Raw genomic sequence first — 57,671 nt, 5'->3', positions numbered from 1 at the left:
CCGGGCGTCGCCTCCATCTGCCGCAGCAGCGCGTTCATCTCTTCGGCCTTGAGCAGGCGGCCGGAGCGCACAGAGCCATGGCAGGCCATGGTCGCGGCTATTTTGTCCAGCCGCTCCTTCAGCGTGTCGACGGTGTCGTTGTCGGCGATCTCGTCGGCGAGGTCGCGCACCAATTGGCCGACATTGGTCTCGCCCAGCATCGACGGCGTCTCGCGCACCGCGACGGCTCCGGGGCCGAAGCGCTCGATGCCGAGACCGAAGCGGGCCAGCGTTTCCGAATGCACCGCAAGCCGCTCGGCATCCTCTTCCGGCAGGTCGATGATTTCGGGCAAAAGCAGCATCTGCGAGGGCACCGGGCGCGAGTGCAGCGCATTCTTCAGCGCCTCGTAGACCAGCCGTTCATGCGCCGCATGCTGGTCGACGATGATGAGCGAATCCCTGGTCTGGGCGACGATGTAGTTCTCATGCACCTGGGCGCGCGCCGCGCCCAGCACCGCGCCGAGCAGGGTCTCGGCCGCTTCATCCTGCCCTGCGCGTGCATCGGCGCTGGCGCCGGCATCGAACGCCGCTTGCTCGTTATCACGCAAGCCGCGCTGCTCGAAGCCCGCACCCTCGAAACCCATGTCGAGTGGCCGCTGCGGCGACCGGACGGGATCGAAGCCGGACGGGCCCGACGCGCGGTAGGCCGCGTCGTAGCTGCGGTGGCCGTTTGCCGGTCCGCCGTGGCCGTAGGATGCGGCCCCTGGCCGGAACGCCGCCATCATGCCGGCGGCACCCGTGGTGGCGGCGCGGACGCCGGCATCGGCCAGTGCCTGTCGAATTGCACCGACGATCAATCCGCGCACAAGGCCGGGATCGCGGAAGCGCACATCGGCCTTGGCTGGATGGACATTGACGTCGACGATGGCCGGGTCGAGCGTCAGGAACAGCACCGTCACCGCATGGCGGTCACGCGGCAGGACGTCGGCATAGGCACCGCGTATGGCGCCGGCGATCAGCTTGTCGCGCACCGGGCGGCCGTTCACATACGCATATTGCTGCAGCGCGTTGGCGCGGGTGAAGGAGGGGATCGACACGTGGCCGGTCAGATGCACGCCTTCGCGCATCGCATCGATGGCAATCGAATTGTCGGGAAAATCGGCGCCCATCACCTGGGCGACACGGCGCAGGCTGCCTTCCGCGCTGTCATCCGCCGCCGGCAATTCCAGCATAGAGCGGTCCGAGCCGGCCAGCGTGAAGCGCACGGCGGGGAAGGCGATGGCGATGCGCTTGACCACATCGCTGGTGGCCGAGCTTTCGGCGCGTTCGCCCTTCATGAACTTTAACCGGGCCGGCGTTGCGAAGAACAGGTCGCGCACCTCGACCGTGGTGCCGCGATTGGCCGCCGCCGGCCTGACAGGCAGAACGCGGCCACCCTCGATGCCGATCTCGGCGGCGCTGTCACTTGCTACCGTGCGCGAGCGGATCGACAGTCGCGACACCGAGCCGATCGACGGCAGCGCTTCGCCGCGGAAGCCCAGCGAGCGGATGTCGTTGATATCCTCGGTGAGCTTGGAGGTGCAATGACGTGCGATCGCCAGCGCCAGCTCCCGTTCGGGAATGCCAGAGCCGTCGTCGGTGACGCGGATCAGGTTCAGCCCGCCGCCGGCTGTGACGATCTCGACGCGCGAAGCGCCGGCATCGAGCGCATTCTCAACCAGTTCCTTGACGACGCTCGCCGGACGCTCGATGACTTCGCCGGCGGCGATCTGGTTGATCATCGTTTCGGAAAGCTGGCGGATGGGCATGGCAGCACTATAGGCGGATTCGAGGCTGATGCGGAAGGATTCGGTGTTGCGGAACAGTGGATAGGCTGGCTGGGAGGCGCTGCCCCTCACGCTTGCTCCGCCAGCCAGTCTCGCACCTTGCGGGCGTTGTCGCTGAGTTCCCGGTTTTTCGGCCAGACGACATAGAACGCCTTGCCGGTCTTCAGCACATGATCCGTCACCGGCACCAGCAAGCCCGACGCCAGCAGCCGCTCGGCGAGGTGCCGCCAGCCGAGCGCGATGCCCTGGCCTTCCATGACGCCCTGGATCACCAGGCCGTAGTCGTTGATGCGCAGGCCGCGCGCGGTATCGCTGAGATTGGCGCCCGCCGACTGGAACCATTCGTCCCAGCTGGCCGCCTCGCGATACGGCTCCTCCAGATGGATGAGGCGGTGCGTGGCCAGTTCGGCAGCGGATTGGGGCAGGCCGAACTTTGCCGCATAACTGGTGCCGGCGACGGGAAATATCTCCTCGTCAGCCAGCGGCAACGAATGATAGTCCGGCCAGTCCCGCGGCGCGCCGCCGCGCACGCCGAGCGGAATGCCTTCCGCGATGATGTCGAGGTCGCGGTCGGCGGTCTGGATACGCAGATCGATGCCCGGCAGTTCGTCGCGGAACTGCTGCAGGCGCGGCATCATCCAGAACGAGCCGAACGCGGTCGAGGCAGCCAGCGTGACATGACCGCCGGTTGCCTGCAGGCGCAGATCCTCCGCCGATTTGCGGATATGCGAAAGGCCGAGCGAGACATCGGCATGGAAGCGCTCGCCGGCCTCGGTCAGGAGAACCTGGCGGTGGCGGCGCTGGAACAGCTTGGCGCCAAGCCGTTCTTCCAGCCCGCGCACGGCATAGGAGACGGCGGCCTGCGTCATGCCGAGCTCGCGCCCGGCGGCGGTGAAGCTCGACAGCCGCCCGGCCGCCTCGAAGACGATCAGGCTGCCGGCCGAGGGCAGGAGGTGGCGCAGGCTTCGCATAAGCTGAGCTTATACAAGAGATCAGGATTTTCCAGCGTCACATCACCATTTTGTCGCGTTAGGCTCCTTCATGAGTGGAATGGAGTTGCCATGAACGCACCGGCCCCTGAAGTGACCGAACATGCCAACCGCCGCAGTGGCGGCCGCCTGGGACGCAAGGCCCTGCGCGGAGCTCCGGTAACGTCGTTTCCGACCCTTGTCCGCCAGATCCCCGTCTACCAGATGGTCCCCGATGAGGCGGTCGAGCTGATCCACGAGGAGTCGCTCTTGATCCTCGAAGAGGTGGGATGCGAATTCCGCGACGACGAGGCTATCGCACTGTGGAAGGCGGCGGGCGCGGATGTCTCGGAAACTCGTGTGCGGATCGACCGGGCCCTGCTGATGGAACTGGTCTCGAAGGTCCCGCCGGAGTTCACGCTCAATGCGAGGAATCCGCAGCGTACGGTGCGGGTGGGCGGCAACAATACCATCTTCGTGCCGATGTATGGCGCGCCCTATGTGCGTGACCTCGACAACAACAGGCGCTACGGCACGCTCGCGGACCTCAACAATTTCCACAAGCTCGCCTACATGGCGCCGGCGCTGCATTCATCGAGTTCGGTCATTTGCGAGCCGATGGAAATCGCGGTACCGAAGCGTCACCTCCACATCATCCATTCCGCGCTTAAGCATTCCGACAAGCCGTTCATGGGCATCGTCACGTCCAAGGAGCGGGCGGAAGACACGATGGCGATGGCAGGCATCGTGTTCGGCGAGGATTACGTCCGCGACAATCCGGTCCTGGTGTCGATCACCAACTGCAATTCGCCGCTGGTGTGGGACGCCACCATGCTGGACGCGATGAAGGTCTATGCCCGAAGCAACCAGCCGCTGATCCTCGCACCCTTCGCACTGTGCGGCGCCTCGACTTCGGCGTCGGCCGTCGGGGCAGTCGCGCAGGTCAATGCGGAAGCGCTGGCGGGCGTCGCCTTCACGCAACTGCTGCGCCCAGGGTCGCCACAGATCTACGGACAGTTCATGGTCACCGTGGACATGAAGACCGGCGCTCCGATGGGCGGCACGCCGGAGGCGGCCCAGATGATGTACCTGATGGGCGCGCTGGCGCGGAAATACAAACTGCCGTGGCGCACCTCAGGCTTCCATGTCGGATCGAAGCTCAACGACGCCCAGGCGGGCTACGAGGCCAACATGCTGATGCATGCCGCCATCCTCGCCGGCGCCAACTACATCTGGCACTCCGCCGGGTGGCTGGAGGCCGGCCTGAGCTGCGGCTATTCGAAGTTCGCTACGGACTGCGAACAGCTGGTTGGCTGGTACAAATATGCAGGCGGCCTTCCGTTCGACGATTTCAAGGAAGCGATGGCAGCGGTTCGCGAAGTCGGGCCGCAGGGCCATTTCCTCGGCACCAAACACACGCTCGAACATTTCGAGTCGGCCTTCTTCATACCCTCGATCATGGACTTCAATTCGTACGAACAGTGGAAGGCAGAAGGGGCGAAGGACCACGACACGCGCGGTCGCGAGAAGGCGCGCAACATGCTGGCGGATTACGAGGAGCCGAAGCTCGACGAAGGCATCGCCGATGGCCTGATGGATTTCATCGCGCGGCGCGAGGAGAGGCTGCCGGACAGCGTCAGTTGACGCGAAGAACCAAGATCAAAGGGAACCAGACGGGAGGAAAAAATGGCATTCTTCAGAAGCAGTGGCGATCGCGTGCCGAGCGCTATCGAGGCAATGGCGGTCGAAGCACGCGCGGGTCGTGTCGATCGGCGCGAGTTCCTGGCGCTGGCGAGCGCCTTCGGCGCATCGACGGCGCTTGCCTACGCCATGATCGGCCTTGCCGTGCCGGATCGGGCCTTGGCCGAAGAGCCGAAGAAAGGCGGAACGCTGCGCGTCTCGATGTCGGTGAAGGGGCAGAAGGATCCGCGCACCTACGACTGGGTTGAGCTGGCGAACATTTCGCGCTGCTGGCTGGAGCCGCTTGTCCGCTATACCAGGCAGTTCACCTTCGAGCCGGTTCTGCTCGAAAGTTGGGATATCAATGACGACGCCACCGAATACGTGCTGCATGTGCGCAAGGGCATCACATGGAACAACGGCGATGCCTTCAACGCCGATGACGTCGCTCACAATCTGACGCGCTGGTGCGAGAAGAATGTCGCCGGCAATTCCATGGCCGCCCGTGTCGGCGCGCTGATCGACGCAAAGACCGGCAAGGCCAGGGATGGCGCGATCACCAAGGTCGACGACAACACGGTCAAGCTGAAGCTAAGCGAACCAGACATTTCACTGATCCCGAATTTCACCGACTATCCGGCACTCGTCGTGCATCGCAACTTCGATGCCGACGGTGCCGATCCGATCAAGAAGCCGATCGGCACGGGACCGTTCGAACTGGTCTCCTACGATGTCGGCCAGAAGGCGGTCGTCAAGCGTCGCGAGAATGGCAAATGGTGGGGTGGTGAAGCGCCGCTCGACAGCGTCGAGTTCATCGACTACGGCACCGATTTCAACGCCACCGTGAACGCGTTCGAATCCGGTGAGATCGACCTCAATTTCGAGTCGCCCGCCGACTTCATCGACATTCTCGACAAGATGGATCTGGTGAAATCGGAGGTGGCGACGGCGACGACGCTGGTTGCCCGCACCAACATCACCCACAAGCCTTATGACGACAAGCGGGTGCGCAACGCCTTGCAAATGGCCGTCGACAACAATGCGGTCCTCCAACTTGGTTATGCCGGGCGAGGCACCCCTGGCGAAAACCACCACGTTGCCCCGATCCATCCGGAATACTATCCGCTGCCCAAGAAGACACGCGACGCCGCCGGCGCCAAGAAGCTGATGGCGGAAGCCGGACAGGCTGACTTCGAGCATGAGCTGATCACCATCGAGGACGATTGGCAGAAGAATACCGGCGACGCCATTGCCGGCCAGCTGCGCGATGCCGGAATCAGGGTGAAGCGCACGGTGCTGCCGGGTTCGACCTTCTGGAACGACTGGACGAAATATCCCTATTCGATGACGATCTGGTACATGCGCCCGCTTGGCGTCCAGGTGCTGGCGCTCGGCTATCGCACCGGCGAGGCCTGGAATGAATCGGCATATTCCAACCCCGATTTCGACGCCAAGCTCAAGCAGGCGCTATCGCTCATCGACGTGGAGAAACGACGCGAGGTCATGAAGGATGTCGAGCAGATCCTGCAGGATTCGGGCGTCATTATTCAGCCGTTCTGGCAGAAACTCTACAGCCACCAGAACAAGAAGGTGAAGAACTATGGTGTTCACCAGACATTCGAGATGGACCTTCAGAACGTCTGGCTGGACGGCTGAAACAAGGCGCGGCAGGACTTCATGAGCCGCAAAAAAGCCGATATGCAGGATGCGTGGTATTGATAGGCTCAAGCCATCAAAAGCCGGAGATTCTGCATGAGACTGACAGTGCTCGTTGCCGCCCTTTCGATAGCCCTGCCGGGCGCCGCCGTCGCCGGACCGGCTTCCGACGCGGTGAAGTTCTTCTATGTCCCGGCGGTCAAGTTCGAGGCCGACGAACAATATCGGGATCGGTTCACCGAACCGGTGACGAAACTGTTCGAGCTGAACGACCAGGCAACGAAGACGAACCCGGACCAGGTCGCCTGCATCGATTTCGATCCTGGTCTCGACGCCCAGGATTTCGATCAGAAAACCGTCTCGAAAACGCTGAAACTGTCTGAGAAGCTGGATGGCGATAACGCACAGGTCACGGCATCCTTCAGCCTGTTCTCCGAGGGCGATGATTCCAAACGTGAAATGCTCTGGTCGCTCAAGAAGATCGACGGCAAGTGGAAGATATCGGACATCGCTTCCAAGACCAGCGACTGGACGCTCAGCGCGCTGGAATGCATGGCCGGCCAGACGCCGGAGTGAAGCGATGGCCCATCGCCGGTTCCTGGCGCTGTCGGGTGTGTGCCTGCTGGCGGCTCTGAGCGGGGCCGCCGCGCAAGGCTTGTTGGGTGCGCCGCCGGCAAACGCCCCGGCCGGCACCCAGCCGGGCGACAGCGGGGCACCGCCCGCAAATGCGCCGGGCGGAGCGGCGGAACCGGCCACGCCGCCGGTGGGATGGTCGCCAGCCGAAGCCGCGCCCGCCGCACCGATTCAGCCGGGCTCGCCGACCGCCGTGGTGCGGCCGTTTTACGATCAGGTCGGACTGGAGATCGATCCGGCCGAGCGAAGCCATTTCATCGACCCGGCCAAAACCGTGCTCGACAAGAGCGACGCCTTGCGCAAATCGGGGCAGGGCGAGTGCCTCGACCCCAACATGGCGCTCGACAATGCCGATTACGACAAGGCCGAGATCGACAAGAGCCTGAAGACCCTCGAGGCGATCAACGGCGACCAGGCCAAGGTCATCGTCGCCTTCGTCATATCGGGCAACCCGCACCGGCTGGAATGGAAATTCAAGAGGGTCGACGGCGACTGGAAGATCACGGACCTGTTGTCGGTAACCGGCGAATGGGCACTCAGCCAATATCAGTGCGAATGATGAGCGAGCTCAACCCCGCCCGCGATAAGGCGCAACCCCGGTGTCGGGCAGCCAGGCGCCTTCGGGCGGAGCGCCGGTTTGCCAGAACACATCGATCGGAATGCCGCCGCGTGGATACCAATAGCCGCCTATGCGCAACCACAGCGGCTTGGTTGCCGCCACGATGCGGCGGCCGATCATTACGGTGCAGTCTTCATGGAAGGCGCCATGGTTGCGAAACGAGGTCATGAACAGCTTGAGCGACTTCGATTCCACCAGAGCCGCGTCGGGTGCATAGTCGATGACGATATGGGCGAAGTCCGGCTGGCCGGTGACTGGGCACAGCGAGGTGAATTCCGGGCAGGTAAAGCGCACGATCGCCGGCGGGCCGTCGCCGCGCGAAAACGGTACGGTCTCCAGGACCGCTGCTTCGGGGCTTTGTGGCGTCTCGACGTGCGCGCCGAGCTGGGTGAGGGTTTTGGTGTCGATCATGGGCGCTATCCTTGTCGCATGCGCCCGGAGTGCGTGCGGGACGACATGCTTGAAAACGAATTTTGCCGCTCATTAGCACAATTTGAAACCGCAGGAAGACGATGACCAGCAACGATCCGCTTCTCCAGCCCTACCAGCTCAAACATCTGACGCTGAAGAACCGGGTCATGTCGACCAGCCATGAGCCGGCCTATTCGGAAGACGGCATGCCGAAACAGCGCTACCGGCTCTACCATGCCGAGAAGGCCAAGGGCGGCATGGCTCTGACCATGACCGCCGGCTCGGCGATCGTCTCGCGCGACAGCCCGGCCGCTTTCGGCAATCTGCACGTCTATGACGACAGGATCGTGCCATGGCTGGCCGAGCTCGCTGACGCCTGCCACGAGCACGACTGCAAGGTGATGATCCAGATCACCCATCTCGGCCGCCGTACCGGCTGGAACAAGGCCGACTGGCTGCCGGTGCTCTCGGCCTCGCCGGTACGTGAGCCGGCGCATCGCGCATTCCCGAAGACGATCGAGGACTGGGACATTGAGCGCATCGTCGCCGACTATGCTTCGGCCGCCCAGCGCTGCGAGGCCGCCGGCCTCGACGGCATCGAGTTCGAATCCTACGGCCATCTGATGGACGGCTTCTGGTCGCCAGCCACCAATCATCGCGACGACGAATTCGGCGGCTCGCTGGACAATCGCCTGCGCTTTACCAACATGGTGCTCGATGCCGTGCGGGCAGCCGTCGGCGACAAATTCGTCGTCGGCATCCGCATGGTCGCCGACGAAGATTTCGAAAAAGGCCTGTCGAAGGCGGAGGGGATCGAAATCGCCAGGCGGCTGGCGGGCTCCGGCAAGGTCGATTTCCTCAACATTATTCGGGGCTCGATCGAGAGCGATGCGGCGCTGACCAAGGTCATCCCGGTGACCGGCATGCGCTCTTCGCCGCATCTCGATTTCGCCGGAGAGGTGAGGGCGGCGACGAAATTCCCGACCTTCCACGCGGCGCGCATATCCGACGTGGCCACCGCACGCCACGCCATCGCCACCGGCAAGCTCGACATGGTCGGCATGACCCGCGCCCATATCGCTGATCCGCACATCATCAAAAAAGTGATGGAGGGGCGCGAGCATGAGATCCGCCCGTGCGTGGGCGCCACCTATTGTCTCGACCGCATTTATGAGGGCGGCGAAGCGCTTTGCGTCCACAATGCCGCGACCGGCCGCGAGGCCGAAATCCCGCATATCATCGTCAAGACCGAAGGACCGAAGCAGAAAATCGTGGTCGTCGGGGCCGGCGCCGGCGGGCTGGAGGTTGCGCGGGTCGCAGCCGAGCGTGGCCACAAGGTGATGGTGCTTGAAGCATCGAGCCAAGCCGGCGGCCAGGTGCGATTGGCGACGCAGAACCCGCGCCGCAAGGAGCTGATCGGCATCATCGACTGGCGGCTGGCCGAACTCGACCGGCTCGGTGTCGAGATCCGCTACGACACCTGGGCGGAAAAAGACGATGTCCTGGCGCTGTCGCCCGATGTGGTGGTGGTCGCCACCGGCGGCCTGCCGCAGAACCCGCCGCTGACATCAGGCGACAACCTTGTCACCTCGAGCTGGGACATCATGGCCGGCAGCGTCAAGCCGGCCGAAAATGTGCTGCTCTATGACGACAATGGCGGCCATCAGGGCATGGGCGCCGCCGAACTGATCGCCAATGCCGGCGCTAAACTCGAACTTGTCTCGCCGGAGCGTTTCTTTGCCCCGGAAATGGGCGGCATGAACCATGTGCCCTATATCAGGGCCTTTCAGGAGGGGGGCGTCACCATAACCATCAACACGCGGCTGCGTTCGGTGCGGCGTGAGGGCAACCAGCTGATCGCAGAGCTGGCTTCGGATTTCGCCGATGGCTGGCGCGGCGAGCGCAGGGTCGACCAGGTGGTGGTCGAGCACGGTACGCTACCGCTCGACGATCTATACCTCTTGCTGAAGCCGCTGTCGAAGAATGGCGGCGCGGTCGACTACGAGCGTCTGGTGAGCGGTGGCGACATCTTTCCCAAGTGCAATCCAGAAGGCGGCTTTGTTCTGTTCCGCATCGGCGACGCGGTCGCCTCGCGCAACATTCATGCCGCCATCTATGACGGCATCAGGTTCGGCTTGCGGATCTGAAATTAGCTATCGCCAGGATCGGTAGCGCGCGGCCGAAGCTTCCTGCAAGAGCCCCTAGACTGGACTTTCCCTGTCGTACTTGTAACGATCTAGGGTGATCCAAACGCTTGGGATCAGTTTCATTCTACTGCAAGTCTGCAGGGAAATCGCGAAGCAGTGCGTCTTCTGCCGAGAAAAGTTGACGAAAACCTAAGAAAGTCCGGGGGGACAAGTTGACCACAGAAGATCTGTTCGTTCCGCGCCAGACCAATACGGCGCTCTACATGCAGCTATACGAGGCTGGATATCCGGTTGCCGATATCGCCCGGGTGCAAAAGGCGTATCGTGTGTGTTGCGCGATGTTCAACGGCCGCTACCGCAAGACAGGACGGCCGTTCATCTGCCATGCGGTGGGAGCTGCGTCATCGGCCGCGCATTTCGATAAAAGCGTCGATCTTGTCCTGGCCGCGATGTTTCACGCTGCCTACGACAGCGGCCACTATCCGGACGGAAAGTCCAGCAGGCGCACCGATGCACACCGCAGATGGCTGGAGCAAATAATCGGTCCCCGGGTTGAAGGTCTTGTCGCCCGCCTGGTCGGACTGAAATTCGATACCGGAGACCCCGAGCGCCTTGTGGATGCCGGTGTGCCGGCCGGCGACGAGGACATCTTGTTCCTAGTGCTTGCCCATGAGGTGGATGACCTGGCGGACGGAGGATTGGCGTTTGCGCCCAAATACGGTCAGTCCATACGATCGAGGGTTGCTGCCTGTGCCACTCTGGCGAGGTATCTGGGCCGCGAAAATCTTGCCGTCACCATCGAAGGTTACGGTGCCCGCTACGAGACGATGGCGTGGGCTGCTCCCCTCCAGGAGACGAAGCTGATTGGCTTTCAGATTACGCCAAATTTACGCACATACATCAAATTGCGTCGCCACAAGTTACGCGGCGAATCAGTCGAGGTGCTTTGACACCTTGCTGGTCCCGCGATGCGCAATCCGCTGAGAAGTGGCCGTCCTTGCCGGCTCAGTCGTCATAGCCCTGGATTGCCCCAAAGCTGTAACGGCGCAGCTTCAGCGCGGTGATCAAATTGGTCAGCTTCGTCTTGCCGTCGAAACCGTCCTGGAACATTTCGTCATGCATCAGCAGGATCAGCTTGCCGGGCTTGACGAAGCGGCCATAGCCGAACAGGTGATCGATCTCGCTGACCAGATGATCGACGCTCTGCACCGGCTCGCCGTTGTCCTTGTGCACCCATTCATGGTCCCAGCCGTAGAGATAGAAGCCTGAGGCAGCGACAAACTCGTAGTCGGGCTCTTCACGCCCCTCCTGGGCGAGCCCAAGCGAGGTGTCGTTCTTCGACATGGAGGGCAGCCTGAACACGTCGCGCCCCGGTAGCCTTGCATGCACCACGGGCTTCAACCCGAGCACCGCGTTTGCCCTTACCATGTCGGCGACGACACCTTCGGTGTCGCCGTAGAAATGCCGGTAGTGATTGTAGGCATGGCTGTAGCTGTGGTTGCCGAGCGTCACCAGAGGAAGCTGCCTGGCGCGCTGGACGAGCGCTCTGTTGGCGGCGCTAGCCTGTGCGTGCATGCCGACCATGAATAGGGTTGCAGGAACCTGCTCGGCTTCCAGCACATCGAGGATGTTGCTTGTGCCGTTCAGCGGCCCATCGTCGAAGGTAAGATATATTATGCGATCGGCCCCTTGGGCGGGAACCGCAAAAATCAAAACCGCCGCCAGCACAAACCGAAACGGTGTCATCAGCCCCGATATCCGGTTGCGATCACGACAAGGCCGCCATGTCCACAACGGCTTGTCAAGGCGAGCCGGTGCATGTCGCCCAAAAGTGCGCAGCGGTTTTGGGATAACGACATGCGCAAACAAAAAGGCAAACCTATGCCAGGCTTCCTTGCAGCACCGTCAGCTTGGCCTTCTTGGGCATGCGGGCGGTCAGCCATTCCAGCGCCTTGTCGTGCGGCATCGGGAAGGCGATGGAGTAGCCCTGCACCTGGTCGCAGCCGATCGCCATCAGCGAATTGAGCTCGGCCTCGGTTTCGGCGCCCTCTGCGACGATCGAGATGCCAAGGCCACGCGCCAGCTCGGTGATGGCGCGGACGATCTTCGAGTTGTCGCCATTCTCATGGATGTTCTGGACGAAGCGGCGATCGATCTTCAGCCGGTCGATCTCGTTCGGGTTGACATGGCTGAGCGAAGCATAGCCGGTGCCGAAATCATCGAGTTCGAGATGGACGCCGGCTGCCCGGATGTGCCGCAGCTTGGCCGCGATACCCGTCTTTTCGTCATCGAGGATGACGGATTCGACGATTTCCAGCGACAGTTTCTGCGGCGGCAGCCCGGCCTTTTCCAGCGTCTCGAACAAGAACGCATCGAAATCGTGTTCGCGCAGCTCGGTGCCGGAAACATTGACGGCAAGCCGTCCGAAGGCAATGCCGGCGCGGTTCCATTCGGCCGCCTCGTTGATCGCCTTGGTGATGACGATGCGGCCGATCTCGGGCATGAAGCCGCATTTCTCGGCGACCGGAATGAACTCGCCGGGCGGGATCATGCCGCGCTCCGCATGGTTCCAGCGCACCAGCGCCTCGATGCCGCTGATCGTGCCGTGGGTCAGTGAGACCTGCGGCTGGAAATAGACCTGGAACGCCCGCTCGGCGATGGCAACCTTGATGTCGTGCTCGAGCTGCTTGCGATAGTCGAGTTCGCGGCGCAGCTCCTCGGAGAAGAAGGAGAAGTTGCCGCCGCCAAGCTTCTTGGCGGAGTAAAGCGCCAGATCGGCGTGGACCAGCAAATCCCCGGCATTGTCGGCGTCGATCGGATAGACCGCGATGCCGGCGCTGGCGCCTGGGAGAATGGTCGTGCCCTGGAAGACGATCGGCTCGTTGATATGTGCCAGGATGCGTCGCGCCAGCATATTGATGTCTTCGGTGCCGCCGGCGCCGCCGAGGATCATGACGAACTCGTCGCCGCCCAGGCGCACGCACAGATCCGACGCCCGGCAGGAATCGCGCATGCGCTGTGCCGTCACGACCAGCACATAGTCGCCGGCGGCGTGGCCGAGCGTATCGTTGATCTGCTTGAATCGGTCGAGATCGAGCTGGACGACGGCAAGGCGTTCGCGACGCCGGTGCGTTCCCTTGATCAGCGTGTCGAAATGATCGGTCAGGAACGTGCGGTTGTGCAGGCCGGTAAGGCCGTCATGCACCGCGATGAAGGCCATGGAATTGCGCGCGTCGATCAATTCATGCGTCTTGCGCAGGATGGCGTTCGACATCGGCCTGAAGATGAAGAGCGCCACCAGTATGATGACGCCGATTGTGGCGTAGAACAGCGTGCGATGGAGAGCGAGCAGCTTCTCGGAGCGGTCGTCGGCGTCGGCAGTGATGCGCTGGCCAAGCGCGGCGTAGCCCGACAAGGTCGCATTGGCGACGGAGGCGTCGAGATTGACGCGTTCGTCGCCGCCCTTGTAACCGCCATTGCCGCTGAATTGCGATTCATAGGCCGAGATCAGGCGGTCGCCATTGGCGATCAGCCCGACCGAGAAATAGTCGAGGTGGAAGGGCTTGGCGAAAAGGACGCTTTCGATCGACTTCGGGTCAAGCTTGGCCGGCGATTGCGGATCGGCTCCCGTCTGATCGAGCAGCAGGTCGTAGTTCGTCTCGAACTCCGCCGTTGCCTGCTTGAGCGCGCTGACCAGCGCCGGTTGCTTGTCGCGTGAGCCGGCGCCCGTTGCACCGGCAAGGAAGACGATGCGCTGCGACAGCGTCTTTTGTGTGCTGACGATGTCGAGCAAGGTGTGATTGTGCTGTTGGGTGGCCATCATCTGCTGCAGCAGGATGAAGGAGGCGATCACCATGGCCGCAATGATCAGCAGGGCCAGCCAATAGCCGGCCTTGATCAGCAGTATGAGCTTGCCTGAAACGGTTTGCACCGGCTGCTGCGACATTTTCGGGGGCGGCCCTCTCGCCTACGGATTCTTGCCTAAAGATTCTTGTATGAGCACCATTGAACTGCAAACGTTAACAGGACCGGAAATCGACGGCTGCCCGGCGAGGGGCGGCTGTCGAAAGATCGCGAAATGGTTATCGGCTCGTTTAACGCCGTACCGGCATTTGAGCGGTCATCGGCCAGAACCCTTGTCGCGGCGTCGTTTCCGCCGCCGCATGATGATCGACATCGGGGCGGCATCGTGCTGCTTGCCACCGATCCGGTCGTTTTTGCGATGGATTTTTCACGCGGACGAGACGACAGTCAGCCCACATCAAACGAGGCCGACCATGACCGCAGCATTCCTCTCCCACATCGACGGCGAGCTCGCGGGGCTCAAATCGGCAGGCCTCTACAAGTCGGAGCGGGTGATCACTTCGACGCAGTCGGCCGAGATCGAGGTCGGCGGCGACAAGGTGCTGAATTTCTGTGCCAACAACTATCTCGGCCTCGCCGATAGCGCCGATTTGCGCAATGCTGCCAAGCAGGCGCTCGACCGCTATGGCTACGGCATGGCATCGGTGCGCTTTATCTGCGGCACCCAGGAAGAGCACAAGCAGCTCGAATCCACGATTTCCTCTTTCCTCGGCATGGAAGACACCATCCTCTACGGCTCCTGTTTCGATGCCAATGGCGGCCTGTTCGAGACGCTGCTGGGCGAGGAAGACGCCATTATCTCGGATGCCTTGAATCATGCCTCGATCATCGATGGCGTGCGGCTGTCGAAGGCCAAACGTTTCCGCTACGCCAACAACGACATGGCCGATCTCGAGGCGCGACTGAAGGAAGCCCGGGACTGCCGCTTCCGGTTGATCGCCACCGACGGCGTGTTTTCGATGGATGGCATCATCGCCAATCTCAGGGGTGTCTGCGACCTCGCCGAGAAATACGACGCCATGGTGATGGTCGACGACAGCCATGCCGTCGGCTTCGTCGGCCGAAACGGCCGCGGCTCGGCCGAACATTGCGGCGTCGAGGGCAGGGTCGACATCATCACCGGCACGCTCGGCAAGGCGCTTGGCGGGGCCTCCGGTGGCTACACCTCGGGCAAAGGCCAGGTGGTCGACTGGCTGCGCCAGCGCTCACGGCCGTATCTCTTCTCCAACACGCTCATGCCGGCGATCGCCGGCGCTTCGATCAAGGTGTTCGAACTGATCAAGGACGGCGATGGGCTGCGCAGCAAACTCTACGACAATGCGGCGCGCTTCCGGTCGCAGATGGGCAAGCTCGGCTTCACGCTGGCCGGAGCCGATCATCCGATCATACCGGTGATGCTGGGTGATGCCAGCCTGGCGCAGGAGATGGCCGCGCGCATGCTGAAGCGCGGCATTTACGTTATCGGCTTCTCCTTCCCGGTGGTGCCGAAAGGGCAGGCCCGCATCCGCACGCAGATGTCGGCGGCGCATTCCAGTGCGGATATTGACAGGGCGGTCGAGGCGTTTGCCGCCGTCGGGCGCGAACTCGGGGTCATTTCCTGAAAGGCTGGAATCGAAAAGCGATTCCGGATCAAGAGATTCAAGGGACAAAAGCATGTCGAACATGATGAAGGCGCTGGTGAAGGCCAAGGCCGAACCAGGCATCTGGATGGAAGAGGTGCCGGTGCCGGAGATCGGCCCCAACGACGTGCTGATCAAGATCAAGAAGACGGCGATCTGCGGCACCGACGTGCACATCTACAATTGGGACCAGTGGGCGCAGAAGACGGTGCCGGTGCCGATGGTGACCGGCCATGAATTCGTCGGCACGGTCGCAGATTTCGGCGCCGCGGTCACCGAATACAAGGTCGGCCAGCGCGTGTCGGGCGAAGGCCACATCGTCTGCGGCCATTGCCGCAACTGTCGCGCCGGGCGAGGGCATCTGTGCCGCAACACGCTCGGCGTCGGCGTCAACCGTCCTGGCGCCTTCGGCGAGTATCTGGCGATCCCGCAGCACAATGTCGTGCCGATCCCCGACGATGTGCCCGACGAGATCGCCGCAATCTTCGATCCGCTGGGCAATGCCGTTCACACCGCATTGTCATTTGATCTGGTCGGCGAGGATGTGCTGGTGACCGGCGCCGGGCCGATCGGCATCATGGGCGCGCTCGTCGCGCAATGCGTCGGCGCGCGCAAAGTGGTCATCACCGACATCAACCCGGTGCGGCTGGCGCTGGCTAAGAAACTCGGCGTCCAGCATGTCGTCGATGCCTCGAAGGAAAAGCTGCGCGACGTCATGCCGGTGCTCGGCATGACCGAGGGGTTCGACGTCGGCCTCGAAATGTCGGGCGCCGCCCCCGCTTTCCGCGACATGATCGACACCATGAACAATGGCGGCAAGATCGCCATTCTGGGCATCGCGCCAACCGGGTTCGAGATCGACTGGAACAAGGTCATCTTCAAGATGCTGCATCTCAAGGGCATCTACGGCCGCGAGATGTTCGAAACCTGGTACAAGATGATCGCGCTTGTGCAGGGCCCGCTGGATGTCTCCGGCCTGATCACCCACCGCATCGGCATCGACGATTTCCAAGCCGGCTTCGATGCGATGCGCAGCGGCAGTTCCGGCAAGGTGGTGATGGACTGGTAGATGCTGCCCTACCGCAGGATTCTGTTTTTCATCAGCCATTTCACGGAGCGGGGCCACGCGTGGTTCGCACCCATGCGAAGATCGGTAAACCCCTCCGAAACATGTCTCCCGGTTTCGGCGTCAAGGATGCGGATGAACATAGTATGTTCCGTTCGGTTGACGCGCGTTACGACGCCAAGCAAGGCAAGCGACGCGCCGTGCTCCTTGGCAATCGGTCCTTCACAACCAGCGCAGTTGCGCAATCCGTGCGGCGCAGCAGCCTGTGTATCCCTCGCCGGCACATCAATTACTGTAAAGCGCCCAGACTGGGAGAGCATGTCCTTTGCAACTTGTGCCGATTCCGACAGATAGCGCCTGTCATATTCATCCGGGGGAATTATTCCCGCCCCGGCGCTCTTGTCCTCCAATTCGAAAGGGAACACTTCGATCGACATCGGCTTTGTCTGCTGGGCCTGCGCAAATGTGCAGGTGCCTACAAGTAGCGTCACCAGGACACTTAATGCGCGAATGCTCATCGTAGTCCTCCCGTCGGTGTAATGGGCATTATACGCGGCCTGACAACGCAAATCACGATCAAATCGAAAGCAATGCTATGCTTTGGCTGCGGTGGGAGTTCCCACGCAGGTTCGCTCGAACTCCGTCGTTCAGAGTGATTGGCTTGATCTTGGACTAACCCTTGCTCGGGACCAGACTGGTCTCCAATGCAGCCAGTCCGCTGGTGATCGCCGTGCGCTCTTCAGCGCTGAGCCTTGCCAGCAAATCCCCTTCGAACGCCTTGGCCAGCGGCACCATCTCGCGATAGGCGGCAAGTCCCGTTCCGGTCAGCGTCAGATGTTCGATACGGCGGTCTTTTTCGTCCGGTTTTCGCGTCAGCCAGCGACGCCGTTCGAGCTCGGCGACAGCGCGCGAAACCTTTGTCTTGTGCATGGCCGATTGCTCACCGATTGCAGACGCCGTCATCGTTCCATGCTGCCCCAGCCCCGAAAGGGTGCGCCATTCCGGCCGCGTCAGGCCGTGGCTATCCTTGTAGATCCGCGAAAATTCGCGGCTGACGGCATCGGCAAGCCGGTAGAGCCGGTAGGGCAGGAAATTTTCCAGATTGAGAATTTCAGGCGCGTCGGACGCTTCGCTCTTGATCGCCATTTTTCAAAGCCGCCATTGATGGTTACATTTTCAATGGTTACAAATGAAACCAGTTTGGTCAATTGAGATCCATTCCGGGGAGGAAGCAATGGCCTTTTCCTACATGCCGGGTTTCGGCAACGACTTCGAAACCGAGACGCTGCCCGGCTCGCTGCCGCAGGGACGGAATTCGCCGCAGCGGCCGGCCTACGGTCTTTACGCCGAACAGCTTTCCGGCTCTCCCTTCACCGCGCCGCGCGGCACCAATGAGCGCTCCTGGCTGTACCGCATCCGACCGAGCGTCAAGCACACTGGCCGCTTCAAGCCTGCGAGCTATCCCTTGTGGAAGAGTGCGCCCAATGTCGGCGATCATGAGTTGGCGCTTGGCCAATACCGCTGGAATCCGGTGCCGATGCCGAAAGAGCCGACCGATTTTATCGCCGGCATGCGCAGCATCACCACCGCCGGCGACGTGCTCGGCCAGACCGGCATGGCGGCACACGTCTATGTCGCCAACCGCTCGATGGTTGACGATCATTTCTTCAACGCCGACGGCGAATTGCTTGTCGTGCCCCAGGTCGGCGCTTTGCGCTTCGTCACCGAGATGGGCGCCATCGAACTGCGCCCCGGCGAGATCGCCGTGCTGCCACGCGGTCTGGTCTTCAAGGTCGAACTCGTCGATGCCGAAGTGCGCGGCTATGTCTGCGAAAACTACGGCGCCAAGTTGACGCTGCCCGACCGCGGCCCGATCGGCGCCAATTGCCTGGCCAATCCGCGCGATTTCAAGACGCCTTGCGCCTGGTTCGAGGAGAAGGAAACCCCGTGCCGGCTGATGGTGAAATGGTGCGGCAATTTCCATGTCACCGAGATCGGCCATTCGCCGCTGGACGTCGTTGCCTGGCACGGCAATTACGCCCCCTACAAATATGATCTGGCTACCTTTTCGCCTGTCGGCGCGCTGCTGTTCGACCATCCCGACCCGTCCATCTTCACTGTGCTGACGGCACCCAGCGGCGAGGAGGGCACGGCCAATATCGACTTCGTCATCTTCCCGCCACGCTGGCTGGTGGCCGAAGATACCTTCCGGCCGCCCTGGTACCACCGCAACATCATGAGCGAGTTCATGGGCCTGATCCATGGCCAGTACGACGCCAAGGAAGAAGGCTTTGTGCCCGGCGGCATCAGTCTGCACAATCTGATGCTGGCCCATGGGCCGGATGCGCCTGGCTTCGAAAAGGCCTCGCGCGCGGACCTGAAACCGGTCAAGCTCGACAACACCATGGCGTTCATGTTCGAGACCCGATTTCCGCAGATGCTGACCCGCTACGGCGCCGAACTCGAAACCCGGCAGGACAATTACATCGACTGCTGGGCGGATCTGAAGAAGCGTTTCAACGGCACGCCCGAGGGCGACTGGTCTTGAGCACCGAGCCAATGCCGGATCGGTTGGTGATTTTGGGCTCGAAGGGCGGCCCTGCGCTGCGGCCAGGCGGTCCGTGGCCAAGCTCTTCGCTGCTGCAGATCGGCGGCCGCAGCATCGTCGTCGACTGCGGGCTTGGCGTCACGCGTGGCCTGGTCGATGCCGGCATCGGCCTGAAATCGCTCGATCTGATCTTCATCACGCATCTGCACTCCGACCACGTGCTGGAACTGGGCCCGCTGATCCACACCGCCTGGACGGCGGGTCTGGCGACCTCGGTCCACGTGTTCGGCCCGCCCGGCACGGATCATTACTGGCAGCGCTTTTGCCAGGCGATGGAGTTCGATATCGAAATCCGCATCGTCGATGAAGGCCGGCCGGATATTCGCGCCCTGGTTTCGATCAGCGAATTCGGCGAAGGCCAGGTGCTCGAGCAGGTGGCTTGACGGTTTCGGCGCTGCGCGTCGAGCATCCGCCGGTGACCGACTGTTTTGCCCTGCGCTTCGAGCATGGCGGAAAAAGCGTGGTGTTCTCCGCTGACACGGCCTTCTTTCCACCGCTCGCGGGTTTTGCCCAAGGCGCCGATATCCTCGTCCACGAGGCCATGCTGGAGGAAGGCATCGAGCGGCTGGTGGCCAGGACCGGCAATGGTGCGCGGCTGAAAGACCACCTGCTCGCCAGCCACAGCTTTGCCGAAGAGGCCGGCAGCATCGCCAGCGATGCCGGCGTCAAGAGACTGGTGCTCAATCATCTCATTCCGGCCGACGATCCCGGGATCGGGGAGGCCGACTGGACTGCCGCTGTCAGGAAAACATGGGCCGGCGACTTGACGATCGCCCGCGACGGTCTTGTTGTGGGCTTAAGCAGCGCCAAAGCTGCAGCAGGAGAGGAAACCGCATGAAGCTTGCCACATTGAAGGACGGGACGCGCGATGGAAAACTCGTCGTCGTCTCGCGCGACCTGACACGCTTCACCGACGCCTCGTTCCTGGTGCGCACGCTGCAGGCGGCGCTCGACGACTGGCGCCGCGTCGCCCCGCATCTCGCGACAATAGCGGAATCGCTTGAGAACAATGCGATGCCGGCGGAGCGCTTCCACGAGCATGACGCCCACTCGCCGCTGCCGCGCGCCTATCAATGGGCCGACGGCTCGGCTTATGTGAATCATGTCGAACTGGTGCGCAAAGCGCGCGGCGCCGAGATGCCTGCGAGCTTCTGGGCCGACCCGCTGATCTACCAGGGCGGCTCGGATTCTTTCATTCCGCCACGCGATCCGATCCGCATGGCTGACGAAGCCTTCGGCATCGACATGGAAGGCGAAGTCGCCGTCATTGTCGACGACGTGCCGATGGGCGCCAGTGTCGATGAGGCGCGCGCGGCGATCCGGCTGGTCATGCTGGTCAATGACGTCACGCTGCGCGCTCTCACCGGACCGGAACTGGCCAAAGGTTTCGGGTTTTTCCAGTCAAAACCGTCCTCGGCGTTTTCGCCTGTCGCGGTCACGCCGGACGAACTGGGTGACGCCTGGGACGGCGGCAAGGTCAGCCTGCCGCTGCTCGCCGATCTCAACGGCAAGCCGTTCGGCCGGGCCAATGCCGGTATCGACATGACCTTCGATTTTCCGGCGCTGATCGTTCACGCAGCAAGGACACGGCCATTGGCGGCCGGCACGATCATCGGCTCGGGGACCGTTTCCAACAAGCTCGACGGCGGGCCGGGCAAGCCTGTTTCGGCCGGTGGCGCTGGCTATTCCTGCATCGCCGAACTGCGCATGATCGAGACCATTGTGTCAGGCGAACCCAAAACGCCGTTCCTGCGCTTCGGCGACACGGTGCGCATCGAGATGAAGGACAAAACCGGGCATTCGATCTTCGGCGCCATTGAGCAGAAGGTCGAGAAATACGAGAGGTAAGGGCATGACGGGGGACTATCTTCTGGCCGGTGTCTGGGCACTCGCCATACTGGCGGTCTTCATCCAGGCGATCCGGCTGAGCTACCGCATTGAGGCGCGATCGCCCGGCCTGACCAACCGCAGCGGCTTTCCGCGCAAGGCGATGATGTTCCACACCATCACCAACATGAACGTCGCGCGCGACGAGGAAACGCAAGCCATGCGGCGGCGCATGAACCGGCTTCTGCTGATCGTTCTTGCCGGATTCGCGATCATGGGGGCAGGCTTGCATCTGATGCGGGCAGGGGGATGATCTCGTGAACCTGCTCGACCATCTGCGCCGTATGGCCGGCAACAATCTGTGGTCGAACGACCGGCTCTACCGCGCGGTGCTGTCGCTCCAGCCAGGCGAGTTCGAGGCCGAACGCACCAGCTTCTTTCCATCGATCAAGGCGACGCTCAACCACATCCTTGCGGTCGATCTTCTCTACCTCGATTTTCTCGAAGAGGGTGGTCTCGGTGCTGCCGCCCATGACGACTTCGTGCCCCTCGACGAGCCGGGGGCGTTGTTTGCGGTGCAGGTCGCAGCCGACCGGCGGCTGATCGCCTTTTGCGATAGACTGTCGGCCGACGACCTCGATCGGCAGGTTATCACCGACCGGCGCGAGGACGGCATGATCCCCGAGCGCATCGGCGACATCCTCGCCCATGTCTTCCTGCACGACATCCATCATCGCGGCCAGGTGCACGCCATGCTTTCGGGGACGTCGGTCAAGCCGCCGCAACTGGATGAGTTTCTGCTCTATTATGATGCGAAGCTGAGGGAGAGAGAGGTCGAGCGGTTGGGGCTCTAATTAATCGTCAAGCCGCTCGGCCCTTTCAGAGCAGCGGTGGCGCCGATTGGTCTTTCCTTGCCGGGGGGCGGCAAGAGACGCGCTACGACCCTGCCGCGCCGGGTGATTACGATCTCCTCGCCGGCATTTGCACGCCTGACGAGTTCCGACAGTTTGGCTCTGGCTTCCGTAATAGAGACGTGCACGGCTCGACCTCGCTAGGCCCAACCTTAAGCCAAAGCCGGGCCGCAGCGAGAGTAACCTTACGCCGCTTTGCCGTCCACCTTGATCACGCCGCGCTTGATCTGGTCCTGCTCGATCGATTCGAACAGCGCGCGGAAATTGCCTTCGCCAAAACCTTCGTCGCCCTTCCTCTGGATGAACTCGAAAAAGATCGGCCCGATCACGGTTTTCGAAAAGATCTGCAGCAGGATCTTGGTCGTGCCGCCATCGACGACGCCTTCTCCATCGATCAGGATGCCGTGCTTCTTCATCCGCTCGATCGGTTCGTCATGGCCGTTCACGCGGTCGTACGACATATCGTAGTAGGTCTCCGGCGGACCGGGCATGAATTTCAGCCCGTTCTCGGCCAGCCTGTCGGTGGCGGCATAGATCTCGTCGGTGCCGACAGCGATGTGCTGGATGCCCTCGCCATTGTACTTCTTCAGATATTCGGCGATCTGGCTGGTCTCGTCCTTGGACTCGTTGAGCGGAATGCGGATCTTGCCGCAGGGCGAGGTGATGGCGCGGCTCACCAGGCCGGTGATCTTGCCGTCGATGTCGAAGAAATGGATCTGCTTGAAGCCGAACAGATTGCGGTAGAAATCCCACCATTTGTCCATCTGGCCGCGATAGACATTGTGGGTCAGGTGATCGAGATAATAGAAGCCGACGCCTTGCGGCCGTGGGTCGCGAGCGCCCAGCCACTCGAACTCGGCATCATAGGCCGAACCCTTCTTGCCATAGGTCTCGATGAAATAGAGCAGCGAGCCGCCAATGCCGACGATTGCCGGCACGTCGAGCGCCTTGTCGGCGCCTTCGTAAGGCGTGGCGCCCTTGGCAACGGCATGGTCGAAGGCGTGCTTGGCATCGACCACCCGCCAGGCCATAGACGCAGCACAGGGGCCGTGCTTGTCGACGAACTTCATCGCATGCGAGCCGGGCTCGGCATTGACGACATAGTTGATGTCGCCCTGCCGCCAGATGGTGACGTCTTTCGTGCGGTGCTTGGCCACCGCGACATAGCCCATACGGGTGAACAGTTGAGCCAGTTTTTCCGGTTCCGGATGCGCGAATTCGACAAACTCGAAGCCGTCGGTGCCGGCCGGGTTGTCCTTGCCGATCCTGGCGGGCGGGGCGTCGTGCGGGAAGGGACCCATCATATTCCTCCGAAAGCTGGCCTGGCCTGAAAAGGCCATTTGACACGATCATAACGCGGAGGAGGCGCACGGTGCTTGCATTCAAACGCTTGAAATGATGATGTCATGCGTGAAGCGTGCATGACGTGAGGAAAAACCATGGATGAGGCGCGCATTGACCAGTTTGACCGCAAGATAATGGCGCTGTTGCAGGGTGATGCGCGGCTGACCAACAACGATCTTTCGGAGCGGGTGAACCTGTCGGCGTCGCAATGCTCGCGCCGCCGCCAGCGGCTGGAGGAGGACGGCTTTATCAAGGGCTATCGCGCCGTTCTCGACCGCGACAAGCTCGGTTTTTCCCTGGTCAACGTCATTTCGGTGACGCTCGCCACGCACAACCGCGACAATGCAAGGCGCTTCGGCGAGCTGGTGGCGCGGCTGCCCGAAGTGCAGGAAGCGCACGCGCTGACCGGTGAGATGGACTATATCCTGAAAGTGGTGACGCCCGACCTGAAGTCGCTGTCGGAATTCGTCAACGGCGTGCTCCTGCCACACGAATCCGTGCAGCACGTGAAGACAGCGATCGTGCTGGAGACGTTGAAGGAGACCGGCGCGCTGCCGATTTAAGCCCTGGCCGTTCAGCCCTTCGACTGCTGGATCAGCCCATAGAGATTGGTGCAGCGGGCGCCGGAGCGGCAATAGGCGAAGACCGGGCCGTCGAGCTCGTCGAGCGCTTCGGCCTGATCCTCGACATTCTCGGCGGTGATCTGGCCGCTGATGACGGGGATGTAGCGGAAGGCGAGCCCTGCGGCTTCGACCGCCGCCTTGACGGTGTCGGCAGAAGGCTGGCCGGGCTGTTCGTCATCGGGCCGGTTGCAGATGACGCTCTTGAAGCCGGCTTCCTTGATGGCGGCGACGTCCTCAGGCTGGATCTGGCCCGAAACCGAATAGTCCTCGCTGATTTCGCGGTATTCCATGGCAGCATCCTCGCAAACTGGTCAGGCGGCAGTCTTGCCACTCCCCGATATGGGCGGCAATCCGTACCGAAGGAATTCTCTGCCAAATAGACATTGCGTGGCGGAAAATCCAACCGGGCCGATGCGGCCCGGCTGGACGATCCTTCAAACTCAGCTGCCGAGAATGGCGCCTTTGATCTGACGGATGTTGTTGTGCATCATGTCGATATAGGTCGCGGCCGGGCCGTCGGGCTGCGACAGCGCATCCGAATAGAGCGTGCCGCCGACCTTGATGCCGGTTTCGCTGGCGATCTGTTCGATCAGGCGCGGGTTGGTGATGTTCTCGACGAAGATCGCAGCCGCCTTGTCCTGCTTCACCTGATTGACCAGTTTGGCGACGTCTGCGGCGGATGGCTCGGAGTCGGTCGAGATGCCTTGCGGGGCGAGGAAGGTCAGGCCGTATGCGTGTTCGAAATAGCCGAAGGCGTCATGCGAGGTGATGACGACGCGCTTGTTCTCCGGGATTGAGGCGATCGCCGCTTTCACTTCGCCTTCGACTGCGTCGAGCTTCTTCGTGTAGGTGGCGGCATTGGTCTGGTAGCTGACGCAGCCTTCCGCATCCGCCGCGCAGAAAGCCTCGGCGATGTTCTTCACGTAGATCCTGGCATTGGCGATCGACTGGAAGGCGTGCGGATCGGTGACCGTCTTGCCGCCGCCGGTGCCGGCACCTTCGGCCGCGTCGGCATCGGCGAATTCAGGTTTGAAATCGATCGGCGTCACGCCCTTGGTCAAGGTGATGATAGACGCCTTGGTGGCGCTGGCATCGACCAGCCGCTGCAGGAAACCTTCGAAATGCAGGCCGTTGACCAGAACGATGTCGGCCTTGGCCATGGCCACCGCATCGGCCGGGCTCGGCTCGTAGACATGGGCGTCGCCATCCGGCCCGACAATGGTGGTGACGTCGATGCGGTCGCCGCCGACATTTTTGGCGAAATCGGCAATGACGGTGAAGCTGGCGACCACTTTCAGCGGTGCGGCCAAGGCCGACGATGCGCCAAAAGCGGTTAATGTTATAACGCTCATCGCCAGGGCGGCATGGATCGATTTCAGCATAGACGGGTCTCCTTCTAGGGGCGGGGATCAGGCCGTTCTGTGACGGTGATGGATGATGCGCGCGCGCAGAATGCCGCGCGTGCCAAACAGGATCGAGGCGAAATAGACGACGCCGGCCGACAGGATTATGGCCGGGCCAGATGGCAGCGACGCGTGATAGGACAGAAGCAGTCCGGCGACGCAGGAGGCGAAGCCGATCAGCACCGCCAGCACGCACATCGGCTCGACGCGAACTGTCCAGAAGCGGGCGGCTGCGGCCGGCAGCATCATCAGCCCAACCGACAGAAGCGTGCCGAGTGCCTGGAAGCCGCCGACAAGATTGAGCACGACAAGGCCGAGGAAGATGAAATGCACCGGACTGCCGAGCCGGCTGACCGAGCGCAGGAACAGCGGGTCGAGGCATTCGGCGACCAGCGCCCGCCAGAAGATGGCGAGGCTGACCAGCGTCACCGCGACGATGCCGCCGATCAGCGTCAGGGCCTCATCGTTGAGCGCCAGCACGGTGCCGAACAGCACATGCATGAGATCGACGCTGGACCCGCGGATCGACACCATCAGCACGCCGATGGCGAGCGAAATCAGATAGAAGGCCGCCATCGACGCGTCTTCGCGCTGGATGGTGAAGCGCGAGACGGCGCCGGCGCCGAGCGCGACGATGACGCCGGCGATCAGGCCGCCGATGGTCATCGGCAGGATCTCCAGCCCATAGAACAGGAAGCCGGCGGCCGCGCCGGGCAGGATTGCATGCGCCATCGCGTCGCCCGACAGGCTCATGCGCCGCAGCATCAGGAAGACGCCGATAGGGCAGGCGCCGAGCGACAGCATCAGCGAACCGATCAAAGCCCGCTGCATGAAGCCGAAATCGGCGAAGGGCGCGATGACAAGGCCGTAAAGCATGTCCATCAGGCAGCCCTCGGTCCGACGCCGTGTCGATGGTCATGGTGATCGTGGCCATGGTGATCGTCACCATGAGCGTCCTCGCCCGGCTCGCACCAGGGTGCATTTTCTTCCCAAGCTTCGTGGAAGCGGCGGGCGCGCAACAGGTTGTCAGGTTTCAGCGTTTCCCTTGTTTCGCCCCAGGCGATCGGCTGGCGGGCGAGAAGCAGCGTTTCGGGGAAATTCTGCCGCACCAGGTCCAGATCGTGGACGACAACCATGATGGTGCGTTCCTCGCCGTGCCAGTGCTTGATCAGGGCAATGAGGTCGCCGACCGTCTTGGCGTCGACGGCGTTGAAGGGTTCGTCGAGCAGGATGAGGTCGGCGTCCTGCAGCAGGACGCGCGCAAACAGCGTGCGCTGCAACTGGCCGCCTGACAGCGTGTCGATCGGGCGCTTTTCAAAGCCGCCGAGGCCGACCGCCATCAGCGCCTTGCTGACGTCATCGCGATCTTCCTTGGTGTAGCGGCCAAGCAGGCCGCGTCGTGGCCACAGGCCGAGCGAAACCAGATCGACCACGCGCGCTGGAAAAGAGCGGTCGAGCTCCGATTGCTGCGGCAGATAGGCGGCACGTACACCGGGCGCGCGGATAACCTCGCCGGCCATTGGCTTCAGGACGCCGACAATGCCTTTCATCAGCGTCGATTTGCCGGAGCCGTTGGCGCCGACCACAGCGGTCAGCGAGCCCTTGCGGATGGTGCCGTCGAGATGATGGATCGCCGGATGGCTGCCGTAGCCAAGCGTCAGGTCGCGGAATGTCAGGCAGGTATTTGTCATTCTGCGATCCGTAGGCGGCGAAATCCGGCTGCTGGCAGCGGCCGATTGGATATGTGATGTTATTACATTAGTCAACAAGCCAATCCGGCGGAATTGCGGCCGCAGGGTCAACTTGCCGTGTGTGCATGCCATATGCCGTTGGCCCAAGGGGATTCGACCTGGCGACCTTGCCCCAAGCCGGCCGCGACTCTAAAGAAGCGCAACCGTCACAGGAAGGAACCATCCAATGAGCATTCGTCGCATCGATGTCGGCCCGCGCATGAGCCAGATCGTCATCCATGGCAATACCGTCTATCTGGCTGGTCAGGTCGGCCAGCCAACCGGCAACGTCGCTTCGCAGACCAGGGACATCCTGGCGACTGTCGACGAATTGCTGGCCAAGGCTGGCTCCGACAAGACCAAGATCCTGCAGGCGATCATCTGGCTGGCCGACATGAGTACCTTTGCCGAGATGAACGCGGAATGGGACAAGTGGGTGCCGCAGGGCAACACGCCAGCCCGTGCCACCGGCGAAGCAAAGCTCGCCACCCCGGACTATCTGGTCGAGATTATTATTACCGCCGCGATTTGAGTTTTTACCCTCCCCCTTGTGGGGAGGGTCGCTGCGAAGCAGCGGGGTGGGGGTCGGCGCCGCGCACCCCCCCCCCCATTGGCACCAATAGGGAGGACTAGAGGGGCGCGCGGCCCCCCCCCCACCCGGGGGGGGGGGGCGCCGCCCCCGGCGGCGGGGGGGCGCCCCCCGGCGCCGCACCCCCCACCCCGTTTCGCCACCATTGCTTCGCAATGCCGGCTCGCCGACCCTCCCCACAAGGGGGAGGGTGAAGAAAGACTACCCCTGCGGCCTGAACCTTGCCACCAGCGTGTGGCTTTCGGCTGTGTAGGTAAAGCGCACATGGGTGACCGGGTGCTCGGCGCTCCATGTCCGTCGCTCTACCACCAGGCACGGCGCGCCGGCTTCGATATCGAGTGCGGCCGCTATATGCCTGTCGGCGGCGACAGCGCGAATCCGGTGTTCGGCTTCGCTCCACGGCACGCGGCCGATCAGCCATGGTCCTGGTGCGATGGCCACGAATTCCTCGTCCGCTGCCTCGGGTACGGCGGTGAGGTTGATCAGCCGCTGTTCATGCGCGAACGGCCGCTCGCCGGCGAAATGCCCGCATTCCAGCGCCAGAACCGGTCCGGCCAAGCCCAATTCCAGCAGGGCGCGATCCTCGGCGCTGCTGCGCCTTTTGTGCCGAGCGACGCGCTCGTAGCGGTAAGGCAGGCCGAGCGCTTCGACCTCGATGCGGATATCGTGGATTTCCAGCACCGCCGCTTGCGACTGCGGCCGGCGCACAAAGCTGCCTGAGCGGCGGCGACGTTCGATCAGCCCGGCCTTGGCAAGCTGTGACAGCGCCTTGTTCACCGTCATGCGCGAGCAATTGTATTGCACGCTCAGTTCGTGCTCGAACGGGATGCGATGGCCGGGCGCCCAGGCACCGGACGTGATCTTCTCACTGATGTCGGTCAGGATGCGCTGGTGCAGCGAGCCGCCACCGTCCGCTACCACTGTGCCGGCCATGCTCATGCCGAAAGCGCCGTCATCACGCTGCGAAACCGCTCGGCGATAGCCTCTCGCTTCACATGCCTGCCGCCGCTGACCTGCTTGAGCCCATGCACCCAGACGCAGTCGACCTTGCCGCCATTGGCGAAGATCCAGGCGTCCAGGATCGCGTCGCCGCTCTTGCCGGCCAGCGAGGGATTTTTGGGATCGAGCGAGACGAGATCGGCGGATGCGCCGGCGGCGATCTGCGAGATGCCGGCGCCAAGGGCGACGCTGCCCCCGTCCAGCGCGGCATCGAACAGCGCCCGGCCGGTCGAGCCGCCCGCGACCGCCAGCACATTGCGGGCGCGGTGGGCGAGGCGTTGTGAATATTCGAGCTGGCGCAATTCATCGGGCAGGCCGATGAGCACGTTCGAATCGGAGCCGACGCCATAGCGGCCGCCATGTTCCCTGAACAGCGGCGCGGCAAAAGTGCCGTCACCGAGATTGGCCTCGGTGATCGGGCAAAGACCGGCGATGGCGCCGCTCCTGGCCATGGCAACGGTTTCAGCATCGGTCATGTGCGTGGCGTGGATCAGGCACCAGCGCTTGTCCACCTTGGCATGGCCAAGCAGAAATTCGACCGGCCGCGCGCCCGACCAGGCAAGGCAATCCTCGACCTCTTTCACCTGCTCTGCAATGTGGATGTGGATAGGCCCATCCGGCGCTAGGGCAGTCACCTCAATCAGTTCTTCCGGCGTCGCGGCGCGAAGGCTGTGCGGAGCGACGCCGACGACAGCTTGATTCAACGCGCGAACCGATTCGTGGCATTTCTCAACAAGCCGCGAGAACCGATTCACATCGTTGATGAATCGCCTCTGGCCTTCGTTTGGCGCGGCGCCGCCGAAAGACGAGTGCGCATAAAACACCGGCAACAGCGTCAGGCCGATGCCCGTCTCGCCGGCCGCCGCCGCAATGCGCTCGGCCATCTCGGCTGGGTTGGCGTAGGACTTTCCATCGCGGTCGTGATGCAGATAGTGAAATTCGCCGACGCGGGAAAAACCGGCCTCCAGCATCTCGACATAGAGTTGTGCGGCAACCGCCTCGACCTGATCGGGTGTCATCGACAGGGCGAAACGGTACATCACCTCGCGCCAGCTCCAGAAACTGTCGGCGGAGGGGCCGCGAAGTTCGGCAAGGCCGGCCATGCCGCGCTGGAAGGCGTGGCTGTGAAGGTTGGGCATGCCGGGCAACAGGATCGCGTGGCGTTCGTCGCCGGCTAGCGCGGTAGCTCCAGGCTCGACGGTCGTGATGCGTCCCTCGGCGAAGGTGAGCCGCACATTATCGCGCCAGCCATCGGGAAGGAGCGCCTGTTCCGCAAAGATCGCTGCCACTTTTCTCTCCGGTTCTCTGTCTCTCATGCGATGATGGCACTTGCAGTGCGTTTCAATATGTATATACATAATCGTCATCGATTGAAACGGAAAAGATGATGGCTGGACAGAGCAAAAGCCGGGCAGGGGATCTTCGTCTGTGGCGCAATGCGCGGCTAGCGACAATGGCCGACGGGTCTGCCGGACTTGGCGTCGTCGAACATGGCGCGGTCGCTGCGCGTGACGGCCGCATTGTCTATGCCGGCCTCGAGTCGGAGCTGCCCCCAACACTTGCCCGGGGCGCCGAGACGGTCGATTGCGAGGGCCGCTGGATCACGCCTGGCCTGATCGACTGCCACACCCATCTGGTCCATGCCGGCAACCGCGCCAACGAATTCGAGATGCGGCTGGCCGGCGCCACCTATGAAGAGGTCGCCCGGGCCGGCGGCGGCATTGTTTCGTCGGTCAAATCCTTGCGCGCCGCCAGCGAAGATGAACTGGTCACTCAATCGCTGCCGCGCCTCGATGCGCTGATCGCCGAAGGCGTGACCACCGTCGAGATCAAGTCCGGCTATGGCCTCGACCTCGAAAACGAGAAGAAGTCGCTGCGTGCCGCACGGCAGTTGGGCAACCAGCGGCCGGTGACAATCCGCACCACCTTCCTCGGCGCTCACGCGCTGCCGCCGGAAGCCAAGGGCGACAAGGACGCCTTTATCGATCTGGTCGCCAATGAGATTCTTCCAAAGATTGCCGCCGAGGGGCTGGCCGATGCGGTCGACGGGTTTTGCGAGGGCATCGCCTTTTCGCCGGAACAGATGGCGCGCGTCTTCGCTGCGGCAAAGGCGGCCGGCCTGCCGGTCAAGCTTCATGCCGACCAACTGTCCAATTTGCATGGCGCCGAACTCGCCGCCCGTTACGGTGCGCTGTCGGCCGACCATCTCGAATACACCGATGAGGCGGGTGCAGCGGCGATGGCCAAGGCCGGAACCGTGGCGACGATCCTGCCCGGCGCCTACTATTTCATCCGCGAAACCAAGAAGCCGCCGATCGGCCTGTTTCGCCAGCACGGCGTCAAGATGGCTGTCGCCACCGACAACAATCCCGGCACTTCGCCGCTGACCTCACTGCTTCTGACCATGAACATGGCCGCGACCCTGTTCGGCCTGACCGTCGATGAATGCCTTGCCGGCGTCACCCGGGAGGCCGCCCGCGCGCTTGGTTTGCTGGGAGAAACCGGCACGCTTGAGGTCGGAAAATCCGCCGACCTGGCGATCTGGAACATCGAGCGCCCCGCCGAACTCGTCTACCGCATGGGCTTCAACCCGCTGCATGCCCGCATCTGGAGAGGACAATGACCGAACTGACCCTGAAGCCCGGCAATGCGACGCTGGCCGACTGGCGCGCCATCTATCGTGGCGCCGTGCCCAAGCTGGACAATGCCTGCCGGCCAAAGATCAAGGCGAGCGCCGAGGCTGTCGCCAGGATCGTTGCCAAGGGCGAGCCGGTCTATGGCATCAACACCGGCTTCGGCAAACTGGCCAGCGTCCGCATCCCGGCCGAGGATCTCGAGACCTTGCAGCGCAACATCGTCCTGTCGCACGCCGCCGGCGTCGGAGAGCCGATGCCGGTTGCTGTCTGCAGGCTGATGATGGCGCTGAAGCTCGCCAGCCTGGCGCAGGGCGCGTCGGGTGTGCGGCCGCAGACCATCGAGCTGCTCGAAGCGATGCTGGCCAACGACGTCATCCCGGTGGTGCCGGCGCAAGGTTCGGTCGGCGCCTCCGGCGACCTCGCCCCGCTGTCGCACATGACGGCGGTGATGATCGGCGTCGGCGAATGCTTCACCCCGCATGGCCGTTTCCCGGCCAAGGTCGCCTTCGTCTCGCATGGATTGGAACCGGTGACGCTGGGCGCCAAGGAGGGCCTGGCGCTGCTCAACGGCACCCAGTTTTCGACCGCCTATGCGCTGGCCGCCTTGTTCGAGGCCGAAGTGCTCTACCAATCGGCGCTGGTCGCTGGTGCCCTGTCGACCGACGCGGCAAAAGGGTCCGACGCCCCCTTCGATCCGCGCATCCATGTGCTGAGAAAGCATCCCGGCCAGATCGAGACGGCCGACGCCCTGCGCAATCTGATGTCCGGCAGCGCCATCCGTGAATCGCATCGGGTTGGCGACGAACGTGTGCAGGATCCGTATTGCCTGCGCTGCCAGCCGCAGGTGATGGGCGCCGCACTCACCGTGCTGCGCCAGGCGGCCGACACGCTGGGCACCGAAGCCAATGGCGTCACCGACAATCCGCTGATCTTCGCCGAGGATGACACCGCGCTTTCCGGCGGCAATTTCCACGCCGAGCCGGTCGCCTTCGCCGCCGACATGATCGCGCTCGCCGTCTGCGAGATCGGTTCGCTGTCGGAACGCCGCATCGCCATGCTGGTCGATCCGGCACTGTCCGGCATGCCGGCCTTCCTGACGCCGAAGCCCGGCCTGAACTCCGGCTTCATGATTCCGCAGGTGACGGCGGCGGCGCTTGTCTCGGAAAACAAGCAGAAAGCCTATCCGGCCAGCGTCGATTCGATTCCCACATCGGCCAACCAGGAAGACCATGTTTCGATGGCCGCGCACGGTGCGCGCCGGCTGATCGGCATGGTCGAGAACGCCACCGCCGTGATCGGCATCGAATTGCTGGCCGCGGCCCAAGGCTGCGATTTCCATGCGCCGCTGGCCTCGAGCGGCGCCCTGGAGGCAGTGCGCAAGCTGGTCCGGGCCGAAGTGCCGCATCTCGACAATGACCGCCATTTCCACCCCGATATGGAAAAAGCCATCGCCATGGTGCGCAGCGGTGCGGCCATCGAGGCCGCCGGCGGCGTGGCTCTGCCGTCGGTTTCCGGAGCGATGTGATGGCAAACGCGCCCTGGCTGACGGTCACGCCCGGCACAGCGCCGTTGCTGGTGTCGATACCGCACACCGGCATCGACCTCGCCGGCCTTGAGAATCGGCTGGTCTCGCCCTGGCTCGGCCGCCGCGACTGCGATTGGTGGATCGACAATCTCTATGACTTTGCTGCCGGCCTCGGGGCGACGGTGGTGCACACCGCGATCTCGCGCACCGTCATCGACGTCAACCGCGATCCCTCCGGCGCCTCGCTTTACCCCGGCCAGGCGACGACCGGCCTTTGCCCGACCGAGACTTTCGATGGCGATCCGCTCTATCGCGAGGGCGAAGAACCGGGGCCGTCGGAGATCGACGAGCGTCGCGAGAAATTCTTCGTGCCCTACCATGCCGCCTTGCAGGTCGAAATCGACCGGTTGCGTGGCTTGCACGAAAAGATCGTCCTCTATGACTGCCACTCGATCCGTTCAGTGCTGCCGCGCCTGTTTGAAGGTACGCTGCCGGTTTTCAACCTCGGCACCAATGACGGTAGGAGCGCCGATCCGACGCTGCAGGCGATGGTCGGCCAGATCATGGCCGAAACCGGTGAAACCTTTGTCATCAACGGCCGCTTCAAGGGCGGCTGGATCACACGCCATTTCGGCCAGCCGCAACAAGGCGTGCATGCGCTGCAGATGGAACTCTCCAACCGCGGCTATATGCGCGAGCCAGATGGCAAGGGTACGCCGGACAATTGGCCGGTGCCCTATGACGCCGAGTTCGCAGCACCGATCCGCGCCACGCTGCGGAAAATCCTCGAGACCGCGACATCCTGGGCGCGCGTCTGACATCAGGTCCTTTATGGAGTGACGCCATGAACAATCCTCGCCACAACATCCGCGAAGTCCGCAGCCCGCGCGGCACCGAAATCAGCGCGCGCTCCTGGCTGACGGAAGCGCCGCTGCGCATGCTGATGAACAATCTCGACCCGGATGTTGCTGAAAATCCCAACGAGCTGGTCGTCTATGGCGGCATCGGCCGGGCGGCGCGCACCTGGAACGACTTTGACCGCATCGTCGCCTCCTTGAGGACGCTGGCCGATGACGAGACTTTGCTGGTGCAGTCGGGCAAGCCGGTCGGCGTCTTCCGCACCCATCCGGACGCCCCGCGTGTGCTGATCGCCAACTCCAATTTGGTGCCGCACTGGGCGAATTGGGAAAAGTTCAACGAGCTCGATAAGAAGGGCCTGATGATGTACGGCCAGATGACGGCCGGCTCGTGGATCTACATCGGCACGCAAGGCATCGTGCAAGGCACCTACGAGACCTTCGTCGAGGCCGGCCGCCAGCACTACGGCGGCAATCTCAAGGGAAAATGGATCCTGACCGGCGGTCTCGGCGGCATGGGTGGCGCCCAGCCGCTCGCCGCCGTCATGGCCGGCGCCTGCTGCCTGGCGATCGAATGCAACCCGGACTCGATCGATTTCCGCCTGCGCACCCGCTACGTCGACGAGCGCGCCGACACGCTCGACGAGGCGCTGGAAAAGATCGAACGCTGGACCAAAGCCGGGGAGGCGAAGTCGGTCGGCCTGCTTGGCAATACGGCCGACATCGTGCCGGAGATGTTCAGGCGTGGCATTCGCCCCGATATGGTCACCGATCAGACCTCGGCGCATGATCCCATCAACGGCTACCTGCCGAAGGGCTGGACGATGGCCGAGTGGCGCGAGAAGCGCGTCAGCGACCCCAAGGTGGTCGAGAAGGCGGCACGCGCTTCCATGCGCGAACATGTCGAGGCGATGGTGGCGTTCTGGAACGCCGGCGTGCCGACGCTCGACTACGGCAACAACATCCGCCAGGTGGCCAAGGAGGAGGGGTTCGACAACGCCTTTGCCTTCCCCGGCTTCGTGCCGGCCTATATCCGCCCGCTGTTCTGCCGTGGCATCGGGCCGTTCCGCTGGGCAGCCCTTTCCGGCGATCCTGAGGATATCTACAAGACCGACGCCAAGGTGCGCGAACTGACGCCCGGCAACACCCATCTGCACAACTGGCTCGACATGGCGCGCGAGCGCATTGCCTTTCAAGGATTGCCGGCGCGCATCTGCTGGGTCGGCCTTGGCGACCGCCACAGGCTCGGCCTCGCCTTCAACGAAATGGTGGCCAAGGGTGAGCTGAAGGCGCCTGTCGTCATCGGCCGCGATCACCTCGATTCCGGCTCGGTCGCCTCGCCGAACCGAGAAACGGAATCCATGAAGGACGGCTCGGACGCTGTGTCCGATTGGCCGCTGCTCAACGCGTTGCTCAACACGGCGTCCGGCGCCACCTGGGTGTCGCTGCACCATGGCGGCGGCGTCGGCATGGGTTTCTCGCAGCACGCCGGCATGGTCATCGTCGCCGACGGTACGCGGGACGCCGCCAGGCGCCTGGAGCGGGTGTTGTGGAACGACCCGGCGACCGGTGTCATGCGCCATGCCGATGCCGGCTACGACATCGCCGTCGAATGCGCCAAGGAGCACCAGCTCAATTTGCCCGGCATTCTCGGCTGATTGGCTGAGCCGATGCGCATCCTGCGGGCAGCCGAATACCGGTCGATGCCGTGGAAGAACGGCGGCGGCGTGACGACGGAAATCGCCGTTTCGCCCTCGGGTGCCGGTCTCGACGACTTCGACTGGCGCGTCTCGATGGCGCGCGTCGAATTGAGCGGGCCGTTCTCGCAATTCGTCGGTATCGATCGCACGCTTGCCGTGCTCGAAGGCGAGGGCATCGTCCTTGAGATTGCCAGCCACCCGCCGACATCCATAAACAGGACGACGGCCCTGTTTTCTTTCCCTGCCGACGTGCAGACCTCGGCTGCGCTGATCGGCGGGCCGATCACCGATCTCAATGTCATGACCCGCCGAAGCCGGGTGACGCATTCGGTCGAACGCCTGGTGATTTCGGCCCCCGTGGAAGTCCGGACTGAAGCCGGCACAACGCTCATCCTATGCTTGGACGGCGACGTCAGCGTGCCCGCCGCTGAACCGGTCCGCCTCGGTCCGCTCGACACGCTGCTGTCCGGTCCGGTCAGCACCGGCCTGCTCGTCCAACCCGCCCATGAGGCAACGCTGTTCGTGATCCGGATAGGCTCTGTCGCCGGCAACGATTAACGCTTGTTTCCAAACATGATCGCGGCACCGGCGAAATATAGCGTAAGCTGCTGGCGGCATCACGAAAAAGCCCGAATCCTCTCCGCCGATCTGGCCTGGCGGGAAGTGGGGTGCTTGTCTTTGAGTTTTGCTGAGAGACGACGCCCTGTCGTGGTGCGGAAACAAACTTTCGGCAAGTGGGGTTTATGCAACCAATTGCATTTGAACCGGTTTTAGGGCCATTGCCGTGGCGGTGACGCCGCTCAGTGCCCGCTTACGGAATTTTCAATGAATATTCAGACGAATCCTGCCCAAATCGAGAAGACAAGCGCGAGCTTCCCGGCCATCACGGAAGAGCCGATTCGATCCAACTTTCTGCCCGAAGAGCGTCTTCGTGTGCTTGGCGAAAGCCTGGCAAAAGGCGACCTCACCGATCTATTCGGCCTGACGCCCTTTGATTTTCAGGCCCGTATCCGGGACAGCGCCGAGAAGATCCTGGAAGTCTACCGGTCGACCAATGCGGCGCAGGCGAGGGGCGAGACGATCACGCCGGCGGCACAATGGCTGCTCGACAACAATTACCTGGTCGAAGAGACCATTTTCCAGGTCAAGCGCGACCTGCCGCGCCGCTTCTATCGCCAGTTGCCGACCTTGAAACTACCTGACGGCGGCAGCGTGCCGCGCGCGCTGGCGCTGGCCTGGACCTATGTGGCGCATTCGGACAGTTCCGTTTCGGCGACGATGTTCAAGTCCATCGTCCAGGGTTTCCAGTCGGTCGAGCCGCTGAAGATCGGCGAACTCTGGGCGCTGCCTTCGCTGTTGCGCTTCGTCCTGATCGAAAATCTCCGCCGGCTGGCCGTCAGGGTCAATCGCACCCGCCAGATGCGCCAGATCGCCAACGATGTGGCCGACAAGGTCCTGGCGACCGACGACAGCGCCGACCGGCAGTCGATCCTGTCCAATTTCAGCGCGCATGCGCAGGACACCACCTTCGCCACCCAACTGCTCTACCGCCTGCGTGATGGATCGCAGAATGCCGGCAAGGCTCTGGAATGGCTGGAAGGCGAGCTCGAAAAGACCGGCTCCGATGCCGAGGAAATCATCATTTCCGAACATCACACGCTGTCCAGCGGCAATGTGACGACGGGCAACATCATCCGCGGCCTGCGCCTCATCAACGACGTCGACTGGACGGTGTGGTTCGAAGGCGTCAGCCGCATCGACACCGTGCTGCGCGAGCGCACCGATTTCGCCGCGCTCGACTTCTTCTCGCGCGATCAGTACCGGACCGCGATCGAGGAATTGGCGCGCCGCTCGAACCTTTCGGAATATCGCGTTGCCGAGAAGGCCATCGAGTTGGCCGGCCACGCTGCCAGCGATGGTGACGGCGACGCCGTTTTAACCGGGTCCGCCCACACCGATGTCGGCTTCTTTCTCGTCGGCCCACGCCGGCTCGAGCTGGAGAAGGCGATCGGCTATCGACCCACCATCAGCCAGACAGTCAAGCGTGCCTTCCGCAAGACCGGCTGGCTCGGCATCGTCGTACCGGTGTTTGCGCTGACGGCCCTGCTTCTCGTCCTCTCCGGCAACGCGCTTGCCAATCTCGGCCTGTCAGTGCCCTCGATCGTCCTGATGCTGGCGCTGTTTGCCGTGCCGGCCAGCGAGGGCGCGCTCGCCTTCTTCAACACGGTCGTATCGCTGTTCCTGAAACCGACGCGTCTCGTCGGCTACGATTACCGACACGGCGTTCCGCCCGAGGCTCGCACGCTGGTGGTGGTGCCGTCGCTGATCGGCTCGCGCGACGATGTCGAGGAAAACATCCGCAATATCGAGGTGCATCATCTCGCCAACACGGCCGATGAAATCCATTTCGCGCTGCTGTCGGACTGGCCAGACTCGAAGACCGAGATCGATGCGGCGGACACCGAAATCCTCGAATTCGCCCGTACCGAAATCGCCCGTCTCAACGCCCGCTATCCCTCCGAAGGCGCGCCGCGTTTCTACATCCTGCACCGGCGCCGGCTGTTCAATGCGGCGCAAGGGGCCTGGATGGGCTGGGAGCGCAAGCGCGGCAAGCTGCACGAGCTCGATCTTCTGCTGCGCGGCGACAGCGACACCACGTTCCTGCCGCTCGACGTGCCGCTGCCGGAGAATGTCGTCCATGTGATGACGCTCGATGCCGACACGCGCACCACCCGTGACGCGGTCGCCACCCTCGTAGGCAAGCTCTGCCACCCGCTCAACCGGCCGCATTTCGATGCCAGCAAGCGCGTCGTCACCGCCGGCTACGCGATCCTTCAGCCGCGCATCACCGCGTCGCTGACATCAGGCGACGATGCGTCGTTCTTCCAGCGGGTGTTTTCGGCCAATCGCGGCCTCGACCCTTATGTCTTTGCCGTGTCCGATCTCTATCAGGACGTCTTCGGCGACGGGTCCTTCACCGGCAAGGGCCTCTATCACGTCGACGCCTTCGAGGCCGCCCTGCAGGGCCGCATCGAGGAAAACACCATCCTCAGCCATGATCTGCTGGAAGGCGCGCTGGCGCGCGCGGCGCTGGTCACCGACGTCGAACTGGTTGAGGACTATCCGACCCGCTACTCGGTCGACGCCTCGCGCCACCATCGCTGGGCGCGCGGCGACTGGCAGTTGCTTGGCTTCATGCTCGATCCGCGCTCCGGCGTGCCGGCGCTGTCGCGCTGGAAGATGATCGACAATCTGCGCCGCTCGCTGACGCCGATCTTCTGGGTGATGGCGGCGATCGCCGGCTGGACGCTGCTGCCCTTCACGCAGGCCGCGCAATGGCAGGCCCTGCTGATCCTCAGCCTGTTCATGGCGCCGACATTCGATATCGTCAACGCCATCCTGCCCAAGAGCGGCGACCAGACGCCACGCGGCCATTTCTCGGCTCTGGCGCGCGACGTCGCCTTCGGCACCGCCATGGTGGCGCTGAAGATCGTGCTGATGGCGCACAATGCCTGGATGATGGGCGATGCCATCGTGCGTACGCTCTACCGGCTGTTCGTCAGCCGCCAGAACCTTTTGGAATGGCGCACCGCCTCGCAGGCGCACAAGGCGGGCGACAACGATGTCGGATCGTATTACGGCATGATGTATGGCGCCGTGATCATCGGCTTCGTCGGTCTTGCCATTCCGGTGTTGGCCGATTCGACCGGCGCCTTCGTGGCCTTCTTCTTCGCCCTGTTCTGGATTGGCTCGCCGGCCATCGCCAGCTGGATCAGCCGTTCGGCTGAAACCGAGGATCGGCTGCGCATATCGCAGGCCGACATCCATACGTTGCGCACGGTGGCGCGGCGCACATGGCACTATTTCGAAAGCTTCGTAACGGCAGAGCATCACCATCTGCCGCCGGACAATTTCCAGGAAAGCCCGGCGCCGGTGGTGGCGCCGCGCACCTCGCCAACCAACATCGGCGTCTACCTGCTGTCCGTCGTTTCCGCCCGCGACTTCGGCTGGATCAGCCTGTCCGACGCCATCACCCGCATCGACGCCACCATGGCGACGATCGAGGGCATGCCGCGTGAGCGCGGTCACCTCTTCAACTGGTACGACACGACGACACTGAAGCCGCTCTATCCGCTCTACATCTCGGCTGTCGACAGCGGCAATCTCGCTGGCCATCTGGTGGCGGTGGCTGCGGCCTGCGCCGAATGGGCCGAAGCACCTTCCGTCCATCTCCAGGGCGATTTCGAAGGCATTCTCGACACGGTCACCATTCTCAGCGAAAGCCTCGATGATCTGCCCGACGACCGCCGTCAGTTGCGCCCGCTGCGCCAGCGTCTCGCCGACCGCCTCGACGGCATGCGGCGCGCTGTCGACACGATCAAGGCGCAGCCCGAAATGGCGTCGATCCGCACCATCAACCTGGCTGTGCTGGCCGGCGAGATCCGCAAATTGGCCACCGCCATCCATACCGAGGCGGTGTCGCCCCAGAGCGACGTCATCGTCGACTGGGCGGCAAGGCTGGAAGCCACCTGCGAAGCGCACGTCCATGACGCGCACAGCGACGACAATGCCGTCGAGGCGCTGCGTGCCAAGCTGCTCACCTTGCGCGAGCGCACGCGCCGTTACGCCTTCGAGATGGATTTCTCCTTCCTGATGCGGCCGGAGCGCAAGCTGTTGTCGATCGGCTACCGGGTCGAGGAACACCAGCTCGACGAGAGCTGCTACGACCTTCTGGCTTCCGAAGCCCGGCTGACCAGCCTGTTCGCCATCGCCAAGGGCGACCTGCCGACCGAGCACTGGTTCCGGCTTGGCCGGCCGATCGTCGAAATCGGTTTCCAGGGCGCCCTGATGTCCTGGTCCGGCTCGATGTTCGAATATCTGATGCCGCCGCTGGTGATGAAGGAGCCGCAGGGCTCGATCCTCAACCAGACCAGCAAGCTGATCATCAAGCGCCAGATCCAGTATGGCCGCCAGAAGAACGTGCCGTGGGGCATTTCGGAGGCCGCCTACAATGCGCGCGACCGAGAACTGACCTACCAATATACAAATTTCGGCGTTCCAGGCCTCGGGCTGAAGCGCGGCCTTGGCCAGAACACGGTGATCGCGCCTTACGCCACCATACTGGCGGCCCAGTTCAATCCGCGTGAAGCCGTGCTGAATCTCGCCCGATTGCGGGAGATCGGGGCGCTCGGCCGCCACGGCTACTACGACGCCGTCGACTTCACGCCGCAGCGCGTGCCGGAAGGCACGGATCATGTCGTCGTCCAGAACTACATGGCCCACCATTCGGGCATGTCGATCGCGGCGGTTGCCGACGCCATCTTCGAAGGTCGCATGCGCGACCGCTTCCACAGCGATCCGGTCATCGAATCGGCCGAACTCTTGCTGCAGGAGAGGGCGCCGCGCGACATCCCGACCGCGACCGTCAGGACCGAGGCCGACGAACGCTCCAAGGACGAGACCGAAGTCGACAGCCCCGACACCCGCATCGTGCTCAATCCGCTGCAGTCGCTGCGGTCGACCAACGTCATGTCGAACGGCCGCTATTCGGTGATGGTCACCGCGACCGGCTCGGGCTACAGCCGCTGGGGCGATCTCTCCGTCACACGCTGGCAGCCGGATCCGACCGAGGACCGGCTCGGCTCCTACATCTTCCTGCGTGACGCCGGTTCCGGCGACTGGTGGTCGGCTACGGCCGAGCCGAAGCGCGCCGCCGAGGAAAAGGCGCAGACCTTGTTCTCCGACGACAAGGCGAGCTTCGTCAAATCCGTGGGCACGTTGCGCTCCGAGGTCGAATGCATTGTCATCTCGGAAGGCAATGGCGAGGGCCGTCGGGTCACGCTCTACAATGACGGTCCGTCCGACCGTCACATCGAAGTGACCTCCTTTGCCGAACTGGTGCTCGGCCTGGAGGCGTCCGACAACGCGCATCCGGCATTCTCGAAGATGTTCGTGGAAACCGAAATCTCTGCCAACAACGCGGCGATCTTCGCCACGCGGCGCAAGCGCGAGACCAGCGAGCCCGATATCGCCATGGTGCATTTCGTCACCGATCCGTCCGGATCGGCGCGCGATGCCGAGGCCGAAACCGACAGGCGCGCCTTCATCGGCCGTGGCCGTACCATCGTCGATGCGGCCGCTTTCGACCCGGGCGCCAGGCTGGGCGGCCACTCAGGCTTTACGCTCGATCCCGTCGCCTCGCTGCGCCGCCAGGTGCGCGTGCCGGCCAACAAGAAGATATCGCTGACCTTCTGGACCGTCGTCGGCGCTGGCCGCACCGAGCTGGACGAAGCCATCGCCCGCCTCGACCATCCGGAGAGCTTTGCCCGCCAGGCCATGCTTGCCTGGACGCGCAGCCAGGTGCAGACCCGCCATATGGGCCTCAGTCTGACCGATGCCGCCAATGTGCAGAAGCTGGCGCGCTATCTGATCTATCCGGATCCGTTCCTGCGTCTTCCCGCTGAATCCATCGCCTCGGGGCTGGGCAAGCAGTCGAGCCTTTGGCCGACAAGCATTTCCGGCGATTTCCCGATCTTCCTGGTCAGGATCGGCGATGTCGCCGATCTCGAAATCGTTGCCCAGGCGCTGCGTTTCCAGGAATATATGCGCACCCGCGGCATGATGATCGACTTCGTCGTCGTCAACGAGCAGGCGTCCTCCTATGTCCAGGACCTGCAGCGGGCGGTCGAGACGCTGTGCGAAAACAGCCGCCTGCGCGGCAAGGAGCTCGGACCTCGCCAGCACATATTCGCGGTGCGCCGCGATCTCATGGACGAAACCACCTACAAGACGCTGCTCGCTGTCGCCCGGGTGGTCCTGCACACGCGCAACGGCACCATCTTCGACCAGATCGAGCGCGCCGAGGCCGCGGCTCTGCAGGCGCGCGACGCTCTGGCAGCATTGCCAATTCCGCGTGAATTGCCGTCGCCGACACCCACGACGCATACTCCTGCCTCGCAGGCAGTGGCCAATGTCAGCGCCGATGGAAGCGGTCTCAGCCAGTGGAACGGCTTTGGCGGTTTCGACGGCGACGGGCGGCATTATGTCGTGCGCCTGGCCGGCCGGCGCACGACGCCGCAGCCGTGGATCAACGTCGTCTCCAACGCCTCGTTCGGCTTCCATACCTCCGCCGAGGGCGCTGCCTTCACCTGGAGCCGAAACAGCCGCGACTACCAGTTGACGCCGTGGTCGAATGATCCGGTCTCGAACCGGCCGGGCGAGGGCCTCTATATCTACGATCAGGCCAGCGGCAAGGCATTCTCGCCGCTCGCTGCCGTGGTGCGCGATCCCACGATGACCTACGAGGCTTGGCACGGCCAGGGTTTCTCGACCTTCCGCTCGAAGCGCGGACCATTGTCGATGGATCTCACCCATGTCGTCGATCCGGTCGATCCGCTGAAGATCTCGCGGCTGCGCATCCAGAATTCCGGTTCGGTGCCGGCGCGGCTGCGTGTCTATGCCTATGCCGAATGGGTGCTCGGCGGGCACCGGTCGCGCACTGCGGCAACCATCGTCCCGTCGCGGGATGCCGCCAGCGGGGCGCTGCTGGCACAAAACCCCTACGGGCTGGATTTCGGCGAGCGCGTTGCATTCCTCGCGGCTGACGGCGGCGTTCATTCGGTGACGACAGACCGGACGGAGTTCCTGGGCCGGCATGGCTCCAGCGAGCTGCCGCAGGCGGTGCTGAGTGGTGCAGCGCTGTCTGGCCGTGTCGAGGCCGGCGACGATCCATGCGCGGCGATTGCCCGCGACGTCGAGATCCCGGCTGGCGGCGACGTGACGCTGCTCTGGCTGCTCGGTGACGCCGAGTCCGCCGAGGAGGCGAGCGCGCTGGTGCAGGAGCATAAGGTCAAGGACTTCGACCAGCGGTTGGCCGACAATGAGCGCGAATGGCGCGGCTTCCTCGACACCATCCAGGTCGAGACGCCGGACAAGGCGCTCGACGCCATGGTCAATCACTGGCTGCCCTATCAGAGCCTGGCCTGCCGCATCCGTGCCCGCTCCGCCTTCTATCAGGCCAGCGGTGCCTTCGGCTTCCGCGACCAGTTGCAGGATACGCTGGCGCTGCTGGCGCATGACCCGCAACTGGCGCGCGACCAGATCCTCAATGCGGCACGGCGGCAGTTCCCCGAAGGCGACGTGCAGCACTGGTGGCTGCCGCGCACGGGTGCTGGCGTACGCACGCTGATCTCCGATGACGTGGTCTGGCTTGCCCACGCCACGGCGCGCTATTTGCTGGTCACCGGCGATGCCACCATCCTCAAGGAGCAATTGGCGTTCATCGATGGACAGCCGCTGGGCGATGGCGAACACGATGCCTTCTTCACCCCGGAAATCTCGAAGAAGACGGCGTCGCTCTACGACCATTGCGCGCGTGCGCTCGATCTCGCCATCAAGCGCAGCAGCCCCGCGGGCCTGCCGCTGATCCTCGGCGGCGACTGGAACGACGGCATGAACCGCGTTGGCGAGCACGGCAAGGGCGAGAGCGTCTGGCTCGGCTGGTTCCTGCTGAAGACGCTGGGCGATTTCGCCCCCGTCGCCAAGGCCGAGGGCGATGCCAAGCGAGCACAGGCCTGGGCAAAGCATGCCGATGTGCTGAAGCGGGCGCTTGAGAGCACCGCATGGGACGGCGAATGGTACCGGCGCGGCAGTTTCGACGACGGCACCCCTTTGGGGTCTCGCAACTCGCAGGAGTGCAAGATCGACTCGATCGCCCAGTCCTGGAGCGTGCTTTCGGGAGAGGGCGATCCGGCACGGTCGACCACCGCGATGGAGCAAGCAACGAAGCTGCTTGTGGACGACAAGCTGAAGATCGTCAAACTGTTCACGCCGCCCTTCTCGAAGACGGAGAAGGACCCGGGTTACATCAAGAGCTATCCGCCCGGCGTGCGCGAGAATGGCGGCCAGTACACCCATGCCGCCACATGGTTCGTCATCGCGCTCGCCGAGATGGGGCAGGTCGACGAGGCCTATCGCTGTTTCTCGATGCTGAACCCCGTCAACCATGCGACCGACGAGGCCACGGCCGAGCACTATCGTGTCGAGCCCTATGTCGTGGCGGCCGATATCTATGCCGGGGACGACAACGCCGGCAACGGCAAGGGCGGCCGTGGCGGCTGGACCTGGTACACCGGCTCTGCCGGCTGGCTCTACAGGGCTGCTGTCGAAGGCATCCTGGGCATCGAGCGGCGCGGCAAGCGTGTCCAGTTCAAGCCGAAGCTGCCGAGCCACTGGGACGGCTACTCGGCAAATCTCAAAATGCTGGGGGCGGAACTCAAGGTTCGCGTCATCCGCGACAATAAGGCCAAGGCCGTGTCGCTGCAGGTGAATGGGACAAAGGCCAAGGGTTCGGCAGTCGAACTGAAGGACGGCGAAGTTGCCGAGGTGGTCATCCGGATCCCGGCTTGATGCATGTTGCTCAAAAACTATGCGCTCGGGCCTGGAATCCGGGGCGCGATTTTGCCGCCACGGCGGGATGAGAGGCACCGTCCCGCCTGGCGTTGCTGCCTGCCGATTGAGGGGCACGTCGCCGAGAAGTCCATGAAATCAAAGGCTTGAGGCGCCCCCTATGGGCCGCCACGGGCAGTGAGGGTTTGGCCACCCTTCGCCCGGAGGGGCATTCTGCAGCTTTGTTTCGCTCTATACTTCACGAAAGGCGATTTCGGCCTTGGTCATCCGCCCGACATTGTTGCTGATTAAAATTGTGGCAGCACGTGCCAACTGCCATGATTTCGCCGCATGCCTGACATTTTACCTGTCTTCTCAAACCGTTAGGTGATCACGGCAGATTTCGGAACGTCGCCATCTTTTGTTCGCTCTAAGGGAACTGAAGGGGTACACGGCCATTGTTTTGCGACGTATCAACCGGTACGAATAAAATGATGCAGTGCACAATAAACAGCGTGGCGGAGTAACTGGGGTGACCCTTCTGCAAATCTACTGGCGAGCACTCGGTTATCTGGCCGCGGACAGGAAACGCGTTGCGTTGATCTGTTCGGCCAACGTGGCTCTCGCCATCGTAGCGCTTCTCGAGCCGATCATGTTCGGTCGCGTCATCGGCGCCATTTCCGAGCGTGGCTCTGTCTTCACCACGCTGGTCATGTGGGCCGGTCTCGGCGCCTTCAACATCGTTGCCTTCGTCATGGTGGCGCGCGGCGCTGACCGTTTTGCCCATGCTCGGCGCAGCGAAGTGCTTTGCGAGTCCTTCGAGCGCGTGATCACCATGCCGCTCGCCTGGCACCATCAGCACGGCACCTCCAATGCGCTGCATACGATGCTGCGCGCCGTCGAAACCCTGTTCAGCCTTTGGCTCGAATTCATGCGCCAGCATTTGTCCACGGCTGTCGCCCTCGTACTGCTGGTTCCGACCGCGATCAGCATGGACCTGCGCATGTCGCTGGTGCTGCTTGGCCTCGGGCTGCTCTATGTCGGCATCGGCCGGATGGTCATGCGCCGCACCAAGGCGGGCCAGGCTGCGGTCGAGCGCCACTACCACAAGGTGTTCGCGCATGTGACCGACTCGGTCAGCAACGTTGCGGTGCTGCAGAGCTACAATCGCCTCGGCCACGAGGCCGATACGCTGCGCCGCTACGTCAAGAACCTGCTCGACGCGCAGAACCCTGTTCTCGACTGGTGGGCGCTGGCCAATGCCTTGCACCGTCTGTCATCGGCAATCTCGATGCTGATCGTGTTGTCGATCGGCTCCTATCTCGTCACTCGTGGTCAGTTGGGTGTCGGCGACGTCATTGCCTTCACCGGTTTTGCCACGATGTTGATCGCACGCCTCGACCAGATGTCGGCTTTCGCCAACCAGATTTCCGAGGCCCGTGCCAAGCTCGAGGATTTCTACCATCTCGAGGACTCCGCGGCTGATGCCGCCGAGCCGGACGGCCTGCGCGATCTTGCCAACGTCACCGGCCATGTCCGCTTCGAGAATGTCGGCTTCGAATTCGTCAATTCCGGCCAAGGCATCGACGACGTGTCCTTCGAGGTGCAGGCCGGCCAGACCGTCGCCATCGTTGGCCCGACGGGCGCGGGCAAGACCACGCTCATCAACCTGCTGCAGCGTGTCTTCTCGCCGTCCCATGGCCGCATCCTGATCGACGGCATCGACACCCGCACCGTGACCCGCAAGTCGGTGCGCCATTCGATTGCCACCGTGTTCCAGGATGCCGGGCTGCTCAACCGCTCGATCGAGGACAACATCCGTGTTGGCCGCGCCGATGCAAGCAATGACGAGATCCATGCCGCCGCCAATGCGGCTGCCGCACAGGACTTCATCCTGTCCAAGAGCAATGGCTACGACACGGTGGTTGGCGAACGTGGCGGGCAGCTCTCGGGCGGCGAACGTCAGCGCATCGCCATTGCCCGCGCCGTGCTGAAGGACGCACCGATCCTGGTGCTCGACGAGGCGACCAGCGCGCTCGACGTCGAGACCGAGGACCGCGTCAAGGAAGCGATCGACGAGCTGCGCCGCGACCGCACGACCTTCATCATCGCCCACCGCCTGACCACCGTTCGCGACGCCGATCTGGTCGTGTTCATGGACAAGGGCAGGGTGGTCGAGATGGGCGGCTTCACCGAGCTGTCGCTGCGCAATGGCCGCTTCGCCAGCCTGCTGCGCGCCGGCGGCCTGCTCAACGACGAGGAGGTTCGCCGCCTCAGCCGCACCGTGCAGCAACAGCAGGAAGCGGCTGCCTGAGCCTCTTTCTTTTACCTCCCCCTTGTGGGGAGGTCGGACCGTAGGTCCGGGTGAGAGTACAGGCACGGCCGCCCCAATTGCGTCTGCGACACCACCGCTCGATTGCCCCGAACGCCGCGGCGGTTTATGTAGAACCGCATGAGCGATACGACTTCACGCCTGACCGGCTGGATGGACCTCGCCAACCCGACGCGCTTCGTCGGGCTGGCGGACAAGGTCGTGCCATGGCTGGCCACGATCGCCACACTGATCCTCGCCGTGGGGCTCTATATGAGCTTCGCCGCGCCTGAGGATTTCCAGCAGGGCATCACCGTCCGCATCATGTATATCCACGTGCCTTTCGCCTGGCTCGCCATGATGTGCTACACGCTGATGGCGGTCTCGGCGCTCGGCACGCTCGTCTGGCGGCATCCGCTGGCCGATGTCGCGCTGAAATCAGCCGCACCCATCGGCGCCGTCTTCACCGCGCTGGCGCTGATCACCGGTTCGATCTGGGGCAAGCCGATGTGGGGCACCTGGTGGGTCTGGGATGCTCGGCTGACCTCGGTGTTCGTGCTGCTCCTGATGTATCTCGGCATCATCGCGCTGACCCGCGCGCTCGACGATGCCAGCCGCGCCGCCTGGGCCGCGGCCATCATCACGCTGGTCGGCTTCATCAACATCCCGATCATCAAGTTCTCGGTCGACTGGTGGAACACGCTGCATCAGCCGGCCTCGGTGTTCCGCATGGGCGGCTCCACCATCGACCCCAGCCTGCTATGGCCGCTGCTGGTGATGGCGCTCGGCTTTACCGTGCTGTTCTTCGCGCTGCACCTGATGGCGATGCGCACCGAAATCCGCCGCCGCCGGGTGATTGCCATGAGGCGGGTCGCGGCTCGGCAGGCCGAGCGCTCTCCCCCTTCTCCCCTTGTGGGAGAAGGTGTCGCCGAAGGCGACGGATGAGGGGTGTTCCAGGGAACGCCAACGTCTCATTCCGCTGGAACACCCCTCATCCGTCTCGGCGCTGCGCGCCGATCCACCTTCTCCCACAGGGGAAGAAGGCAAGACGCTTCTTAGTTCACCCCATCCTTCCCCGCGCCGCCACCGGGAGCGTTTCCAGCACCTTGTCGCCGTCGACCAGATTGACCTCGTTGAACAAATTGGTGACGACGCAGCAATGGTCGGGCACGACACGCACGCGCTCGCCGATGCGCAGCTTGCCGTCGCCCGAAAGCGTGACGGTGCCGTGCTCCTCGCTCAGACTGGTCACCCGCGCTCCCGACACGCCGAGCAACTCGCCGAAATCGGCGAGACCCAGCGTATCGCTGGACAGCGCCTTGCTGCCGGCATCGAGGATAGCGCGCGTCGCTGTGGGATGGCTGACCACCGTCGACAGCACCGTCAGCGCACAGTCGTCGAGGCCGCCGACGCCTTTGGCGACTTGATAGCGGTCGAGATAGATGTAGGTGCCTGGACGATACTCGGTGACAACGGATGTATCGCTGGAGCGCCACATATCCGGCGTGCCGCCGCTGGAGATGCGGTCGCAGGCGAGGCCCGACGCGGCAAGTGCCTGCTTGGCCCCGGCGAGCCAGGCTTCGGCCTCCGCTGCCCGCCCGGCGGCCGGGTAGGTCATCAGTCCGCCGAAGGCGAGGCCACCGGCTCTGTCGATCTGTCTTGCCAGCGCAACCGCTCCATCAGCCGTCTGCACGCCGCAGCGGCCCATGCCGGTGTCGCATTCGACCAGCACCGGCAGACGATGACCGGCATCGGTGAAGGTGATTGCCAGCCCTTCGAGCGTCTCCATGCTGTCCGCTGTCACCGACAGGGTGACGCGCCCGTGCAGCGCCAGAAGGCGCTCCAGCTTGGCGCGCCCAAGGATGTTGTAGGGAAGAAAAATATCGGTCAGCCCGGCATCGGCCATCACCTCGGCCTCGCCGATCTTCTGGCAGGTGATGCCGACGGCGCCGGCCGCTATCTGCTTCTTCGCCCAGTAGGGCAATTTGTGCGTCTTGATATGCGGCCGGAGCTTCAGCCCGTTCTTGTCGGCATGCGCCTGGGCGCGGGCAATGTTGGCTTCCGCGCGCGCGGCGTCGACCAGGATGGATGGCGTATCGAGATCGTGAACGGTCGGCATCATCTTTCACCCCATGAGGAATCCGCGGGTTTTATGGCCCTGAAAATCCGTGATGTCACGCGGCCAGGCAAGTGGATCTGTGGTCCATACGCCCTGCGCAACGCCGGACAGGACGGCGAGATGGATCGACACCGCATCGGCGTTCGGATATGCGATTTGCCAGACAAATCGATACGAAGGGATCATGATCATGAAGCGCTCCGCCATCAACGACATCATCCGCGAAGCCGACGCTTTCATCCGCTCGTTCGGCTACATCATGCCGCCCTTCGCCTATTGGTCGCCGCAGGAGGCGAAGGCGCGTCAGGTCGACTCGTCGGCCGTATTCACCTCGCGGCTCGGCTGGGACATCACCGATTACGGGCAAGAGAAATTCAGGGAACTCGGCCTGTTCCTGTTCACCGTTCGCAACGGCCGCTACGAGGACATGAAGAAGGGCATGGGCATGCTCTATGCCGAAAAGATCATGATCTCGCGCAAGGACCAGCTGTCGCCGATGCACCGCCACAACATCAAGGCCGAGGACATCATCAACCGTGGCGGCGGCAAGCTGGTGCTGGAACTGTTCATGCATGACCGCGACGGCGGCATCGATCCCAAGGCCGAGGTTTCGGTGCCGGTCGACGGAACCATCCACAGGCTGCCTGCGGGCGGGCTCCTGAAACTCGACCCGGGCCAGAGCGTCACGCTGCTGCCCGGCGTTTGGCATGCCTTCTGGGCCGAGGGCAAGGACGTGCTGATCGGCGAGGTCTCGACCGTCAATGACGATCTCACCGACAATGTGTTTCGCGAACCGATCGGGCGTTTTTCCAACATCGACGAAGACGTTGCCCCGGTCCATCTGCTGGTGTCCGACTACGAGAAGTGGCTGGGGTAGGGGGCCGCCCCACGCCCCGGTGACGCCAGCCACACGGTCGAAAGTGCGGGCTTCTCCTGGCTCCCGATCGAGGCGGGGTACGTCACAAGCACTTTGCCGGGTTGATAAGGCTCCGCCGTCATCCAGATGGATGGCGACTCTCGTCAGCGCATGTGTTGGCTTCAAGCCGAAGCGCGGAGACCGGAGCGACAATGGGCCAGGGTCCCATCGAGCGTCTGTCTCCATAGGCTCGGTGATCGAGGAGAGCCAGGATGCAATTTCCTGCCCAGAAGAACAAAAGATCGGCTCAACCTGCCGAGGATGAGCGCCAGGCACGGCTGGAGAAAACAGCCAGGCTCAAGCAGCTTCGGTCCTATGCTTCCTGGCTTTCGTCTGACCCAAATGCCCAACTTCACGATGAGATCGACTGCTCCGTGCTGATCGAGGAAGGCGTGGAACGACGCGGCATGGAGCCTTGGCTGATCGGCAGGTGACACGACCGGGCGGCGAGGTTTCCACCGCCAACGACGATCTGGCCGACAATCTGTTTGGCTAAAGCTGTTCGCCGTTTCACGGAAACGGCGACCCGCTCTAACTCCTTGTTTTGACGCAATTCCGGACGGAACACCGTTTCACACTTTTCCTGGAATTGCTCTAGCCGATCGGCCGCAACAGTGGCGGCAGGCTGACTTCGCGTCAGTGACAGCAGCCTTGCTGCGCGCTCGTCCTGCACAGGCAGGACGAGGTGATCGGCACATCCGCCTTGGCCAGCGCCGCGGCAAGGCTTGTCTGCAATGTCGGCAATTCATCAGTCTCGCCGCGCCGTTTCAGGCATTCCACCAGCCCGTGCAATGCCCAGACATTGTTCGGATGCTGGGCGCAGCGCTGCACCGTGCCGCTCAGACCCAGATCGTCGCGATAGACCTGCTCTGCTTCCTGGGCGTGGCCCTGGTCGAGAAGCAGCGCCGCCAGCGCATGGCGCGGCGGGTGCATCCAGGCCCACGGCTCGGTGTATGACAAATTGTCGTCAAGCTCGACCGCCTGCCGCAAATGGCCATACGCCTCCTCATGCCGGCCCTGGTGGTACGCCAGCTCGCCGTCGAGCAGGGCGGCACCGACAGCCAGTGAGGCTTGCGTCGGATTGCTGAGGAAGCGCCGCTCGGGCGCAATGCCTTTCAGATGCCGATGGAACGCTTCGCGCTCACGCTCGGCTTCAGCAAATTGCCCAAGCGTCGCATGCGCCACACCCTTGGCGTAGTGCTGCATGGCCGCCGTCAGCACATAGAGGCCTGGCTCCGCGGTCGCCGGTTCGTCGATGATCTCCCGCCAGCGGCCGAAGCGCACCTGCACATGCGATTTCATCGCATGGTAGCCTTCCACCGTCTGCGTGAGCTTGGGCCGGCCGGGGATGGCGACCACGTCGCGCGCGACCAGGCTGCGCACCCTGTCGGCGGCCCACAGTGCAGGCTGGTACTGGCCCGACAACATGCAGGTGAACATCATCAGATGCAGATCGTGGCAGCAGCCGAGCAGATAGTAGGTCGGCTCATCGGCATAGGCGAGATAGAGGTCGTTGGCGCGCACCGCCTTTTCGCTGGCACGTTTGGCTTTCTCATACTCGCCGCACAGCACATAGATGTGCCCCGGCATGTGGTTCATATGCCCGGCATCAGGACACATTTCGCCGAGCAGATCCGCTGACCGCATGCCGCGCTCCGGCATGGTGGACATTTCCAGCAGATGGATGTGTAGGTGGACGATCGCCGGATGCTGTGCTGCGCCGGCCTCACCGGCAAGCCGGACCGACCGCTCGCAGACGTCGAGCGCCTCGACGACATCGGAATTCGGCGCCGGCGCGCCGGTCTTGAGGTTCCACAGCCGCCGCACCGTGCGCATCATCAGCGCTTCGACCAGCAGTGCCATCACATCATGGTCGTCGGGAAAGTCCCGATACACAAGCCGCATCGCGGCGGCATATGCGTCATCCCACCGTTCGAATTCCTCCGGGCTCACCCGGTGCGGCTTCTGAAAGCGGGCGGCCAGCGCTTCGATCAGCCGCTTCTCGATCTCGTTGGCGGAAGCCGCATTGGCCCGGGCCAACTGGACATGCTCGAAGCAGCGCTTCGTCGCGCTGTCGGCCTCGGCCTCGCCATGTTCCTTCCAGGTCAGATTGTAGAAAGGTCCGGCGGCATAGGCGATGCCCCAATGGATCATCGGACATTCAGGATCTGTTTCGAGCGCCTTCTCAAAACACTTGATGCCTTCCTCATGGTTGAAGCCGTAGCACCAGTTGAGGCCGATATCGAACCAACGCTGGGTTTCTGTCGAGCGAGTGGAGATGGGGCGGCGGTAGGCGCCGAGGTCGAAGCGGTCCATGTGGTCTCATTTCAATTCTGATTGCCAGCGAGCCAGCTCTGGTCAGACTCCTTCGCCATCAATGTGTGCCGAAACTGGCAGGCATGGCAAACGCAACGAGTGCCATCGCTGCTTGCATTGGAGACTATCGTCGCTCTCAGCTAGTCTCTCGGGGCGACGTTTCATTTTGCCAGCCGGCGAGCTCAGGCAGGTCGTCAAGCCAGCTTTTCTCCGTCATCAGGGCATCGTCGGCCTGCGGAGCAGCCTCGGTGGCGTTTTGAATGAGCCAGTCCATCCACTTCCGATAGGCAGCCGGGGCCAACTCGGGCGGCAGCACCTTGGCCTTGGCCAGCATGCGTTTGCGGAAACTGACCTGCCTGCGGAGTTTGGTCGTCGTGAATTTGATGGCCTTGCCCTGGTATTCGACCGTCCAGCGCCCGTCGCCGTGGCTGGTGAGCCTGTCGATGGCGAAGCCGACATCCACCGGCCTATCCCGCCACGGAAGCTCGATGGCATTCTTCCTCAGATCGAGTGCCCATCGCCTGTAGTCGGTCCCGGCACGCTGGGGCGGCAGCACGCCAGCCTGTTCGAGTATCTTCCTGCGGAAGGTCGGCTGCTTCTTGAGCTGGCCTGTCGTCAGCTCGATGCGATGCCCACGGAATTCGACATGCCAGCGGATCCTCCCATTGCCGAAATATTTCACCAGCCTGTCGATGACGAACTCGTCGTCGGAAAGCGTCACGCAGCCTTGGCTCATGCGTTCGAGAATGTACTGGCTATCAGTGAGCACTATGGAGCCCAATGCAAAAAACCTTTGCGGAGCTTAGCCCGGCAGCGACTGCTATGACCAACGCGTTATTTGCCCTCCGAGGAGGAGCCGGGTCGGATCAAAGGGATAGGACCTCGTCCTTTTGAAGGAATCGCAAACCGTGAGAAGCCGGCGTAAGGATGCGAGAGCGTCATCGCCTCCACATCTGCCCCAATTCCTCATCAAACCAAGCCTCGGCATCGTAGTCCGGCCCCATGACGGAGCGGAAGTCGAGATATCCACCATACCTATTCGCTGACAGCCACGTCTTGAACGTCGAGAAGGAAGGATGTTCCCGCTCTTTGTCGGAAAGCGTGTTCGCCCATTGCGTGGACAGTGATCGTATCGCTTTCTCCGCATCTGCCTTTTTCATGAGGGGAACGCGGTATCAAGCCATAGTAGAAGGCAGGCTCAGTGCCTAATGGCGTCCCATCCGCCTTTAGGCCGTAAACGTATTTCCCATCGACCCAAAGAGACGGCTTTTGAGTTTCGCAGGAATAGCCGTACTCCCGATCCAGCCAGTGTTTCGGCTGACCACCCATCGAGTACAGGTACTGCCCTTCTTGGTAGAGGGCGGGCTGATGGCTCCTATAATTGAAGAGATGGCGTGCGGGCATTTGCGTTCTCGATTCGGCAAGGATCGTCTCATAGGATTCACGCCCAGTCCACTTGACCGCCGGAGGCATTTTTTTTGTCAAAATTAGTAGTCGATCCTGTCCAGATGATCCGCAGTGAAAATTGCACCCCATTTTTGTTTCGCATTCTCATGCGCGCTTTCTTGGTGCTCATGAGGCCAGTTGTTTAAACCACTTGTCATTAGGCTTGTTTCGCCTGCGAGCCGTCCGACAATTTCAACCAACGCCTCCAACTCGCCGAAGGTGACAAACCGATCGACTTCGCTCCAACGGATGTGGGCAATCGCGGAATTGCGAAAACTCTGCAGCCGACCGAGAACGGACCAGTCGATCCGTGCGTACTCGGTCTTAAAGCGCTGGATCGAACGTCCGCATGTCCCGCTCGCAACGTCAATTTTCGCTGCATCGTCGGTTCCGGCGTACGCTGCGGCGACGCATGAGAGGGCACTATCAGACTTTAAAAATCGGTTGACCGATTGGAGCGAGACTATGCTTGCCCGATCGATCGTCGCGAATACCCGAACTATGCAGAGCAATGCCGACATCATCCGGAATTCGTCAGCATGATGGACTATCGATGCGGACTTGTCGGGAGCCGCTGCGATAGCGGCGTTGATGCCCGAATAAAGACCGTACGCATGCGCAGCCACCGATGCCCACTCGTTGAGCCTGGGCGCCATGCTGACCACCTCATCAATTGATGGAGTGCGATGCTCGCCGCCAACTGACGTTATGCCGCACTGCATGTTGCTATTCGCAGCCTCCGCTCATTACCACGCCTTATAATCAAGGGCTTATGTTGCTACTGATTTCAGGCGCTAGCAACATGGTTTTGGGGGATTTCGTCGCTAAGTGGTTGATTTTGTTTGGCTGGGGAACCTGGATTCGAACCAGGACTAACGGAGTCAGAGTCCGTGGGTCTACCGTTAACCTATTCCCCAGCAGGCACGGTCATGAACCGTGCGCGCCGAGCGGGCAAGCCGCTGTGAGCGCTGCCTTGTAGCCGCCAGCGGAAAATAGTCAAGCCTGCTCTGTGGTTCAATGGCACGTTTCGTCAGGCGATTTCAGAAGCCACACTTCAGATGCCGGCGCGCGGCTCCCAGTCCAATCCCACGCCTCAGCTCTCCGTCCGACTGAACTGCGAGCGTTCGAAGAACAGCACCACCCCCAGGCCCAGAATCAGCGGGATGATCAGGTAGAACAGCCGGAACACCAGCAGCGCCGCCAGCACGCCGACCGGATCCATGTCCGACAGGCCGGCGAGGAACACCACCTCGAACACGCCGAGCCCGCCCGGCGCATGCGAGATCTGCGCGATCGAGAAGGAGACGAGGAAGACGCCCAGTATGACGAAGTAGCCGGGATTGTGGGTTGCGGGCAGGGCGAAGAAGATGATCGCGGCGGCGGCCAGCAACTCGATCGGGCCGATCAGCAATTGCCGCGCGACGATAGGCAGCGCCGGATAGTGGAGCTGAAAGCTGGCGATCTTCAGCGGGCGCAGATGCAGCCAGCTGCCGAAGACATAGGCGGCGACGAGCAGCAGCATCGCGATGCCGGCCGCTTCCGACAGGCCATGATGGGCGATGCCGGAAAACCGGTCGAGTATCTCAGGCTCGAAGACCAGAACCAGGCCCGAGGCAAAAATCGTCGACAGCACGAAGGTGATCCAGCAGACCGCCACCAGCACGCCGACATCCTGTCCGGTCAGGCCCCTCGTACCGTAGGCGCGGTAGCGGATGACGGCGCCCGAAAACACCGAACCGCCAATGTTGTGCGACAGCGCATAGGTGGTGAAGGAGCACAGCGTGACGAACAGCCACGACACGCGCTTGCCGATATGCAGGAGCGCGATGTGGTCGTAACCGGCGAGCGAGGCATAGGCGATGATCGAACTCAGCGCGGCAAGAACCCAGCCGCGGGTCGGAATGGCCGTGATACCGTCCCACACATCGTCGAGCGAAACGCCGCGCAATTCGTGCCAGAGCAGCAGCAGCGAGAAGATCACCGCGGCGATGCCGACGACCGGCCAGAAATAGCGTCTCCAGTTCATTGCCTGACTGCCATGCGTTGCGGGTCCGCTTCCTTCTCGTGGCTGGTGGGAGGCCGGTTTTGCCGGATTCTTCCGCTCATTTCAGAAATGCCTCATCGAAGCCGGCTATTCAACCGCGAACCCTTGTCGCAGCGGCGGCCGGCAAGATTTGTCCATCGTGAGCGGCCGAAGAGATGCCGGCAAGCGCTGCGCCGGCAACTGCGGCGTGCGGATACGTCACGCGGCCGCGCCGGAACGGCGGTCAGCGGCCTGTCGGCAAAATTCGGCATGCGGCTCTTGGTGATCGGGCGCGGCGCTGTTAGTCTGGCGGCAACTTAAAACACTGAAGCGCCTGCTGCGTCCATCATAGGTTCGCGCGGCGCCGGAAGGAACGACAGTGGAAGACCACGACACCGGCGCCGGCGCGCCGGAGGTGGGCGTGTCCAGCGCTTCCCAGGGGTCGGCTGGCCCGGGGAACGCAAGCTGGCAGGAACGCCGCCCGACGGAGCTCCGCTCCGCAGACGGGCAGGCGGGCGACGCACCCCACAAAGGCAAGCCCAAGAAGCGGCGCAAGCGAAGGCGCGGGCGCAAGGTTTTTGCGCGCGACGAAGCGCGTCCCGCGGAGAATCGATCGCCGGCGCCAGGCAAGACCGGGACCCCGGCGGCGGAGGCCCACAGACCGGCGGAAGCGGTGGTCTCGCCCGCCGCTGTTGTGCCACGGCCGGAACAAGGCGCCCGTCGGCCGCCGGTCCAGGAGCTTCCGGTGTTTGCGGCGCTTGACCTCGGCACCAACAATTGCCGGCTGTTGGTCGCCGTGCCGACGCGGCATGGCCAGTTCCGCGTCATCGACGCCTTCTCTCGCATCGTCCGGCTGGGCGAGGGGCTCACCGCCAATGGCCGGCTCGGCCAGCCGGCGATGGACCGCGCGGTCGAGGCGCTGAAAATCTGCGGCGACAAATTGCGCAACCGCAAGATCAGAAAAGCCCGGCTGATCGCCACCGAGGCCTGCCGCACGGCCGAAAACGGCGTCGAGTTCATCGACCGCGTCGAACGCGAGGCCGGCCTGAAGCTCGAGATCATCGACCGCCAGACCGAAGCGCGGCTGGCGGTGTCCGGCTGCGGCTCGCTGGTCGAGCGCGACACCCAAGGCGTCGTCCTGTTCGATATTGGCGGCGGCTCGTCCGAAATCGCGCTCATCGATCTCGCAGGACGCCGTTCGCCGAGGCTGGCCAATCACATCGTGTCGTGGACGTCGCTGCCGGTCGGCGTCGTCTCGCTGGCCGAGCGCTTTGGCGGCCGCACGGTGACACGCGAGATCTTCGCCGCCATGGTCGATGATGTCGCCGGCCGGCTGGCCAGCTTCGATGGTCGCGACCGGCTGAGCCATCTCAAGGCCAGCCCGAATTTCCATCTGCTGGGCACGTCCGGAACGGTGACGACGCTGGCCGGTGTCCACCTCGAGCTCGAGCGCTACGATCGCCGCCGTGTCGACGGGCTGTGGATGGACCGCGACAGCGTCGATCGCATGGTCGAAAGACTGGTTGGCTGGGATTTCCAGCAGCGCTGCGCCAACCCATGCATCGGTGCCGATCGCGCCGATCTTGTGCTGGCCGGCTGCGCCATCCTCGAAGCGATCCGCGCCGTGTGGCCGTCCGAGCGGCTGCGAGTCGCCGATCGTGGCCTGCGCGAAGGTATTTTAAGCGAACTGATGGCCGATGATGGCGTCTGGCGCAACGATGGGCGTGGCAGAGCGTGAACAGTCGACCCCCACTCCGTCGAGCTACGCTCGACACCTCTCCCCCGATCGACGGGGGAGAGGAAAGGCGTGAACTTATGCAGGCTGGCTCCCTTCCTCTCCCTCCGGAGGGGGGAGAGCGACTATCTGGGGTGTCAAGTTGCAATTACGAACTCGTTGCGCGCATCGCGTGCTTTTGCATTGAGGATGACCAGG

General features: G+C 63.1%; 47 protein-coding genes, 1 tRNA gene and 1 pseudogene (1 of these 49 running past the window's edge). 26 read left to right on the top strand and 23 right to left on the bottom strand.

Annotation, left to right across the window (positions count from 1 at the left end; genetic code table 11):
- Both mutL and NKJ67_RS23925 read right to left on the bottom strand, forming a co-directional pair.
- Window positions 1-1,787 carry the 5' portion of a DNA mismatch repair endonuclease MutL gene (gene mutL / locus NKJ67_RS23930; protein ID WP_352583553.1) on the bottom strand. It extends 82 nt beyond the left edge of the window, so only the first 1,787 of its 1,869 coding nucleotides appear in the window; its start codon is at window positions 1,785-1,787; the stop codon falls past the left edge of the window.
- Window positions 1,788-1,873: 86 nt separating this feature from the next.
- Window positions 1,874-2,776, bottom strand: a complete 903-nt coding sequence (locus tag NKJ67_RS23925) for a LysR substrate-binding domain-containing protein (RefSeq protein WP_127408827.1) — start codon at window positions 2,774-2,776, stop codon at window positions 1,874-1,876.
- A gap of 90 nt (window positions 2,777-2,866) precedes the next feature.
- Between NKJ67_RS23925 and NKJ67_RS23920 the strand changes: the two genes are divergently transcribed.
- The 4 genes from NKJ67_RS23920 (at window position 2,867) to NKJ67_RS23905 (ending at window position 7,301) form a co-directional block, all read left to right on the top strand.
- A complete protein-coding gene (locus NKJ67_RS23920; protein WP_352583462.1) occupies window positions 2,867-4,417 on the top strand; it encodes a trimethylamine methyltransferase family protein in 1,551 nt (516 codons plus the stop codon).
- 42 nt (window positions 4,418-4,459) lie between these two features.
- Window positions 4,460-6,109: an ABC transporter substrate-binding protein gene (locus tag NKJ67_RS23915; protein ID WP_352583460.1), complete on the top strand. Its 1,650-nt coding sequence runs from the start codon at window positions 4,460-4,462 to the stop codon at window positions 6,107-6,109.
- Between the two features lie 96 nt (window positions 6,110-6,205).
- Entirely contained in the window at window positions 6,206-6,685 is a 480-nt protein-coding gene (locus NKJ67_RS23910; protein WP_127269038.1) for a DUF3828 domain-containing protein, read from the top strand.
- Between the two features lie 4 nt (window positions 6,686-6,689).
- Window positions 6,690-7,301, top strand: a complete 612-nt coding sequence (locus NKJ67_RS23905; protein WP_128363185.1) for a YqhG/Tai3 family protein — start codon at window positions 6,690-6,692, stop codon at window positions 7,299-7,301.
- 9 nt (window positions 7,302-7,310) lie between these two features.
- Here the strand turns inward: NKJ67_RS23905 and queF are convergent, their stop codons facing one another.
- Window positions 7,311-7,772 carry a preQ(1) synthase gene (gene queF, locus NKJ67_RS23900; RefSeq protein WP_010915503.1) on the bottom strand — a complete coding sequence of 154 codons (462 nt, stop codon included), beginning with the start codon at window positions 7,770-7,772 and terminating at the stop codon, window positions 7,311-7,313.
- Window positions 7,773-7,873: 101 nt separating this feature from the next.
- Between queF and NKJ67_RS23895 the strand changes: the two genes are divergently transcribed.
- Together NKJ67_RS23895 and NKJ67_RS23890 are read left to right on the top strand one after the other, a co-directional pair.
- Entirely contained in the window at window positions 7,874-9,919 is a 2,046-nt protein-coding gene (locus NKJ67_RS23895; RefSeq protein WP_352583458.1) for an oxidoreductase, read from the top strand.
- Between the two features lie 212 nt (window positions 9,920-10,131).
- The gene (locus NKJ67_RS23890) at window positions 10,132-10,869 is read left to right on the top strand and encodes a hypothetical protein (RefSeq protein ID WP_256748377.1); all 738 of its coding nucleotides are present in this window, start codon (window positions 10,132-10,134) and stop codon (window positions 10,867-10,869) included.
- Window positions 10,870-10,924: 55 nt separating this feature from the next.
- Here NKJ67_RS23890 and NKJ67_RS23885 read toward each other — a convergent pair whose 3' ends face one another.
- Together NKJ67_RS23885 and NKJ67_RS23880 are read right to left on the bottom strand one after the other, a co-directional pair.
- The gene (locus NKJ67_RS23885) at window positions 10,925-11,665 is read right to left on the bottom strand and encodes a polysaccharide deacetylase family protein (protein ID WP_127320492.1); all 741 of its coding nucleotides are present in this window, start codon (window positions 11,663-11,665) and stop codon (window positions 10,925-10,927) included.
- A gap of 133 nt (window positions 11,666-11,798) precedes the next feature.
- The gene (locus NKJ67_RS23880) at window positions 11,799-13,865 is read right to left on the bottom strand and encodes a putative bifunctional diguanylate cyclase/phosphodiesterase (RefSeq protein WP_127330657.1); all 2,067 of its coding nucleotides are present in this window, start codon (window positions 13,863-13,865) and stop codon (window positions 11,799-11,801) included.
- Between the two features lie 331 nt (window positions 13,866-14,196).
- Between NKJ67_RS23880 and NKJ67_RS23875 the strand changes: the two genes are divergently transcribed.
- The gene (locus NKJ67_RS23875) at window positions 14,197-15,384 is read left to right on the top strand and encodes a glycine C-acetyltransferase (protein WP_352583455.1); all 1,188 of its coding nucleotides are present in this window, start codon (window positions 14,197-14,199) and stop codon (window positions 15,382-15,384) included.
- Window positions 15,385-15,436: 52 nt separating this feature from the next.
- The gene (gene tdh / locus NKJ67_RS23870) at window positions 15,437-16,471 is read left to right on the top strand and encodes an L-threonine 3-dehydrogenase (protein WP_013533376.1); all 1,035 of its coding nucleotides are present in this window, start codon (window positions 15,437-15,439) and stop codon (window positions 16,469-16,471) included.
- 8 nt (window positions 16,472-16,479) lie between these two features.
- Here tdh and NKJ67_RS23865 read toward each other — a convergent pair whose 3' ends face one another.
- Entirely contained in the window at window positions 16,480-16,986 is a 507-nt protein-coding gene (locus NKJ67_RS23865; RefSeq protein WP_127269415.1) for a DUF2380 domain-containing protein, read from the bottom strand.
- A 154-nt stretch (window positions 16,987-17,140) separates the two neighbouring features.
- The gene (locus NKJ67_RS23860) at window positions 17,141-17,614 is read right to left on the bottom strand and encodes a MarR family winged helix-turn-helix transcriptional regulator (RefSeq protein ID WP_352583453.1); all 474 of its coding nucleotides are present in this window, start codon (window positions 17,612-17,614) and stop codon (window positions 17,141-17,143) included.
- An 88-nt stretch (window positions 17,615-17,702) separates the two neighbouring features.
- Here NKJ67_RS23860 and hmgA point away from each other — a divergent pair, with 88 nt between their 5' ends.
- The 5 genes and pseudogenes from hmgA to NKJ67_RS23835 all read left to right on the top strand — a co-directional run bounded on the left by hmgA (window position 17,703) and on the right by NKJ67_RS23835 (window position 21,757).
- Window positions 17,703-19,016: a homogentisate 1,2-dioxygenase gene (gene hmgA, locus NKJ67_RS23855; RefSeq protein ID WP_352583451.1), complete on the top strand. Its 1,314-nt coding sequence runs from the start codon at window positions 17,703-17,705 to the stop codon at window positions 19,014-19,016.
- An 11-nt stretch (window positions 19,017-19,027) separates the two neighbouring features.
- Window positions 19,028-19,914 (top strand): annotated as a pseudogene (locus NKJ67_RS23850) (MBL fold metallo-hydrolase).
- On the top strand, window positions 19,911-20,924 hold the full coding sequence (locus NKJ67_RS23845; protein ID WP_352583449.1) for a fumarylacetoacetate hydrolase family protein: 1,014 nt from the start codon (window positions 19,911-19,913) through the stop codon (window positions 20,922-20,924). The pseudogene NKJ67_RS23850 and the gene NKJ67_RS23845 overlap by 4 nt, the downstream one beginning before the upstream one ends.
- 4 nt (window positions 20,925-20,928) lie before the next feature.
- Complete coding sequence (locus tag NKJ67_RS23840; protein ID WP_127270135.1) at window positions 20,929-21,216, top strand: hypothetical protein; 288 nt, start codon at window positions 20,929-20,931, stop codon at window positions 21,214-21,216.
- 4 nt (window positions 21,217-21,220) lie between these two features.
- A complete protein-coding gene (locus NKJ67_RS23835) occupies window positions 21,221-21,757 on the top strand; it encodes a DinB family protein (protein WP_127381852.1) in 537 nt (178 codons plus the stop codon).
- On the opposite strand, the gene NKJ67_RS23830 is transcribed toward NKJ67_RS23835, so the two are convergent.
- Both NKJ67_RS23830 and hppD read right to left on the bottom strand, forming a co-directional pair.
- Entirely contained in the window at window positions 21,754-21,942 is a 189-nt protein-coding gene (locus tag NKJ67_RS23830) for a type II toxin-antitoxin system Phd/YefM family antitoxin (protein ID WP_127270132.1), read from the bottom strand. The genes NKJ67_RS23835 and NKJ67_RS23830 overlap by 4 nt on opposite strands.
- Window positions 21,943-21,999: 57 nt before the next feature.
- Window positions 22,000-23,115, bottom strand: a complete 1,116-nt coding sequence (hppD, locus tag NKJ67_RS23825) for a 4-hydroxyphenylpyruvate dioxygenase (protein ID WP_352583446.1) — start codon at window positions 23,113-23,115, stop codon at window positions 22,000-22,002.
- Window positions 23,116-23,253: 138 nt separating this feature from the next.
- Between hppD and NKJ67_RS23820 the strand changes: the two genes are divergently transcribed.
- Complete coding sequence (locus tag NKJ67_RS23820; RefSeq protein WP_127270128.1) at window positions 23,254-23,721, top strand: Lrp/AsnC family transcriptional regulator; 468 nt, start codon at window positions 23,254-23,256, stop codon at window positions 23,719-23,721.
- Between the two features lie 11 nt (window positions 23,722-23,732).
- On the opposite strand, the gene NKJ67_RS23815 is transcribed toward NKJ67_RS23820, so the two are convergent.
- The 4 genes from NKJ67_RS23815 to aztA form a co-directional block, all read right to left on the bottom strand.
- Window positions 23,733-24,071, bottom strand: a complete 339-nt coding sequence (locus tag NKJ67_RS23815; protein WP_127270126.1) for a protein tyrosine phosphatase family protein — start codon at window positions 24,069-24,071, stop codon at window positions 23,733-23,735.
- A 150-nt stretch (window positions 24,072-24,221) separates the two neighbouring features.
- Window positions 24,222-25,163, bottom strand: coding sequence for a zinc ABC transporter substrate-binding protein AztC (aztC, locus tag NKJ67_RS23810; RefSeq protein ID WP_352583443.1), 942 nt, complete (start codon window positions 25,161-25,163; stop codon window positions 24,222-24,224).
- 27 nt (window positions 25,164-25,190) lie between these two features.
- Complete coding sequence (gene aztB, locus NKJ67_RS23805; protein ID WP_031212890.1) at window positions 25,191-26,066, bottom strand: zinc ABC transporter permease AztB; 876 nt, start codon at window positions 26,064-26,066, stop codon at window positions 25,191-25,193.
- Window positions 26,066-26,875, bottom strand: a complete 810-nt coding sequence (gene aztA / locus NKJ67_RS23800) for a zinc ABC transporter ATP-binding protein AztA (RefSeq protein ID WP_127322948.1) — start codon at window positions 26,873-26,875, stop codon at window positions 26,066-26,068. Before aztA ends, aztB begins: the two co-directional genes overlap by 1 nt.
- A 226-nt stretch (window positions 26,876-27,101) precedes the next feature.
- On the opposite strand from aztA, the gene NKJ67_RS23795 reads away from it, so the two are divergent.
- On the top strand, window positions 27,102-27,446 hold the full coding sequence (locus NKJ67_RS23795) for a RidA family protein (RefSeq protein WP_352583441.1): 345 nt from the start codon (window positions 27,102-27,104) through the stop codon (window positions 27,444-27,446).
- A 258-nt stretch (window positions 27,447-27,704) separates the two neighbouring features.
- Here the strand turns inward: NKJ67_RS23795 and hutC are convergent, their stop codons facing one another.
- Together hutC and NKJ67_RS23785 are read right to left on the bottom strand one after the other, a co-directional pair.
- Entirely contained in the window at window positions 27,705-28,442 is a 738-nt protein-coding gene (gene hutC / locus NKJ67_RS23790; RefSeq protein WP_502905230.1) for a histidine utilization transcriptional repressor HutC, read from the bottom strand.
- Window positions 28,439-29,791 (bottom strand): formimidoylglutamate deiminase, encoded by a 1,353-nt coding sequence (locus NKJ67_RS23785; RefSeq protein ID WP_352583439.1) that lies wholly within the window; start codon window positions 29,789-29,791, stop codon window positions 28,439-28,441. Before NKJ67_RS23785 ends, hutC begins: the two co-directional genes overlap by 4 nt.
- Before the next feature lie 98 nt (window positions 29,792-29,889).
- Between NKJ67_RS23785 and hutI the strand changes: the two genes are divergently transcribed.
- The 8 genes from hutI (at window position 29,890) to NKJ67_RS23745 (ending at window position 47,863) form a co-directional block, all read left to right on the top strand.
- Window positions 29,890-31,125, top strand: coding sequence for an imidazolonepropionase (gene hutI / locus NKJ67_RS23780; protein ID WP_352583437.1), 1,236 nt, complete (start codon window positions 29,890-29,892; stop codon window positions 31,123-31,125).
- Window positions 31,122-32,663 carry a histidine ammonia-lyase gene (gene hutH / locus NKJ67_RS23775; RefSeq protein WP_352583435.1) on the top strand — a complete coding sequence of 514 codons (1,542 nt, stop codon included), beginning with the start codon at window positions 31,122-31,124 and terminating at the stop codon, window positions 32,661-32,663. The genes hutI and hutH overlap by 4 nt, the downstream gene beginning before the upstream one ends.
- Window positions 32,663-33,481, top strand: a complete 819-nt coding sequence (gene hutG, locus NKJ67_RS23770; protein ID WP_352583433.1) for an N-formylglutamate deformylase — start codon at window positions 32,663-32,665, stop codon at window positions 33,479-33,481. Before hutH ends, hutG begins: the two co-directional genes overlap by 1 nt.
- Window positions 33,482-33,507: 26 nt before the next feature.
- Window positions 33,508-35,178: a urocanate hydratase gene (hutU, locus tag NKJ67_RS23765; RefSeq protein WP_352583431.1), complete on the top strand. Its 1,671-nt coding sequence runs from the start codon at window positions 33,508-33,510 to the stop codon at window positions 35,176-35,178.
- 12 nt (window positions 35,179-35,190) lie between these two features.
- Window positions 35,191-35,778, top strand: a complete 588-nt coding sequence (locus NKJ67_RS23760; protein WP_352583429.1) for a HutD/Ves family protein — start codon at window positions 35,191-35,193, stop codon at window positions 35,776-35,778.
- 267 nt (window positions 35,779-36,045) lie between these two features.
- Window positions 36,046-44,628 carry a glycoside hydrolase family 94 protein gene (locus tag NKJ67_RS23755; RefSeq protein WP_352583428.1) on the top strand — a complete coding sequence of 2,861 codons (8,583 nt, stop codon included), beginning with the start codon at window positions 36,046-36,048 and terminating at the stop codon, window positions 44,626-44,628.
- A 511-nt stretch (window positions 44,629-45,139) separates the two neighbouring features.
- Entirely contained in the window at window positions 45,140-46,921 is a 1,782-nt protein-coding gene (locus tag NKJ67_RS23750; RefSeq protein ID WP_352583426.1) for a glucan ABC transporter ATP-binding protein/ permease, read from the top strand.
- A gap of 138 nt (window positions 46,922-47,059) precedes the next feature.
- Entirely contained in the window at window positions 47,060-47,863 is an 804-nt protein-coding gene (locus NKJ67_RS23745) for a heme ABC transporter permease (protein WP_127322087.1), read from the top strand.
- Window positions 47,864-47,978: 115 nt separating this feature from the next.
- Here the strand turns inward: NKJ67_RS23745 and NKJ67_RS23740 are convergent, their stop codons facing one another.
- Window positions 47,979-49,037 carry a D-TA family PLP-dependent enzyme gene (locus tag NKJ67_RS23740; RefSeq protein WP_352583549.1) on the bottom strand — a complete coding sequence of 353 codons (1,059 nt, stop codon included), beginning with the start codon at window positions 49,035-49,037 and terminating at the stop codon, window positions 47,979-47,981.
- 6 nt (window positions 49,038-49,043) lie between these two features.
- The gene (locus NKJ67_RS23735) at window positions 49,044-49,229 is read right to left on the bottom strand and encodes a hypothetical protein (RefSeq protein WP_352583424.1); all 186 of its coding nucleotides are present in this window, start codon (window positions 49,227-49,229) and stop codon (window positions 49,044-49,046) included.
- Here NKJ67_RS23735 and NKJ67_RS23730 point away from each other — a divergent pair.
- Together NKJ67_RS23730 and NKJ67_RS23725 are read left to right on the top strand one after the other, a co-directional pair.
- Window positions 49,228-49,914: a D-lyxose/D-mannose family sugar isomerase gene (locus tag NKJ67_RS23730; protein ID WP_127258087.1), complete on the top strand. Its 687-nt coding sequence runs from the start codon at window positions 49,228-49,230 to the stop codon at window positions 49,912-49,914. The genes NKJ67_RS23735 and NKJ67_RS23730 overlap by 2 nt on opposite strands.
- Before the next feature lie 251 nt (window positions 49,915-50,165).
- Window positions 50,166-50,387, top strand: a complete 222-nt coding sequence (locus tag NKJ67_RS23725; RefSeq protein ID WP_027038337.1) for a hypothetical protein — start codon at window positions 50,166-50,168, stop codon at window positions 50,385-50,387.
- 202 nt (window positions 50,388-50,589) lie between these two features.
- Here the strand turns inward: NKJ67_RS23725 and NKJ67_RS23720 are convergent, their stop codons facing one another.
- From NKJ67_RS23720 to NKJ67_RS23695, 6 genes are all read right to left on the bottom strand, one after another.
- Complete coding sequence (locus tag NKJ67_RS23720) at window positions 50,590-52,269, bottom strand: hypothetical protein (protein WP_352583421.1); 1,680 nt, start codon at window positions 52,267-52,269, stop codon at window positions 50,590-50,592.
- A 136-nt stretch (window positions 52,270-52,405) separates the two neighbouring features.
- On the bottom strand, window positions 52,406-53,038 hold the full coding sequence (locus NKJ67_RS23715; protein ID WP_352583419.1) for a hypothetical protein: 633 nt from the start codon (window positions 53,036-53,038) through the stop codon (window positions 52,406-52,408).
- Window positions 53,039-53,207: 169 nt separating this feature from the next.
- Complete coding sequence (locus tag NKJ67_RS23710) at window positions 53,208-53,429, bottom strand: hypothetical protein (RefSeq protein WP_224685224.1); 222 nt, start codon at window positions 53,427-53,429, stop codon at window positions 53,208-53,210.
- A gap of 327 nt (window positions 53,430-53,756) precedes the next feature.
- On the bottom strand, window positions 53,757-54,371 hold the full coding sequence (locus tag NKJ67_RS23705) for a hypothetical protein (RefSeq protein ID WP_352583417.1): 615 nt from the start codon (window positions 54,369-54,371) through the stop codon (window positions 53,757-53,759).
- A 187-nt stretch (window positions 54,372-54,558) separates the two neighbouring features.
- Window positions 54,559-54,632 (bottom strand) — tRNA-Gln (locus NKJ67_RS23700).
- A 176-nt stretch (window positions 54,633-54,808) separates the two neighbouring features.
- A complete protein-coding gene (locus NKJ67_RS23695) occupies window positions 54,809-55,741 on the bottom strand; it encodes a lysylphosphatidylglycerol synthase domain-containing protein (RefSeq protein ID WP_128307545.1) in 933 nt (310 codons plus the stop codon).
- A 376-nt stretch (window positions 55,742-56,117) separates the two neighbouring features.
- On the opposite strand from NKJ67_RS23695, the gene NKJ67_RS23690 reads away from it, so the two are divergent.
- Window positions 56,118-57,476 (top strand): Ppx/GppA phosphatase family protein, encoded by a 1,359-nt coding sequence (locus NKJ67_RS23690; RefSeq protein WP_352583415.1) that lies wholly within the window; start codon window positions 56,118-56,120, stop codon window positions 57,474-57,476.
- Window positions 57,477-57,671 lie beyond the last annotated feature (195 nt).

The sequence above is a fragment of the Mesorhizobium sp. M0088 genome, assembly GCF_040322895.1.
Classification (GTDB): Bacteria; Pseudomonadota; Alphaproteobacteria; order Rhizobiales; family Rhizobiaceae; genus Mesorhizobium.
The sequence above is the reverse complement of the archived record's forward strand: the minus strand, read 5'-3'. Positions and strand labels throughout refer to the sequence as shown.

Coding starts and splice junctions, on each gene's coding strand:
- NKJ67_RS23920 (WP_352583462.1), top strand. CDS start 2,867: ATGAACGCACCGGCCCCTGAAGTGACCGAACATGCCAACCGCCGCAGT.
- NKJ67_RS23860 (WP_352583453.1), bottom strand. CDS start 17,614: ATGGCGATCAAGAGCGAAGCGTCCGACGCGCCTGAAATTCTCAATCTG.
- aztA (WP_127322948.1), bottom strand. CDS start 26,875: ATGACAAATACCTGCCTGACATTCCGCGACCTGACGCTTGGCTACGGC.
- queF (WP_010915503.1), bottom strand. CDS start 7,772: ATGATCGACACCAAAACCCTCACCCAGCTCGGCGCGCACGTCGAGACG.
- NKJ67_RS23915 (WP_352583460.1), top strand. CDS start 4,460: ATGGCATTCTTCAGAAGCAGTGGCGATCGCGTGCCGAGCGCTATCGAG.
- tdh (WP_013533376.1), top strand. CDS start 15,437: ATGTCGAACATGATGAAGGCGCTGGTGAAGGCCAAGGCCGAACCAGGC.
- hutC (WP_502905230.1), bottom strand. CDS start 28,442: ATGAGCATGGCCGGCACAGTGGTAGCGGACGGTGGCGGCTCGCTGCAC.
- NKJ67_RS23910 (WP_127269038.1), top strand. CDS start 6,206: ATGAGACTGACAGTGCTCGTTGCCGCCCTTTCGATAGCCCTGCCGGGC.
- NKJ67_RS23840 (WP_127270135.1), top strand. CDS start 20,929: ATGACGGGGGACTATCTTCTGGCCGGTGTCTGGGCACTCGCCATACTG.
- aztB (WP_031212890.1), bottom strand. CDS start 26,066: ATGGACATGCTTTACGGCCTTGTCATCGCGCCCTTCGCCGATTTCGGC.
- NKJ67_RS23905 (WP_128363185.1), top strand. CDS start 6,690: ATGGCCCATCGCCGGTTCCTGGCGCTGTCGGGTGTGTGCCTGCTGGCG.
- NKJ67_RS23815 (WP_127270126.1), bottom strand. CDS start 24,071: ATGGAATACCGCGAAATCAGCGAGGACTATTCGGTTTCGGGCCAGATC.
- hutU (WP_352583431.1), top strand. CDS start 33,508: ATGAACAATCCTCGCCACAACATCCGCGAAGTCCGCAGCCCGCGCGGC.
- NKJ67_RS23745 (WP_127322087.1), top strand. CDS start 47,060: ATGAGCGATACGACTTCACGCCTGACCGGCTGGATGGACCTCGCCAAC.
- NKJ67_RS23865 (WP_127269415.1), bottom strand. CDS start 16,986: ATGAGCATTCGCGCATTAAGTGTCCTGGTGACGCTACTTGTAGGCACC.
- NKJ67_RS23880 (WP_127330657.1), bottom strand. CDS start 13,865: ATGTCGCAGCAGCCGGTGCAAACCGTTTCAGGCAAGCTCATACTGCTG.
- NKJ67_RS23755 (WP_352583428.1), top strand. CDS start 36,046: ATGAATATTCAGACGAATCCTGCCCAAATCGAGAAGACAAGCGCGAGC.
- hutH (WP_352583435.1), top strand. CDS start 31,122: ATGACCGAACTGACCCTGAAGCCCGGCAATGCGACGCTGGCCGACTGG.
- NKJ67_RS23875 (WP_352583455.1), top strand. CDS start 14,197: ATGACCGCAGCATTCCTCTCCCACATCGACGGCGAGCTCGCGGGGCTC.
- NKJ67_RS23760 (WP_352583429.1), top strand. CDS start 35,191: ATGCGCATCCTGCGGGCAGCCGAATACCGGTCGATGCCGTGGAAGAAC.
- NKJ67_RS23740 (WP_352583549.1), bottom strand. CDS start 49,037: ATGCCGACCGTTCACGATCTCGATACGCCATCCATCCTGGTCGACGCC.
- NKJ67_RS23820 (WP_127270128.1), top strand. CDS start 23,254: ATGGATGAGGCGCGCATTGACCAGTTTGACCGCAAGATAATGGCGCTG.
- NKJ67_RS23795 (WP_352583441.1), top strand. CDS start 27,102: ATGAGCATTCGTCGCATCGATGTCGGCCCGCGCATGAGCCAGATCGTC.
- NKJ67_RS23845 (WP_352583449.1), top strand. CDS start 19,911: ATGAAGCTTGCCACATTGAAGGACGGGACGCGCGATGGAAAACTCGTC.
- NKJ67_RS23895 (WP_352583458.1), top strand. CDS start 7,874: ATGACCAGCAACGATCCGCTTCTCCAGCCCTACCAGCTCAAACATCTG.
- NKJ67_RS23730 (WP_127258087.1), top strand. CDS start 49,228: ATGAAGCGCTCCGCCATCAACGACATCATCCGCGAAGCCGACGCTTTC.
- NKJ67_RS23925 (WP_127408827.1), bottom strand. CDS start 2,776: ATGCGAAGCCTGCGCCACCTCCTGCCCTCGGCCGGCAGCCTGATCGTC.
- NKJ67_RS23885 (WP_127320492.1), bottom strand. CDS start 11,665: ATGACACCGTTTCGGTTTGTGCTGGCGGCGGTTTTGATTTTTGCGGTT.
- hutI (WP_352583437.1), top strand. CDS start 29,890: ATGGCTGGACAGAGCAAAAGCCGGGCAGGGGATCTTCGTCTGTGGCGC.
- hmgA (WP_352583451.1), top strand. CDS start 17,703: ATGGCCTTTTCCTACATGCCGGGTTTCGGCAACGACTTCGAAACCGAG.
- NKJ67_RS23710 (WP_224685224.1), bottom strand. CDS start 53,429: ATGAAAAAGGCAGATGCGGAGAAAGCGATACGATCACTGTCCACGCAA.
- NKJ67_RS23695 (WP_128307545.1), bottom strand. CDS start 55,741: ATGAACTGGAGACGCTATTTCTGGCCGGTCGTCGGCATCGCCGCGGTG.
- NKJ67_RS23720 (WP_352583421.1), bottom strand. CDS start 52,269: ATGGACCGCTTCGACCTCGGCGCCTACCGCCGCCCCATCTCCACTCGC.
- hutG (WP_352583433.1), top strand. CDS start 32,663: ATGGCAAACGCGCCCTGGCTGACGGTCACGCCCGGCACAGCGCCGTTG.
- NKJ67_RS23705 (WP_352583417.1), bottom strand. CDS start 54,371: ATGGCGCCCAGGCTCAACGAGTGGGCATCGGTGGCTGCGCATGCGTAC.
- NKJ67_RS23725 (WP_027038337.1), top strand. CDS start 50,166: ATGCAATTTCCTGCCCAGAAGAACAAAAGATCGGCTCAACCTGCCGAG.
- hppD (WP_352583446.1), bottom strand. CDS start 23,115: ATGGGTCCCTTCCCGCACGACGCCCCGCCCGCCAGGATCGGCAAGGAC.
- aztC (WP_352583443.1), bottom strand. CDS start 25,163: ATGCTGAAATCGATCCATGCCGCCCTGGCGATGAGCGTTATAACATTA.
- NKJ67_RS23735 (WP_352583424.1), bottom strand. CDS start 49,229: ATGATCATGATCCCTTCGTATCGATTTGTCTGGCAAATCGCATATCCG.